This window comes from Pseudosulfitobacter sp. SM2401, from assembly GCF_042932805.1.
GTDB lineage: Bacteria > Pseudomonadota > Alphaproteobacteria > Rhodobacterales > Rhodobacteraceae > Ascidiaceihabitans.
Window position 1 is genome coordinate 1,584,690 of the sequence record NZ_CP170633.1, and the last position, 57,671, is coordinate 1,642,360.

Here is a 57,671-nt window from a genome sequence, read left to right on the forward strand (position 1 = left end):
CCCGTCCAAAATAATGTAGTCGACGCCAACAGCCAAGGCCGCGTCGATGTCCTTTTCGATGTGCTGCGCGCTCAGTTTGTAGCCTATCGGAATGCCGCCGGTGCGCGCGCGAACCTCGTCGGCAAAGTCTTTGATTTGCGCCACCTCGGTCCATTCAGGAAATCTGGGCGGCGAGATCGCAGAGGTGCCAGGTTCCAGATCACGCACTTGCGCAATTTTGCCCTGAACCTTGTTGCCAGGAAGGTGCCCACCAGTGCCGGTTTTGGCACCCTGCCCGCCTTTGAAGTGGAACGCTTGTACGTGATCCAGCTTGTCCCAACTGAACCCGAAACGCCCCGACGCCAGTTCGTAGAAATACCGGCTGTTGGCCGCTTGTTCTTCGGGCAGCATGCCACCTTCACCCGAACAAATACCCGTGCCGGCCATTTCAGCACCCGTTGCCAGCGCGACTTTGGCGGTTTCCGACAAGGCACCAAAGGACATGTCAGACACAAACAAAGGGATTTCGAGGCGCAAAGGTTTTTTCGCATTCGGGCCAATGATCACTTCGGTTCCAACCGCCTCGTCTTCGAGCAGCGGCGGCGTTGCCAGCTGACCCGTGATGATCTGGATGTCATCCCAATCGGGCAATTCAGACCGTGGCACACCCATTGAGGTCACAACCCCGTGGTGGCCGGTGCGTTTCAGCCCACTGCGCGCGTATTGGCGAATGACGCCGGCGTGCGGCTCTTCGGCAATGTCGTGGGCGGTGTCGGCATACAGACCCAAATACGATTTGCGGTTAAACGGTTGCGGGTTGGCCTGCCCCCATGCGTTGATTTCATCTGCGTCAACACAGATATCGTCGCCTTCGATCCATGATTTGAACTTTGGCAATTTTTCGTCGTTCGCATAGGCCGACACGCCGGTGTCCAACCGGTAATCCCAATTGTGCACGCCGCAAATCAAATCTTTGCCCCGCACATGGCCATCCGCCATCAGCGCGCCGCGGTGCAGGCAACGTCCATAAAACACCGAGACCTCATCATCAAAACGAACAACCACCAGATCGACTTCTCCGACCAGCGCGTATTCCGGTTTGCGATCCGCAAGGGCGCCGAGTTTAAAGATGGCTGTGTTTGTCATGGCTGTCTCCGTAACTTTATTGAACAATCGTCATTCGCGTTTGGTAAAAACTGGTGTGTCGCTTGCGTGTGTTTTTTGGTGTTCGGCGATGTTACCGCTCTCCGTCATTTTCTGTCCGTACCATTTGGCCGCAGGGGCCGCCGATAGTCCATGCAGCAAGGCGCTGATCCAAACTGCGTTCACGGCAATGTGTAATATCTGATCGCTGTATTGATGCGGAATTTGTTCGATCACCAGCAAGGCAAACAGCGCAGTCGCCAATCCACGTGGTCCAAACCAGCCAAAGAACACGCGCGTCACAGGGGCGGCGTCCGTTCCAATCAACGACAGCCATATCGCCAAAGGCCGCACAACAAACAAGCTGAGCAATATCAGTGCCAGCATTTGCCACGTCAAATGCTCGATCGCCTCGGGTACCAATGCAGCACCCAGCAACAAAAACGCAGCCCACGCCAGCAGTTGGCCTTCGCTTTCGGTGAATTCGAAAATGAATTTGCACGCGCCTTTGACAATACCGCCAAAGGCCAGGCCCGCCGCGAACGCCGCGATAAATCCGTTGCCGCCAATTTGAATGGCCCCAAGGTAGGCAGCGCCCGCCAACGCCAGCGCGCCAACACCTTCGTAAATTTCTGACGTTGTTTTGTGGGCCTTTGCACGCAACAAAACCCATCCGCCTACCGACCCAAACACGATCCCGACCAACGGGCCCAGCAGGATTTGTTTGGCACCGAACACCAGCCATTCACCCCCTTGCGACGTGCTTTCGGCCGCTGTTAAGCTTGCGAAAAACAAGATGATCGGCAGCGCCAAACCATCGTTCAAACCGCTTTCGACCGTCAACGCACGTCGGGGGCGCACAGGCACGTTCGGATTGCTCACCACCGCTTGGCCCAATGCCGCGTCGGTCGGCGCAAGGATCGCAGCAGCCAGTGCGACACCCGCAAATGGCCAAGCTGGAAACAGGATCAACCCCGCCAAAGACCCCAGCGCGACGGAGGCAGGCAACCCAATCAGCAACATGCGCGTGGGCCAAATGTGCCGTTTGCGCAAAGCGTTCAGATCAATCTGCGCCGCATCCAGAAACAGCAAAATCACCAGCGCAATTTCGGCCACAGGATGAAGCAAAACATGCGCGTCATGTTCTGACAGAAACCCCGTCAAAGACAAAACCACCCCCAAAAAGAGAAACACCATCGGGGCTGTCAGCATCGAAGACGACAGCCGCTGCGCGATCATTGTGTACCCGACGGTGACCATGCAGATAATCAGAAAGCCTACCACGTTTTGAAATTCCTTCTGAGCGTGCCGCCCTAATATTTGACCGGTGCTCGTGGTCCACCTCGCTCTGGTTTCCGCAGACTGAACCTGCACGAAACGAACTGCAAATCACAAAAACGGCAGCACTAAATTTGCGCTGCAACATCGTTCCAGCAGGCGTCGTGGTGTGTTGCTGTTTGGGGGGATCATGCAAGATTAACTGTGACATGGCAAATTTGATGGCCAGATCTTTGGTTCAGCGTACCTATCGCGTGATTGCCAGAAACAAATTCGAAAATTCTCGCGTTGGCAGTATTGCCGTCTGCGTCATTTTAAACCGAGCATTGGAATTTCTCTCAAAGATCGCTTCAACCAAGGCAAAGGACCATTGGACGCGTAATTCTTAGGTCAAACAGTTTCCCGATCAGTCGAGCTCAGAGCGTAAAACTAAGTGAAAGTATTTCGGATCTGCGGTTTTGGGTCATTAGCCCAAAGCGATCAACGAACAAAAGCCTTGTTACCAACATTTGTCCGATTGGGTGAATGGCAAGATAAAACCACTGCAATTTCACCGTTTTGTCATTTGAATACAACGCCCTGGGGGCTTGTGGCGGATCGACAGGGATTCGAACCCTGGAGACGGTCTCCCGCCTACACACTTTCCAGGCGTGCGCCTTCGACCACTCGGCCACCGATCCATTGGCGGCGGTTTAACAACGGCGCGCCGGGGTTTGCAAGAGGCAAATTTGCTCTTATTCCTCAATCGTCCAGATGGAGGTAAATACGCCGGTTCATTCGGCCTTTTTTCTCGATCTTTCCAAGGCGGATAGCACCGATTTCGCCGGTGCGCGCCACGTGTGTTCCGCCGCAGGGTTGCAGGTCAATCTGGTCTTGGCCTACGCCTATCCGTACCAAACGCACGCGCCCTGCCCCTCTGGGTGGTTTGACGGACAGCGTCTTGACCAATTCGGGGGCCGCGTCCAGCGTCGCTTGGTCGATCCACTCTTCTGAAACGACCACATCCATATCCACAAAAGCCTGCAATGCGTGTTCAATGACATCGCGATCTTCGGGCGCGTCGGGCATGTCGAAATCAAGACGACCGTGACCTGCGCTGATGGATCCACCGGTGACGCCAAAAGGCACAACGACAGACAGCAAATGCAGTGCCGTGTGCACGCGCATGTGTTTGTAGCGACGCTCCCAATCCAGTTCTTGGGTGAGGATTGCCCCCAACGGCGGCAGTGACTGTGGTTCGGAGGGCACCAGAACGATCTGGTCCTTGTCGCCTTTGACGGCCGTGGCGATGGGCAAAACCCTGTTGTCCCACAACAGCCGTCCACTGTCGCCGGGCTGACCACCGCCTTTGGGGTAAAAGATGCTGGCGTCCAGAATGATGCCACCTTCGGCGCTGTGGGCGACGACCTTGCCGCCTGCGTCACGCTGGTAGGCATCGCCCCGAAATAGCATATCGCTCATGCGTCACCTTTTGCGGGCGTGTCCGGGTCGGTTTTGGGCCCAACCGCCGCACTGTTTTGGGGCGGTGCCTGTCCTGCCAATGCTTCGGGATTGCGCAGCCAGACATCACGCTGAGCGAACGGGATTTCGATGCCGTGTTCCGCGAATTTCCCAACGATCGCGTGGTTGACGTCGTTGCGCACGCTGATGCTCCAATTTATGTCGCGCAGCACCATTCGAATTTCGAAGTCTAAGGAGTCCGCACCAAATGCGCTCAGCAGCACAAACGGGGCCGGTGTGGCCAAGGCCATTGGATGCGCATCCGCAATTTCCTTGAGGATTTTTTCGACCTTACGCGTGTCCGTTCCATAGGCCACACCCACAGGAATGATGACGCGACCAACAGTGTTGCCGCGCGTAAAATTGGTCACGGTGCCACTGACCAGATCAGCGTTTGGCACGATGACGTCAGTGCGATCAAAGGTTTCGATCCGGGTTGAGCGTACAGAAATAGCACGCACAATGCCTTGTTGACCGCCGACCTCGATCCAGTCGCCTTCGGAAATCGGACGCTCGATCAATAAAATAATACCGGACACAAAGTTGGACACGATGTTTTGCAAACCAAAACCGATACCAACCGACAAGGCCCCTGCCACAATCGCAAGTGACGAAAGATCAATGCCAGCGCCGGTGATCGCGATCAGTGCCGCAAGGAAAATACCCACGTAGCCCAAACCGGACACGATGGCGTTGCGCCCGCCGGTATCGATATTTGTCTTGGGCAGAACGTTGTTGCGCAGCGTGCCTTGCAGCAGTCGTGTCAGCAACAAGCCGATCGAAAAGATGACCACAAAGGCTATGAAATCTGTGGGCGACACCCGTGTTTCGCCAATCGCAAAACCGCGCGAAAATGCTGTCCAAAGCTCTGTCAGGTCAGCGACCCGCGCGCCCCAGATCAGGGCCAGCACAGGGATGAACCCAAGCAGCAACGCAAAGCTTGTCAGTACCGGCACAAGCGTGTCGCGCCCGGCCACGCCAAGCCCGCTAATCAAGCAATAGATGTCCGCAAAGAAGCGCTGTAGCGCCATCACCAGACCCAATACCGCAAGGCTGAGGACGGTGGGATAGACCATCGCACTGCCTGCTTGCTCGTAGCCGACGGCGGCCATCACAGGCCCCACCACCGACACAACCATCGCGCCAAGCCCAACGAGACGCAGAACACGCACGAACGTCGTTACCCGATCATCGGCCTCTGGTTGATAACCGGCTTTTGATGCACCGCGTAAAATTTGCCCCATACGAAACAGAACGAGGCCGGTAACGACAAGCAGGGGAAACGACAACACGGCTGGCGTCGCTGCAGACAGGTTCTTGCCGTAGCTTAGCATCATGTCGAGCGCGCCGCGCAGCACGAGAAACAACGCCAGCAGCGTCGCATAAAGGCGCGCTTCGCTGCGACGTTCGGCACGCGTCATGATCAATGCATCTTCGTCCAGACGCGAGAACAGGCGTTCGGCCAACCAACGCGCGCCCAAAAGGGTCGCTCCGGCATACGGAATGGCATCAACCAATTGCTGACCGCGCAACCCAAGCATGCCCGTCGCATCCAACGCACGACACAGCGCCAAAAGGCCCAACAACGGCAACGCAATCCGCAGCAGCGAAATCACAAAGCCCCACACGCCCAATCCACGGCCACCCAAGCGGCGCAAAAAGTCCGCGATGATCGCAGACCAGCGACGTCCTCGCGCCAGTAAAACGATAGCAACCGCAAGCAACAACAACACCAGCGGCGTCGATTCCCGGAATGTGGTGCGCGCGTCAGGGTCAGACCAAAGACGGCTTTCTGCGGACAATTCGGACAGTCGTTCCCGGAAATCCGTCAGGGCCGGCCCCCAATTCACCGGATTAACCGGCGATGGACCAAGGGCAAGCAGGCGTTCGGTTTGACGTTCGCGGATGATGTTGTCGATTTCACGGATCAGCCCGTCTGCACGGCTATAGGCCGCCTCGGCGACTTGTGCGGGTCCTTGCACCTCTGCCAACGTTTTTGTCAGCTCTGCGCGGCGGGTGGCCACGTTAGCGGGCTCCGAGCCCGTCTCGGGAACCGGACCAAGGGCCGACAGTTGCGCTTGCAACGTTTGGATGCGTTCTTTGTTGGCGGTACGAGCGGCGGCAAACTTCGCTCGGAAATCAGTGATCCGAACGCGCAGCACCTCGAATACTTCGCTAGAATCAGTACCCGTATCAACGGCCGTTTCAGCGCGACCCGCGACGCTTTGCCAAAGGTCGTAGTTCGGCGCCGCAGTCGCAGCAGTCTGCGCGTTTGCAAGAACCGGCAGACAGACCAGACACAGCAGCGCCAGCCATTGGTGGATCGATTTCATCAGGCTTCAGTCATATCAGGCAGTTTGGATGCACGTGGTTCCAACCAATCAGGGATCGGCAAGTTCTTTTCGCGCAAGAAACTGGGGTTAAACAGCTTGGATTGGTAACGCGTGCCGAAGTCGCACAGAATGGTTACGATGGTGTGACCCGGCCCCATTTCTTTGGCCAGACGAATGGCCCCTGCGACGTTCACACCCGATGAGCCGCCCAAACACAGGCCCTCGTGTTGCAGGATGTCAAACACGACAGGCAAGGCTTCGGAGTCAGAAATATTGTAGGCGTGATCGGGCTTGAACCCCTCAAGATTGGCTGTGATGCGCACCTGTCCGATGCCCTCGTTGATCGAACCACCGTCGGTCATTTTCAACTCGCCGTGATTGTAGAAATTATACAGCGCAGCGCCATCCGGATCCGCCAAGCCGATGGTGACACCTTTGGGTTGCAAAACCTGCGCGACGCCTGCCAACGTGCCCCCTGACCCGACCGCACAGATAAAGCCGTCGACTTTGCCATTTGTCTGTTCCCAGATCTCGGGCCCCGTGGTTTCAACGTGGGCCTGGCGGTTTGCAGTGTTGTCAAACTGGTTTGCCCAAATCGCGCCATTCGGTTCGGTTTTGGCAAGCTCAGCCGCCAGACGCCCTGAGTAACGTATAAAGTTGTTCGGATTGCGATAGGGTGCTGCAGGCACTTGAACCAATTCAGCCCCTGCCAGACGCAGCATGTCTTTCTTTTCCTCAGACTGGGTTTCAGGGATCACGATGATTGTTTTGAACCCCATCGAGGCCCCGACCAAGGCCAGACCGATGCCTGTGTTGCCCGCTGTGCCTTCGACGATTGTGCCACCGGGTTTTAGGTCACCACGGGCAATCGCGTCGCGAATAATGAACAGGGCCGCGCGGTCTTTGACCGACTGACCGGGGTTCATGAATTCCGCCTTACCAAGGATTTCGCAGCCAGTTTCTTCGCTGGCTTTATTCAGACGGATAAGTGGGGTTTTTCCGATGGCCTGTGCCAGATCATTTGCGATGTGCATGATGTTTCCTTGCCTCAAAAATGGCCACAATATCGGCCGGATGTTTGTATTTGTGTACCCGTGCGCGAGGCCAACCTCAAGCCAATCTGCGCAGCCGTTCACGGTGACGTGCGACCCAGTAGGCCAGCAATGCCAGCGGGCCATTTGCGGCCTGCATTGTGTCGACCATCTCGAGCAGCGCATCAAGGGTCATGACATGCGTGCGGATATCTTCGTTTTCGGTTTCAAGGCCGTTAATGCCTTCGATGTCGTCAGGCAAATCTGCCAAGCCTACGTAAATGTAGTAAAATTCGGTCGAGGTTCCGGGCGACGGATACAGTTCTGCCACGGGCTCGAGCACGGAAATATCCAAACCCGCTTCTTCTTTGGCTTCGCGGATGGCGGCCTCGGCACCGGTTTCGCCGGCGTCAATGCGGCCCGCGATCGGTTCGTATTGCCACACCTTCGGATCACCGCGCCCGATGGGGCCCATACGGAATTGCTCCACGACCAACACGCGGTCACGCACCGGATCATAGGGCAAAATGATTGTTGCATCCGCCGTCACGAACACCGCGCGGTCCAACTGCGCTGACGTGCCCCCGCCAAAGGTTTCATGCGTCAACTCATACCGGTCAACGGCAAAAAAATCTGTGTAAACTCTCGTTTTAGAGAGGATATCGACTTTTCCATCCAACGTGCCTGCGCCATGCTTGCTGTGCTTTGCAGCCATGGTTGCGCCAGCGCGCGCCCGGATCATTGGAAACATGTTGGCGATTTGTTTGGCGGTTCGGGTCTTGCTAAACGTCATCGCCTCAGTCGCGGCCAAACAGGTCAATTCACCCCATTCGCGCACCCAATCCGTCAAAGACCACGCACGCGTCGGCGTCGCGGCACCGGGTTCAGGAAAATACACATCAGCAGTTGCACCATCAGCCAAGGTTTTGACCGCCAGAACGTAATCATACCCGCCTTCGTAGAAATCCAAACGGGCAACATCCTGATCTGTTAGGTCACGTAGCAAAATGCCGGATGCCTGTGCGCCCTGCTGTTCGATGATGACAGGAAACGCGCCCTCGGCGGCCCAGTAAATCGCATGATCAGGCAAAGTGGTCGCGATTGCATTGATATCTGACGCGCGCTTGCCCAAAACGATTTCGAGCAAAGGCAGATGACACAGCGTGCCATAAAAGAACAGGTCTCTCATCTGACTAGCGCCACCGGAACCAGACCACCTCGGTGATCAAACCGGCAACAACGCCGCCTGCGATTGCAACGCCCCAAATCGGAACCGTGGACATCAAAAGGAAATAACCCATGCCGATTTCCAGCGCAGCAAAAAGTGCTTCAAATGCGCTGTCGTACCGATTGCGCATGGCCAGGCGCAGCATTTCATTAACGCCCTGAACAAACAGGCCCAGAAAAATCAAAGACACCATTCCCGTCACGCCGTTGTTCACAGCCGCCGTGATACCGCGACCTGCGCGCCGGCCAACCATGGTCCAGCCCACGAACAGACCGATGAACACGTTTACGTAATTAAAATAGCCAAAGTGAAAATCTTCTTCAAACAGCGGTTTGATCATGTCGGACAAGACAAACGCCAACGCCCCCAAAAACAGGGCTGCGACCAATCTGGCTGAATCAGGCACTGTGTTGCTCGCTTGTGCCTGAAGGGTGCTGTTTCATTATCCGGGTCTTTTGATTGTGATCTGCGTTACGTCACAGTTGGCACTTTCAAAGGTCGCAGCACAAGAGGTGAGATAAAAATTCCACATACGCCGGAACCGGTCATCAAAGCCCATCTCGGCGATTTGGTCCCATTTTTCATTGAATGTCTCGTGCCAGCGGCGCAGCGAAATGTTGTAGCTTTGGCCAAATTCGATGGATTTTTCGACCGCCATTCCTGATTTCACCACCTGTTCACGCAGCGCCTTGGGGCTGGGCAGCATGCCGCCGGGAAAGATGTATTTCTGGATAAAATCGACACCGCGTCTGTACACGTCCCAGCGGCGATCTTGCACCGTGATGATCTGTAGCGTCGCGTTTTTACCGGGTTTCAGACGTTCGCGCACTGTATCGAAATACGTTGGCCAATATTTCTCGCCCACAGCCTCGAACATCTCGATGCTGGCGATGCCATCATAGACGCCGGTTTCGTCTCGGTAGTCCTGCAATTTGAACGTCACCATGTCAGAAAGTCCAGCTTTCTCAATGCGATCTTGCGCATAGTTAAACTGCTCTTCACTGATTGTCAGACCGGTCACTTTGATCCCGCGTTCACGCGCCGCGTATTCAGCAAAACCACCCCAACCACAGCCGATTTCCAGCACGTGATCCCCCGATTGCGCGCCCATTTCATCCACCATGCTGGCGTATTTTGCGATCTGCGCCGCCTCGTGGCTTTCTTGGCCTGTGACGAACAAAGCCGACGAATAGGTCATCGTTTCATCCAGCCAAAGGCTGTAGAATTCGTTGCCCAAATCATAGTGGTAACTGATGTTTTTGCGGGCCTGTTCCTTGTGGTTGCGTTGCAGCCAAAACCGGAAGTTTTCAAACGCCCGCACCAGCGTCATGCCCGGAAAACCATCGTAGATGTTTTCGTTGTCTGCGTGCACCAGATCCATGAACGCTTGCAGATCCGGCGTGCTCCACCACTCGTCCAGGTAGGCGTCACAGAACCCCAGATCGCCTTCGCGGATCAAACGCGCAAAGATATCGTCGTTGTGAATGTACAATTCGGCCACCGGACCGGCGTTTTTACCCGTCGCGCGAAAGATCCGCCCATCGGGCAGCACAAAATCAATACGTCCATTGTTCATCTCTTTGGTCATGGCGAATACGCGCGAAAAATAGCGCGGTAGGCCTGTTTGCCCGTCCGTCGTGTCTAGGATCATGTTTCTTTCCGTTTCTTGTTGTAACCAACCTTGTGCAGTCTCCCCCCTGCAAAAGGTCAGCGGGCGCTTGGTGCGCCGCCATGTTAAAGATAGCTTACCGCGTCACTAAAAGTTTCAAAAGTCCCTGTTTTCATATGCACTTAGCGCGTTCTTGCGTCCCTGCTCCGGCGTTACGACCGCTGCGGGATATTGATCTAAGGCCGACAACTTCCAGCTGCGTGGAATGGCGTTAAAATACGATTGCGCGTCCGCGTGCGGGTTGCTGCGCCCTTCGGCAAGCCAGCGGTTCGTGTAGTCGCGGTTTTTGTCGAATTTATCGAGCTGCGTGACCGGGTTGAACACCCGAAAATAGGGCGTCGCATCAGGGCCAGAGCCTGCGGACCATTGCCACCCCATCGCGTTACTGGCGGGGTCCCAATCGGTCAGACACTCCTCGAACCACTTTTGCCCGATGCGCCAATCCGTCATCAGATGTTTGGTCAGATAACTGGCCACAATCATGCGCCCGCGGTTGTGCATTTTGCCGGTCACGTACATTTCGCGCATGGCTGCGTCGACAAAGGGAATGCCGGTACGCCCTTGTTTCCATGCGATAACTTCGGGTTTGGTTTCATCTGTGTTCCACGGAAAAGCGTCCCAGCCTTCTTTCCAGTTCCCCGTCAAAATGCGCGGCGTGTGGTGCATCAGGTGGTAGGCAAACTCGCGCCAGACGATTTCTTTCAAGAACACTTCGGCGCCCTGCTTGCCTTCATGTCGCGCGCGGCTGCCGGCCTCCCAGCATTGCAGCGGGCTGATTTCGCCCAAGGCCAAAGAATCCGACAGGTTTGACGTGCCGTCTTTCCACGGCAAATTGCGCCCGTCGATGTAGTCGGCGACGATGTCTTCGACAAACAAGCCAAGGCGGTTTTGGGCAGCGGCTTCGCCGACACGCGCATGGGCATGCATCACCGACGCACCACGATTCATGGCAGCGCCCATGGCCCAATTCGTCAGCGGTTCGGAAGTAGGCCAAACATCGGGTGCCGAGATCTTGGCAGGTGCGGCCAAAGCAGCGCCTTGCGGGGTATTTTTTACGTTGTTCCAAAACGGCGTGTAGACCTTGTAAAAACCACCGGTTTTGGTTTCGACAGTCCATGGTTCATACAACAAATGCCCACGAAAGCTTTTGGCCTCGATCCCATCTGCGCTCAGGGCCGCTTTCACCTCAGTATCACGCGCAATCGAGGCCGGATCATACAGGCGCGACCAGTAAACCGCCCCTGCCCCGGTTTCAGCAATCAACGCCTGCAACACGTCCAACGCCGGACCACTGCGCAGGATCAACTGGTGACCCTTGGCGGCGAGAGATTGCGCAAGACTGTCAATCGACAGGCCCAAACGCCACTTTGGCGCAGCCCCCAGATCGTCGACCAAAGCGTCGCGAATGAACACAGCAATCACAGGTCCGCCGCGCGCAACTGCTGCGGTTAAGGCCGCATGATCGCTCAGCCGTAAGTCACGGCGAAACCACATAATCGTGGGTGAGGCACTGCTCATGTTAGGTTAAGTCCCTGTCTTTTAAGAGTGATACGTTGCCACGTCGTGCTTGGATCACCCAAAAGACGTCACAAACATGTATCTAGCGCGTTTAACAACTGATCCACCTCGGATTGCGATGTGTAGTGGGTAAAGCTGAGACGCAGGACGCCTTCGTTTTCCGGATCGATCCCCATGGCCTGCAAGGCGCGCACGGCATAAAAATCACCGCCCCCCGCCATGATACCATGTTTCACCAGTTCCGCCGCGACAGGTTCTGCGGGTCGCCCAAGCGCAAGCGCAACAGTTGGCGCTCGGCTGGCAGCCTCGGTCGGGCCTAAAACGCGTACGGAATTACGACCGGTCACGGCCGACATGACTTGGGTCAGCAGTTGGGTTTCATGATCACGCATCAGATCATGCACCGCCATACCGCGCGCGTTGGCCGCAGCGGGCGCATCAAAGTGGTGATCATACAGCGCGTCAACGTAGTCAGCCATGCCAGCACAGGCCGCGATTTGCGCGTGATCGGGACCTGCGGGGGTGAACCGTTTGTACAGCGATCCTTCGTTGAAAAAATGCCCTTGGTTGGGCAGCAACATCCCCAAGGCGCGGCGCATGACCATCAGCCCTTGGTGAGGCCCATAGGTTTTATAGGCGGAAAACAGATAAATATCAGGCCCCAGCGCGCCCACATCCGCAAAACCGTGTGGTGCATACGACACTCCATCGACGCAGACAAACGCGCCGGCGGCATGGGCCAATGCGGTGATTTCAGTGACCGGATTGATGTGCCCAACCACGTTCGAGCAATGGGGAAAGCAGACCAGCCGCACGGAATCGTCCAGCAAGTCTTCGAGATCCTCAGGGTTCAGCATGCCGGTTTCGGGGTCAATCTGCCATTCGCGCACTTCGATGCCGCGATCCGCAAGGCGGCGCCACGGGCCGGTGTTGGCCTCGTGATCCTGATTGGTGACAATGATCGCCTCGCCCGGCGTTAACATCTGCCCAAAGGCCTGCGCCAGAACGTAGGTGTTTTGCGTGGTGGACGGCCCAAAGCTCAGCTCGTCATCCTCAACACCCAAGATCGCGGCCATGCGGGTACGCGCCTCGTCCATTTCTTCGCCGCCCAAACGGGATGCCTCGTAGGCCGAATAGGGTTGTACTTTGCGCTGCGTGTAAAAACGGGTCAGCCGGTCAATCACGGCGCCGCAGGTATAGGACCCGCCTGCGTTCTCAAAAAATGCTTGGCCCTGCAAAGAGCTTTCGGAAAATGCCGGAAATTGCTGGCGAACAAAATCAATATCCAAGGACATGCGGGCCCCTCCTTTGAGGTAAAAGAAAAAAGGCCCCGACCATCGCTGATCGGGACCTGATTATGCTACCTGAGTGGCCCCGAAGGGCAACCGTATTATGTGATTATTCCGCAGCGGAAAGGCCGTTTCCGGTGGCCCCTTCAATTTCGGAATGCACCGCTGGGACGCCTGCGTTTTCACGGCGACCATCGTTGTAGATCGCTTTGATCAACGCGATACACATTAGCGCCATCACCACAGAGAACGGCAGCGCGCCGATCACCATCGCGGTTTGGATCGCACCGGTACCGCCAGAAATCAGCAGACCTGCCACAACCAGACCCAAGGCAGCGCCCCAGAAAATGATGTGTGGACGTGACTTTGGACCTTCATCGCCAGCCGCGTTGATGGTGTTCACGATCAACACTGCAGAGTCAGCAGAGGTAACCAAGAACGTCATCAGCAAGACCACGATCAAAAGTGCCATCGCCCAAGCCAAAGCATCGGCAATCGGTGCCAGCATGAATTCGGTCATGGCAAAGATTTTGTCACCATTCGCGGCATCAAAGATCACACCGTTGGCACCACCATTCAGTTCCAGATCGATGGCAGTCCCACCGGCCCAAGCGAACCAAACAAAGCACATCAGCGCAGGTACGATCATGGCACCCAACACGAATTCACGGATTGTACGACCACGTGAAATACGCGCCAGGAACAAGCCTACGAAAGGTGCAAATGCGATCCACCAAGCCCAGTAAAATACTGGCCACCAGCCCTGCCATTGCGACAGCAAGAAGGCTTCGGAACCCTCGACACCATCAGAACGGAAGACGTTAAAGCTAAGTTGTGGAAGGGCGACCAAATAGTCCCAAAGGCCAACAATCATCGCTGTTGCGCCAAACCATGTGGCACCAAAGATGATGAAGAACCCAAGCAGAACAATCGACAGAACCATGTTGATGTTGGACAACCATTTGATGCCTTTACCAACGCCGGACAGCGCGGACAGCGTCGACGCGCCCATGATCACCAACAGTGCCACAATGATACCCACCGTGGTTGCACCACCGTCTGCATTCATCAAACCACCAATGCCGATACGGGTCAGACCCGCGACGAACTGTTCAACCCCAAAGCCAAGCGTTTGTGCCACCCCAAGGATCGTTGCAACAACGGCCACGATATCAATGATGGTGCCCAAGATGCCGGACAATGCGGACCCGAACAAAGGTGTCAGGCCAGAGCGGATCGTCAGTGGCAAACCACGGCGATAGCTAAAGAACGCCAGTGACAGACCGCAAATCGCGTAGCAGGCCCATGCGCCTAAACCCCAGTGCAGGAACGACCATTTGTAGGCCATACGCACGTTGTCTGCGGTGCCGCCGCTTGTCAGACCTTGGATGACTTCGGGGTTGTTGCCAAAGTGTGCAACCGGTTCGGCCACAGCCCACGTCAACATGCCGACACCGATACCGGCACCAAACATCATCGAGAACCATGAAAAGTTCGAAAACTCCGGCCGCTCGCCCGGTTGGCCCAGCAACAAACGCCCCGCTGTCGGCCAAATCGCCAGACCGATACAAACGATCACGAACATTGCCACGACCCAGATGTACCAAGCTGCAAAATTCGCCAGAATGGCCGTGTTCCAATTGCCAAGCACCGTACCCGCGCTGGTGGGCCACACGATACACCACACAACCAAAAGGCCGATTATTATTTTACTGACGACTGTTACATCGACGCTGAACCCTCGATAAAACCCCGCACTTGCGGTTTTAATCGGCAGCTCCGTCATTGGAGGCTGAATTGACATATTAAACTGTCCCTTTTTTCTTTTGACTAAGGAAAAGGTAACAGCTTGGTGACACTTGTCAGTCATTTTGTCGCAGCAAGGGTAGATTAAATGCGATCAAGGTCGATTCACGCCACTCGATACAACGTATACGTCACATTCGGGCGGCGATTTTGGGCAGCAAAGGTTTAAAAGCGACAATTAGTTAAGAGAATCAGTCGCGCCCGAGCTGAATTGTCGCAAAATGCGCAACAACCCGCCGGATCGGGATCATCGATGGACGTTAATCTAACAGCGCGTCGCGAATGGCCTCGGCGTTGGCTTTGATCTGATCCATGTCGCCCATCACGCCGGGTGCGCGAATAGCGACACCTTCGTGGCGCGGATGGATGTGGAAATGCAGGTGAAAGACTTCTTGCCCGCCTGCCGCTTCTGAAAACTGCCACAGGGTGACGCCATCAGCGTCGAACGCAGATTTTGCAGCTTTGGCCACCTTTTGTGCGGTCTTTAGACACGCGGCCAGTTGTTCCGGCGTTGCATCCAACAGATTGCGGCACGGCGTTTTGGGGATCACCAGACAATGCCCCGTCGTGCGCGGCATGATGTCCATGAAACACAGGGTGTCGTCGTCCTCGAAAACCGTGAAATTCGGGATCTCGCCCCGCAGGATTTTGGCAAAGATATTCTGGTCGTCATAAGCAGTCATGAAAGAGGCTCCAGTCTGTCTTTTGGGTCGCGCAAGGTCACCGGAAAACCGGCTTCCACTGTTCGGCTTGCGCTTTGGAGCCTCTCATAAACCGCTTAGGCGTTCACGTCGACAACAACGCGCCCCTTTACCTGACCATTCAGGATGTCCGCGCCCAGTTTTGGCAGATCAGACATGGTCGCAGGCACAACCATCGCCTCAAGCTTGTCCATCGGCAAATCTTTGGCGATCCGTTCCCATGCGCGCAGACGGTTTTCATAGGGTTGCATGACGCTGTCGATCCCCAGCAAGTTCACGCCGCGCAGCAGGAATGGAATGACAGTGGCGGGCAGACCCGCGCCGCCAGCCAAACCAACCGAAGCCACGGACGCGCCGTACTGCATTTGACCCAACACGCGCGCCAGCATTTCGCCACCAACCGCATCGATGCAACCGCCCCAGGTTTCGGCCTCCATCGGGCGTTTGATGGTCTCGTTCAATTCCTCGCGCGCAACGATTTGGGTCGCGCCAAGGGATTTCAGGTAGTCACCCGTTTCCGGGCGCCCCGTGACGCCTGCGACTTGGTGGCCAAGTGCTGCCAAAATCGCAACCGCAACAGACCCGACGCCGCCCGCAGCGCCAGTGACCAAAACAGGACCGTCTTTGATCCCGTGATCTTCCAGCGCCATGACCGACAGCATTGACGTGAAACCAGCGGTGCCGACGGCCATCGCTTGGCGTGTGTCCAAACCTGCGGGCAGCGGCACCAACCAGTCGGCTTTGACGCGTGCCTTTTGCGCGTAACCACCCCAGTGAACTTCGCCAACGCGCCAGCCGGTCAGCACAACTTTGTCGCCTGCTGTGTAACGTGCATCGTCCGAAGATTCGACCGTTCCCGCAAAATCGATACCACCAACATGCGGGTAGTTGCGCACCAAACCGCCGCCTTTGGGGCTGAGGCATAGACCGTCTTTGTAGTTCACCGTGGTGTATTCCACGTTCACAACCACATCGCCGGCAGGCAAATCATCAACGCTCAGCTGTTGCATCGCTGCGGTTGCTTTGCCGTCTTCGCCTTGGGTCAAAACCAGTGCATCAAACATAATAGTCTCCATTTCGGGGTTGCCCCCAGTTACATCAAGAAACGGCCCTAAGCATTTGGACCATTTCGTTTATTTCAAATCCAGAACTTGTCCTGCACAACCGCAGGGCGCATGCCGTCGGGCGTTTCGACCTCGATTTTGGTGCCCGCATCCCAGTGGGTCATACGCACCATGCCGATCGCGACGTTGGTTTGGAAATCGGGCGACCACGCAGCCGAGGTGATTTGCCCCACCCGCTTGCCACCGGCGCGCAATGGCCAAACGCGATCGCAGCCCTGCACAGCGTCACCGCCAATCGAAATGGGCGCGACCATCTGCACAGGTCCTTCTTTGGCCACGCGCAACAACGCGTCACGACCGATACATCCAATCGCGGTTTGCGTGTCACAGAACCGGCCCAAGCCACATTCGTGCGGTGTGTTGTCGTCGGTCATGTCGTTGCCATAAGACAGCAAGCCGCCTTCGATCCGCTCGATCCCGTTGGGGCATCCGGCGCGCACATCGAGGTCTTCACCGGCTGCAAACAATGCGTTCCACAAAGGCATGCCGATTTCGCTGTTTTCAACGTAAATCTCAAATCCACCCTGTTTGGAATAGCCAGAGCGGGCAACCGCCAAATCCTGCCCCATGAATTCAAACATATCAAAGCGGAAAAACCGGATGTCGCGGACACGGTCGCCAAAGACGCGCGCCATCAGCTCGTCTGCTTTGGGGCCTTGGATCGCAAGCGGGCTGATGTCCGGTTCGTCCACCAAAACATCCAAACGATAGCCGTTGGCGATGCCTTTGACCCACAACAACAAATCGCTGTCGGCAATCGAAATCCACCAACGATCCTCGGACAGTTTCACCGCCACCGGATCGTTGAGCATGCCGCCGGTTTCATCAACGATTGGAACGTAATAGCATTGCCCCGGCAGCATCCTGCGCAGATCGCGCGGTGTCAGCATTTGCATCAGCCGCGTGGCGTCAGGGCCGCGCAATTCGACCTGCCGCTCGGCCGCCACATCCCAAACCTGCACGGCAGATTTTAGATGATGATAATCGGCCTGCACGCTTTCAAAAACCGTGGGCAACAGCATGCGGTTGTAGACAGTGTAGGCTTTGACGCCCGCCGCTTCGACACCATCAGAAAAGGGTGTGCGGCGCAAACGGCGTGAAGGAGAGATGAGTGTCATGATCGAAAACTCGGTTATTGGAGAGGTGGCATATAGATCAAATCACTGACGGGGGCGTCTTGGCCTGCTGCTGTCAGCATGGCGTGGACTTGTCCGCGGTGATGGGTCTGGTGGTTGAAAAAACCGATGACGCAAGACGCCATGGGTTTGGTCATTTCGCGATCCTGCGCGCGGTTGTGCATGGTCAGATCTCCGATCAGATCAACGGCTTTCAGACGTTCAGCCCAAAGGGTGATCCGCCCATCCGTGCGAAAGCGTTGCGCGCTCCATTCGGCAAGCGTCGGATACAATGTCAAACTGTGCGGCATTGCGGCTTCGGCTGCGAGTACGCTGGGATCAAACCGGTTGAGCCAGAGCGTATCACCCCACAAAAGATGGTTTAGCGTGCCAAAAATAGATCCAAAGAACGCACCGCGCTCTTTGGTCAGGTCGTCAAACGTCATTGCATTAAGAATGGGCAACAACTGATTGTTTTGCCACGCATTATATTGCGCCATGGCGCGTACGTAGGCAGGATCTATCAAGGCTTTGGACCTTTCCAGTCGATCGGGCAAATCTCGGCTGACATGCCGTCAAAATCCCAAACGCGACCGTAATCGCGCACCTTGGATTTCAGGCCCTTGGCCGCAATAATATCCGGCCCCATCCAGTATTTGGAATTGGACACCATCACCGGATGCGCTTTGTCCTTGCCGGTGATCATCTCGATCTCGCCCTGGATTTTGCGGCCAATCATGATGGAACGTTTGTTCCCTTCACGCACGATTTCAACGGGTGCGCGTTCGGCCCCGATGATCTCGGACACCAGCATCGTGAACAAGCCGGTTGTGCCGCCTGCCGCACCGCTAAAGATTTGCAAAATGCCGTTGTAGGCTTTGCCCGAGGCGCGCTCATCAACGTAGGCGGCGACCTTCCAGTTGCCCTCGCCCATGCGGCCCGGAATGTCGACCAACAGACCAACGTTCAGGCCTGACAGGTCTTCGCCCTCGTAGTGGCCCTCATCGATCGCAATCGCCATCCACGCGTGGCAGTGGCCCTCGGTAGGAGGATGCGCGCCAAGGCTAACAACGCAAGGGCAGAACATTGTGCACGAGCAGTTCAAGAACAATTCGCCCTTGATCGACCATTCTGTCGGCGTCATTTGACGACGCCCCGGATTTGGCATCCGGCTGTCGATCCGCTGCGAAATCGGCAGCTTGTCTGAGTCTTTTTTCCGTGTCACAGCCATGCTTCAAGCTCCAGTGATAAGGGGGGATGCGATGACGGCCAGACCGGCCAAAATCAGCGCAAACCCCATTGGTTTTGTAATAACATGCCCGATTTGGGGCAATTTCTCTAGCACCATGAACAGGGTTGCGGCCCCCATCCAAAGCAGGCTCATGACGCCGCCGACAAAGCCGAGCGCCATAAAGCCCCAGCAGCAGCCAACGCAAAACACGCCAAGGCCCAGACCCATGCGCAATCCGCCCAGTGTGCCGGTTTTCCAGTTGCCGAGGAAATACATCATCGGGGAATGGCAAACGCCGTGGCAAATTTCTTTGGCGCGCGTGAATTGGAATAGGCCAACTGCGATCAACAAAGCTGCCGTGACCCAGCGCGATTTGGCCATGCCCAGCATGTCGATCACACCGCCGTAAAGCAGCACGAGTTGCACGCCTGCGATTAACGCCGCAAAGGCGATCCACACGATAGCGTAGCCTGCGATCACGCCCAGCCACCCTGCCCGCGTGCCGTCTGCCGACACCATCAGGTCTTCGTAACTGCGCAGCGTTGGCACCATCGTCGGCAGCATCATCGCCGCCATCATGATCGCCCACATCGCAAACAACGGGCCAAACCGCGCCATTGGCATACCTTGGGGCATATCCATCGGCATACGCGGATCCATCATCGCCATCTTTGCGGCCATCTCGCTGGGGCGACCAATCAGGTCCAGTCCCATCGACATGCTCATCATATACATCATCGCCCAGGCGGCGAGGATCAGGCCAAAAAAGCTAAGCCAAAGGGCCATGCGTGTGACGTGTGACATGGTTCGGCCTTTCCAAACTTGGCTGCGAATCTAGCGTTGCAAATCAAATGCCAGACATTTAGATTTCTGACAAACATTAAATGTAAGACATATGAAAATTGATCCTTCCAGCAGCGCCGACCTTTCGGCCCAAATCGCCAAAGCCATCCGCGATTCCATCATCAGCGGGGCGTTGATTGTTGATCAGCGCCTGCCCTCCGAGGCGGAATTGGCGGACCAGTTCGAAGTATCGCGCCCGACGGTGCGCGAGGCGCTGAAACGGCTGGCCGCGCAATCCCTGATCCGCACGCAACGCGGGGCCACGGGTGGTGCATTTGTCAACAAGCTTAGCTTTGAAGAAGCGTATCCGCAGCAAATCACCACTTCGACGCTACTGTTGTCCATGAACGCCGTCAGTTTCGAGACTGCCTGCGAGGCGCGCTACGCCCTGGAGCGATCCTGCGCACCCCTGTCTGCACAACGCCGTAGCGCCGATCATTTGGCCACAATGCGCGCCGAAATCCACCGCCAAGGGCAGCCGGGTCTGACGGACGAAGCGTTCTGCGCCTCAGACGTCGCATTCCACCGCGCACTGGTGGACGGTGCCGGCAATCCGGTGCTCAGCTACCAGTTGGCGGGTGCGGTCGAGGCGATGCAACCCTTGATGAACATGATCACGTTTTCCGCGCGCGATCGCGCCAGAATAATCGAATTACACACACAACTTGCTGACGCCCTCGAAGCACACGACGCCAGCGGTGCAGACACGACATTGGCAGAACTCGAACACTACACCACGAACCTCGCAAGATCCGTGATGGAAAAACGCCAGAAAACGACGTGATTTCAGGCGATAGTCAGGCCTGCCGCCCTATTCACATGATCCCAAGACTTCGACGCTTGGTGCGTTTTCCTCATTACATGCGAACAACACGAGGTGCCAAAGGCCTGGCTTTTGTCTCGATGGATCGATCAAACCCTTGCCACCAAGCTCCAAAATTCGGTCGGTACATACCAAGAGCGCGGCCTGTCCCGTTGCGCCACTTGCTGTTGCCAAGGTGAAACCGCATCGTTCAAGTCAATGTCACCGGCCTTACAAGCATCTTTGTCGCGCAAGTCAAATATTGGCCCGCCAACACCCTTAACTGCAATAACCTCTTGATGTGTAGACCTGTTTGTTTTGTGCACACCGATAGCAGCAGCCATACCCTCAAGCGTGGCACTAAGGCACAGCGATCACCAAAGCCCCCCTTGCCTCTTCGCATTGCTCTGCTACCTAACAAAACATGACAGATATCATCAACATCATCGCAGCGCTGCTAACCATCGGCTTTGGCCTGTTCGGGTTCCTTGCACCGCGCTACACCGCGTCTGCCCTTGATCTGGAAACCACAAAATCCACAATGGGCCTCAGCGAAATGCGTGCCTCTGTAGGTGGCCTGTTTGTCATCTTGGGGCTGGCAGCCATCGCAATTAACCAACCTCTGGCGTATGCGATGATCGGCTTTGCCTTTGTCGGCGCCGCTATGGGTCGGGTTCTGTCGATCGTTCTGGATCACCCGCCGCTGCTCAAAGTTCTGGTGTTCGGCGGCATCGAAGCGGCCCTTGCGGCATGGCTGATCGGCGCTAACTTCTAGCCTACCGCGTTGTTGTGATCAAAAATACTCAAAACCACCATTTGCAACACGGCCACACCTCACCTATATAGATGTTGTCCCTCGGGACTATGGGAATAAACGCGCTTGTAATAAACGGATTGGACCCGGGGGCGGTACCCGGCGACTCCACCAAACATCCTTTATTTGGGGATCATGGGGTCGAAATAGGATCGACAAACGTCTAAAGAAGTTAGCTTTTTCTCGGCTGGGTGCCACCGTATCGGCCCAAAATGTACAATTGCAAATAACAATCGTGCTCCAATGGCGATGGCCGCGTAAGCGACCGGATCTATTGAAATCTAAGTCCTTACGTTTAGCGACCTAAGGCGGGGTTCGCAGGCACCTGGCAACAGAAGCCTGCACTTTCCAAAATCCTAACAATTCTTAACAAGCTTTCACATTTTTATGCGTGTCCGGAGCCAGATAACGCGCATTTGGCGATACGCGTTCAGGTAGCATTAACGGATTTTGCGCTATGCATTGGTCAAAGAAGGACCAAGTTGATGATGACGTCGGACAAACAAACCCTGTTGAAAAACTGGTATCAAGAGGTGTGGGTCGACGCCAATCTAGACGCCATTTCAAAATACATGGCCCCGAATGGCAAAGCCGTTGGTATTTTCCCTGATTTGGTCGTGCCGCCAGATGACATGCGTGACCTGATCAGCTTGGTCCGTCCGATCTTGGATAAAATGTCATTTGAATTCCGCCTGTTTATTGAACAGGACGATTGGCTGTCAGCGATTGTTGATGCCCACTGTACCTGCGCGCACAGGGGCAAACCGGTAAATGTGATCTCGCACGTTGCTGTCCGCATCGAGGACAACAAGATCGCGGAAATGTACAACAGCTTTGATTCCCTCTCATTCTTTGAACAGCTGGGGCAACTGCCACCGGATTCGCTTGCGCTCATGTTGTCAGGTACCAAAATCGGTTGATCAGATCAGCAATTGACGCCGCCCCACCTGATTGACTATCAGTTGAATCATGGGGTTCTCACTGCGAACGCCCCGTGAGGCGCCAGCCAGAAGTTCGCGTGTTTCCAAACAAAGGATGCATGCTATGGCTGCCCCAAACGAAATCTCCCCTCAACAATTGTTACGCCTGATCGGCACACCGAATGCGCCGATGATCATCGATATCTCAATCGATCCGGATTTTGCGGACGATCCGTTCATGATCCCTGCTGCGTTTCGTCACCCCCACACCGACATTGCCGGTCTGGTCGCGCTGTTGGGTGGTCGCCCTGCGGTTGTCACCTGCCAGCAAGGCATCAAGCTAAGCCAAGGCTTGGTCGCGCGGTTGCGCAACGATGGGCACAAGGCCGAATACCTGAGCGGTGGCAATTACGGCTGGCGAAATCTGGATGGTGCGCCGCGCGTTCCGGCCGCGGCACTGCCTGCCCCCGTGGATGGGCACACGCTTTGGGTGACGCGGCACCGGCCAAAGATCGACCGCATCGCTTGCCCTTGGTTGATCCGCCGTTTTGTCGATCCCGGCGCGCGTTTTCTGTTCGTGTCCCCTGCTGAAGTCATGGGCGTCGCGGATCGCTACAGCGCCACGCCGTTTGATGTTGAGGACGTGTTCTGGAGCCACCGCGACGAGAAATGCACCTTTGACACCATGCTGGATGAATTCGGATTGCGCACAGCAGCGCTCGACAAACTTTCGACTGTGATCCGCGCCGCCGACACGAACGCACACGACCTCGCGCCCGAGGCCGCCGGTTTGCTGGCTTTATCCGTTGGTTTGTCGCGCCAATTTCGCGATGATCATGACCAGCTAGACGCCGGAATGGCGATGTACGACGCCTTGTATCGTTGGGCGCGTGACGGCGCTGGTGAACGCCACGATTGGCCCGCAGGGCGCGGCAAATGAGCATCTCAACAAAGGAGTTGTTCAGCGCCTTTGGGCGCATCGGCTTGCTGTCATTTGGCGGGCCGGCTGCGCAAATCGCATTGATGCACGCCGAATTGGTCGAACGCCGCAAGTGGCTGAACGAAGACCAGTTCTTGCGCGCGTTGTCCTTGTGCATGTTGTTGCCGGGACCCGAAGCCATGCAGATGGCGACCTATGCGGGGTGGCGTTTGCGCGGCACGTTTGGTGGCCTGCTGGCAGGGTTATTGTTCGTCATCCCCGGCGCACTGGTCATTCTTGCACTGGCGCTGGGCTACGTGATTTACGGACAATTGCCATTGGTGCAAGCCGCATTTTTGGGCATCAAAGCGGCAGTCATCATTGTCGTCCTCCAAGCCCTGTTGCGGCTGGGAAAAAAGGCACTCAAGACCCGCGCCGCATGGGTGATTGCAGCGATCGCCTTTGTGGCGTTGTTCGCGTTTGGCCTTCCGTTTCCGCTGCTGGTCGCGGGTGCGGGTCTGTACGGTTATCTCACAGCTGATGGGCAAACCGCACCTGTTCGTGCGCCGATGCGACGACCAAACACGCTTGGGGTGATCGCCATTTGGGGTATGCTTTGGGCCACGCCGCTGATCCTGCTTGCGCTTTATGATCAGACGTTCTTGACTCAAGTCGGGTTGTTTTTCTCGAAACTTGCAGTGGTCACATTTGGCGGGGCCTACGCGGTTTTGGCCTACATGAGCCAGACCGTCGTGCAGGATTACGGCTGGATTACATCGGGGCAAATGATCGACGCGCTTGGGTTGGCGGAAACCACGCCGGGGCCGCTGATCTTGGTGACTGAATTTGTCGCGCTGTTGGCAGGCTACGCGCAGGGCGGCATTGGATTGGCGTTGGCCGCGGGTGCTGTGGCGCTTTGGGTCACGTTTACACCCTGCTTTTTGTGGATTTTTGTCGCCGGTCCTTACATCGAAACCTTAACGGATCGCCCCAAACTGGCCAATGCGTTGCAGTGCATCACCTCGGCGGTTGTCGGCGTCATTTTGAACCTGTCGATTTGGTTCGCGCTGCATGTCATATTCGATCAAATCACCCATTGGGGGGCCTTGCCCCTGCCCGACCCAAGCACGCTTAACATCCATGCTTTGGTCCTGACGCTAAGTGCTGCGGCGTTAATGGTGTGGCTGAAACGCGGGCTGACCCTGACCCTTGTGATCATGGCCTGCGCGGGGGTCGTCATCAGCTTTGTCTAAAGTCGGTTAAATTCCCCAAAACCCCTCTTTTCACTGCTGCCAAAAAGTTTATGGTAAACATAGCAATGATGGGGATGATCATGAGCCGGGATATCGACTACGGCAATCTGATGCACGAGGCCATGCGTGGTCTTATCAAAAAGGTGTTGCTGGACGTTCAGGCCAATGGCTTGCCCGGCAACCACCATTTTTTCATTACGTTTGACACCAGCCATCCGGATGCGGAATTGGCCGATTGGCTGTCTGACCGTTACCCCGGTGAAATGACCGTGGTGATGCAGCATTGGTACGACAATCTGGAGGTGGGCGATGACGGGTTTGGCATCAAGCTGAACTTTGGCGATTCTCCTGAACCGCTGTTTGTACCCTACGATGCGATCAAAACATTTGTTGATCCGTCCGTCGAATTTGGCCTCGCATTTGAGGCGCATGAAGACGAAGACACCGCTGAGATCACCGAACTGCCCACTGCGGACGAGGCGCAAGCAGCCCCGGAAACCAAATCCAGCGATGCCCCTGCACCAGCAGCGGCCCCTAAAGACGCCGAAGTTGTTTCATTGGACAGTTTCCGCAAATAGCACGCCTTTAGCGCACGCGCTGCAATTGCACGTTAAGCTTTAGCGCGTTAAACCGCGCCCAAAGGGATTTTACCCGCAGATTTTAGGAGCCACCAGATGTCCCAAACCCGTACAGAAACCGATAGTTTTGGCCCTCTGGAAGTGCCCGCTGACAAATATTGGGGCGCGCAAACGCAACGCTCGATAATCAATTTTCCCATCGGTTGGGAAAAACAGCCCATCGCCATTGTACGTGCGCTGGGCGTGATCAAAAAAGCCTGCGCACAGGCCAACATGGAACTGGGCGATTTGGATGAAACACGCGGCAACGCGATTGTTACTGCCGCAGGCGAAGTCGTTGACGGCAAATTCGACGACAACTTTCCCTTGGTGGTTTGGCAGACCGGGTCTGGTACGCAATCGAACATGAATTCCAACGAGGTCATCGCCAACCGCGCGATTGAAATTCTGGGCGGTGTGATCGGATCAAAAGACCCCGTGCACCCGAACGATCACTGCAACATGGGGCAGTCGTCTAACGACACATTCCCGACAGCGATGCACATTTCTACAGCAATGATGGCGCGCGATGTGCTGCTGCCCGGCTTGGCAAAACTGCACGCGGGTTTGCAGGCCAAGGTCGAAGAATTCGACGGCATCATCAAAATCGGACGCACCCACACCCAAGACGCAACGCCACTGACGCTGAGCCAGGAATTTTCTGGCTATACGCATCAAGTTGCGATGGGCATGCGTCGCATAAACGATGCATTGGGCCGTATTTACGAGTTGGCGCAAGGCGGCACTGCGGTCGGCACCGGCCTGAACACCAAAGCCGGTTGGGGCGAAATGGTCGCCAAAAACATGGCCGACATCACCGGCCTGCCGTTCATCACAGCCCCAAACAAATTCGAGGCTTTGGCCGCGCATGACGCGATGGTCGAAATCTCCGGTGCGCTGAAAACCGTGTCCGCGTCCTTGTTCAAGATCGCCAATGACATCCGCCTGTTGGGTTCTGGCCCGCGCTGTGGTTTGGGCGAATTGGTGTTGCCGGAAAACGAACCGGGCTCATCGATCATGCCGGGCAAAGTGAACCCGACGCAATGCGAGGCGCTGACCCAAGTCTGCATCCATGTCATGGGCAACGATGCCGCGGTCGGTTTTGCCGGATCACAAGGCCACTTTGAATTGAACGTCTACAAGCCAATGATGGCCTATAACGTGTTGCAATCTATGCAACTTTTGGGTGATGCATCGTCTGCCTTTACCGATAACCTGATTGCCGATCTTAAGGCCGATCCTGTGCGCATCGAAAAACTGATGCGCGAAAGCCTGATGCTGGTTACAGCGCTCGCGCCTGAAATCGGCTACGATAACGCGACCAAAGTCGCCAAAACCGCGCATAAAAACGGCACAACCCTTAAGGAAGAAGCGATTGCGCTGGGGTTTGTCGACGAAGAGACGTTCGAACGCGTCGTGCGCCCTGAAAACATGATCGGGCCAAAATGAGCGATCCGGTCAATCTGAACCAGTTTCGCAAAGCCAAAGCGCGGGTTGCAAAATCTGCACTGGCTGACGCGAACTCGGTAAAATTTGGCCGATCCAAAGCGCAAAAAGACACGGACCGCCAGGTGCAAGACAAAGCGACGCGCCTGCTGGACCAACACAAGCGCGAGACATGAGTGGTCGCCCGATCAAACGATCACTGACCCTAAAAGGTCACCGCACATCTGTTTCTTTAGAAGACGCGTTCTGGACCGAATTTAGAAATATTGCAGTCCGAAAAAACATGCACATCAATGCGTTAGCAAGCGAAGTTGATGTAGAGCGTGACGTCGATGTCGGTCTTGCCTCGGCCATCCGTGTCTTTGTTCTACGCGAACTCAAAAGACACGAATGACCGTACAAAGCGGGCCTTAGGCTACGGATGCGTCGTAGATTTTGCCGATATTCACACCCAAAGCCGCGTCAAATTCAGCGTCAGACATGTCGCGCTGCAACCCTTCGGTCAGCGCACGCGAAAAGCTGGCGATCATCTTGGAATTCTTGGCCAAACGCGCGCAGGCATCATCCGTCGAATAGCCACCTGACAATGCCACGACGCGCATAACCCGTGGGTGATCGGCAAGACCGTCGTACTGGCCGGCAACGTCTGGAATTGTTAGCTTGAGCATCACGTTTTGACCCTCTTCCAACGTCTCAAGCTGCGCCATTAGCGCATCACGCAGCATGTCTTCGGCTTGGGCTTTGTCGTCTGCGTGAATATTCACTTCTGGTTCAACAATCGGGACCAGACCCGCGGCAATCACAGTTTTGGCCAACTCAAACTGTTGCGCCACGATCTGTGCAATGCCGTCTGCGTTTGCAGAATTCACCACCGAACGTTCCTTGGTGCCAAAGATACCGGCAATCTTAGCCGCCGCCAAAGTTGCTTCAATGCCAGGCATCGGTTTCATCAACTGAACCCCGTTTGCTTCGTCCTCAAGACCCTTGTCGATCTTCAGGAACGGCACAACACCACAGTCGTTCCACAAATAGTCTGGCACGGATTTGCCGCCAATTTCTTCGCCCATTGTGCGTTCAAACAGAATCGCGCCGAGCACTTTTTTGTTGTTGAAATCAGGGGCCAGAATAATCCGTGCGCGCATTTTTTGAACTTCGGCGAACATTTCGGTCTCGGACCCGTAAGCCGATGCATCAACGCCGTACAGCCCAAGCGCCTTTGGCGTCGACCCGCCGCTTTGATCCAATGCCGCGATGAAACCCGCACCCGTTTCGATTTGTTTCGCTTGATCCGACATGACAGACATTCCCGTTTAATGATTCCGACGTTTGTGGTGGTGTAATTCAACACGCCGCCAATTGGTATATGTTAGCGGCGGACAATCCGCAGTCTGATCCCGTCTTTTGAACGCACAGTCAGATGTGCCACCGGAACAGGCGCATCTTCGCCGTCCAGCTCGACCCGAAGGTCACGTAACAGGCGCGACAAGATCAGCGGCCCTTCGACCATGGCAAACCCGGCCCCCGTGCAGACACGCGCGCCAGCAGAAAACGGGATGAACGCATCGCGCTGACAGGTTTTGCCATTTTCCGTGGCCCAGCGGGTCGGATCAAACCCGTCCGGATTGTCCCACAGCCGTTCATGCCGGTGCAGGTGCCATGGGCTAATCACAACCTGACTGCCGGTCGCGACATCACGGTCGCGAAAATGCTCGGGGCAGCTGGTTTCGCGCACCATCATCGGCACAGGCGGATACAAACGCAGTGTTTCGCGGAACACATCGCGCGAGATACGCAACTTGGATATCTGCCCAAAATCCGGACCGCTGAGCGCCTTGGCTTCCTCGGCGATTTTGTCCTGCCATTCCGGGTAACGCGCCATCAAGTACAGGGCCCACGCGAGAGCCGACGCGCTGGTTTCATGGCCTGCAAGGAAAAAGATAGCAACTTGATCGACCATTTCTTCGGTGCTGAACTGATCGCCGGTAACAGGATCAGCAGTGGTCATGATCTTGGTTGCCAAATCGTCGGGGGCGGTGTCCGAGCGGATCGCGTCCATACGATCTTGGGTCAGTTGCGTAATCAGCGCGCGGATGCGTTTGGCGCTGGCTTTGGTGTCTTTGCGAAACAGACGCGGCATCCATTTGGGCAGCGGAATAAAGGCAGCCAGGTTCAGGATTGGCTGACTGCGCTGATAGGTTTTGAATTCGTCAAACACCTCGCGCGCGACGGCGTGTTCGATCGGGATCGAAAACAGCGTGCGAAAGATCACGTCGGCGGCAGCGTGGCTGGTTTGCTCTTCGATCTCGACCACCAGCCCCGCTTGCGTCGCCAAACGCTCTGCCGCCGATTCCGCTGCGGCCCACATTGCCGGATAGGTTTCGCGCAGACGTCCGCCCTCAAACGCGGGATCAATGATGCGCCGCTGTTTCTTCCAAACCTCACCGTTGGTCAGGAACACCGAATTCCCCAGCAACGGACGTAAGCCTTCGCCGATACGGTCCGACTTTGGGAAATCATCGGGGCGATCCTTGAGCACGGTTTTCACCAACTCCGGTTGGTTCATCAGGTAGCTGCGGAAAAACGGTGTGCGGAATTCGGCCATCCAAGCCCGGTACAGGCGCGCGGGCTGGGCCGACAGGATGTCTTGACGAAACAGGCGGACGTAGCGCCACAGCGACACTTTGGATGGGCGGCTGGAAGGCTTTGGCGGCAGATCCGTCATGGCGCAATAGACCTGTATTTTGACACCGCGTGATCGATCCGCGATTTGGACGGTGCCCGCCCGCGATATTGATCGCCCAGTGTTTTTGGGCCCGCAGTGATTTGAAAGTAGTCGTAGTTTCCAGGTCGATCAAAGGCGCACATGTATTGAAAATGCAGGCGGAAAAATTTCCAACGCAAGGATTTCCAACGCTCTGGGCTGAGGGTCTGGGTGAATGCGGCGGACAATACCAACGGCCAGCGCTTGCCATCTGTGGCAACCCCAGACACGGACACCGGATCGCACAACGCAAAGGCGCAACCATCGCCCGGGGCTGTGACATCGACCCATGTCAGGCGGTCTTGGGTGGATAGGAATTGTAAATCGGCGCGCAACCGATGTGCCTGTGGCAGGAACGAAACCATCGGCACCACCTGCCCCAACGACAGAAACGACAGAGTTGGGCCAGCCTCGGGGGCTTCGCCCATGCGGATCAGGTCAGACAAGATCGACACGCCCAAATGCGCGCCTGAGGAATGGCCGACGACCAGAACTTCGTCCACATCCGAGTGCAGTGCGTTGGCGATGTCAGCCCGGAATTCGGCCATGCGTGCCTCTAGCTCGGGCGGGTTTGCGCCACGCGAGGCAGCCGAATACGCATAGTCGTGCATGAGATAGTAGACAAAAAACTTGGCGTCTTGTGCCTTGAACCAGCGCAAGGTTAGGTAAAATGCAGCAAGACCACCTAAGCATGCCGCGATGATCGTTTCCTCAAACCATTTAGGCCAAAACATGACGGGGCCGTAAATCGCCTCTTCTAATAGTCGTGATGCTTTGCCAATCACCGTACCGACCACGTAGAATGCCAAACATGCCAGCAGCAGTTGCACCAGCAACATTCCGACGGGATAAAGCGCTGCGATCACCGGCCCTTTGCGTAGCCGCATCAGCCGCCACAGCGCGCCGGATGTGATGTACACCCACGCCGTTCGGATCAGTTGCCAGTAGGTCGCGGGAATGGAATTGGCCATACTATCGCGCACGATGTCGGACCACACCAGCACCTCGACGTCGGCATGCACCTCGGTGTCATCGATCAGGCTATCGACCTGCCAGCCATAGTTGCCGCCGCCCTCTTTGGGGCGCAGTTTCAGATAGTATTGCGAAATTTCGGCCTGCGCTTTGCCCTCAGAGCGGTACAATTCGCGGTAGCGACGCGGATGAATCGGATCATAGCCCGGGATGTAAAACACCCGCCGCTTTTTCACCGCTTCATCAGCGTCATTTGTCATGCAAAGGTTTCAGACAAATCGGTTTTGTCTTCTGCCGGGCCCATCGCCAGCAATGCCACAATCGCAACAAGCGGACTGACGAGGACGCTGATCAAAACCCAACCAAGCCCGCTGCGGTTTCTGTTACGTGCCATTTTCAGCGGCACGAAAATACATAGCCAAATCAAAAAGGCAAAAATTGCCAGTGTAATTGCGATGATAAAAAATGTTTCCATGGGGTAGTTCTCCTTTTGTTAAGAGATCCCTAGCAACCATGTTTGACCAAAATATGGCGTAACGCAACTACCCCAGTGCTGCCAGAAACGGAAAGGTTTCAAGCAACCAGAACGACATGCTGGACATCGCACCAAACAGCAGCGCCAGCCCCACCAAAATCAGCAAACCGCCCATAATGCGTTCGATCAGAACCATGTGGCGTTTGATGCGGTTCATCACCCCCATGGCGCGGCTGATAAAGATCGCGGCCAACAAGAATGGCAGGCCCAAACCGATAGCGTAAATACCAAGCAACATAGTGCCGCGTGCGACGGACCCTTCTGATGCAGCAAGCGATAGGATCGCGCCCAGTTGCGGGCCGATGCACGGCGTCCAACCAAAGGCAAAGGCAAGGCCCAAAACGTAGGCCCCGAACGAAGACCCCCCCTGATCACCGGCATCCATCCGCGCCTCGCGGTCCAGAAACGGAATGCGGAAAAGCCCAACAAAATGCAGGCCAAAGATGATGATCACGACACCGGAAATCTGGGCAAAAAGGATTTGATTTTGCAGGAAAAACGCACCGAACGCCGAGGCCGCAAACCCGAGTAGGATGAACACCGTGCTCAGCCCCAGAACAAAGAACAAGGCAGCGACAATCGCTTTGCGTTGCGCGGATTTTTCATCGGTCATTTCGCTGACGCTAACCCCGCTCATGTACGCCAAATACGGCGGCACGATGGGCAGTACGCAAGGTGACAAAAAGCTAACGACACCTGCGAACAGGGCGATGGCCATGGCAGGGAGTAAGCCTGCGTCGATGATTTCAAATCCAAACATAGGCCACTGCTATGCGAATTCGGTGGGCCCGTCACTAGGCTCGGCACAAACGCGCGGTCACAACCTTGTGGACAGGGTGAAACATTGGCCCTATCTGGAGCGATATGAGCAATGAAAAAACCCATCTGGATGCGCGTGGCTTGCTGTGCCCCCTACCCGTATTGAAGGCACGCAAACGCTTGCAGGTTTTGGCAATTGGCGACGATTTGACGGTTGTTGCGGATGATCCCGCCGCGATCATCGATGTGCCGCATTTCTGCGCCCAAAGCGGTCATCAGCTGGTGTCGACGGACACGAACGGTTCCGATCAGACCTATGTGATCCGCAAAACGCGCTAGAGCCAGACTGCCTCGGAATTGAAAAAGGCGGACCGTTTGGCCCGCCTTTTTGTCGTTTTACTTGCTGCCACCCAGTGACCACCAACCGCGCCGCTTAGGCTTGGCTGGCTCTTCTGGTTTGGCGATTACAGGCTCTGGCGCAGGTGGCGCGGCAGGCTCTGGCGTTGGTGCGACAACCGGTTCCGGCACTGCGATCACTGCAGGTTCCGCGACTGGCTCGGGCGGCGCGGCTTGCTCGGCGGCAGGCTCAACCACTACGGCCGTCTTTGGCTTGGTGGTGCGCGTACGCGTTGTCTTTGGTTTGGGTTCAGCTTTGGGTTTTGCGGCGGCCTTAGGCTTTGGTTCAGCCTTTGGTTTCGGCGCTGCTTTTGCCCGTGGCTTGCGCGTGGCCTTTGGCTTTTCTTCGGCTTTTGCGTCAACTTCGGCCTCAACCACAGGCGCGTCATCCGCCTTTGCATCGGTTGCGGCATTCGCATCCGCAACCGCAGCGGAGGCTGCTTTGGACGCCGCTGTCGATTTGGTTGAGCGCGTGCGTGTCACCTTCGGCTTTGGCTTTTCTTCGGCCGCGACTTCGGTTTCAGGCGTGGCATCAGCCGCGACATCGGCCTCAGCAACCGGCTCAGCAGGCGCGTCACCTTCGCTCTGAGTGTCACCCGCTTCAACGCCGTCTTGGCCCTCGGTGTAAGACGATTTTTTCCGCCGACGCCGCCGACGACGACGTTTCGGTTTCGGCTCGCCGTCTTCACCAACGGGCACCTCGGTCGAGACAGCGGCACTGGATTGATCCGATGCTTGGTCTGCCGATTGATCCGCAGCGCGATCCGCGGCTTCTTGGGCGTCTGCTGCGGCGGCATCTGCTTCGTCGATCTTGTCCATGATGGACGTGTCAACCGACACCACGGGCGCAGTCACAGCCGAGATATTGCGCACGGCAGTTTTGAATTTCTCGATGCTGAAATCAGGGCTGATCAAGGATGGATCGCCTTCAATCCGCACGGCCATGCCGTAGCGTGCTTCGATTTGCGCGATGTGCTCGCGCTTTTGGTTCATCAAGAAGTTCGAGATGCCAATCGGGCAACGGACCAAAACTTCGCGCGAACGACGACGTGTACCTTCTTCTTCGATTTGGCGTAGGATCGACAGCGCAAGGTTGTCGTCCGAACGGATTAAACCGGTGCCGTGACACGCAGGACAAGGCTGTGTTGTTGCCTCGATCATGCCAGGACGCAAACGTTGGCGCGACATTTCCATCAGACCAAAGCCCGAAATGCGACCCACTTGAATGCGGGCGCGATCCGTCTTCAGTTTGTCCTTCATCATCTTTTCGACAGAGGCGTTGTTCTTACGTTCGTCCATGTCGATAAAGTCGATGACGATCAGGCCAGCAAGGTCACGCAGACGCAATTGACGCGCGACTTCGGCCGCAGCTTCAAGGTTGGTCTTGGTTGCGGTTTGCTCGATTGATGCCTCTTTGGTCGCGCGACCAGAGTTGACGTCAATCGCCACCAGCGCTTCGGTCACGCCGATCACGATGTAACCGCCAGATGGCAATTGCACGGTCGGGTTAAACATACCGCCCAGATAGCTTTCGACCTGATAGCGCGCAAACAGCGGCAACGTGTCTTCATAGCGTTTCACGTTTTTGGCGTGCGACGGCATGATCATTTTCATGAAGTCTTTGGCAATGCGGTAGCCGCGTTCACCTTCAACAAACACTTCGTCAATCTCGCGGTTGTACAAATCGCGGATCGAGCGTTTGATCAAATCGCCCTCTTCGTAGATTTTAGACGGCGCGATGGATTTCAACGTCAGCTCGCGGATTTGTTCCCACAGGCGTTGCAGATATTCATAGTCACGCTTGATCTCGGCTTTGGTGCGCTTGGCACCGGCTGTACGCACGATCAGGCCAGCACCTTGTGGCACTTCGATTTCGTTGGCGATCTCTTTTAGTTTTTTGCGGTCCACAGCGTTGGTGATCTTGCGGGAAATGCCGCCGCCGCGGGCCGTGTTTGGCATCAAGACGCAGTAACGACCGGCCAAAGACAGATACGTGGTCAGGGCAGCGCCCTTGTTGCCGCGTTCCTCTTTGACGACCTGAACCAACAGGATCTGGCGTACTTTAACAACTTCTTGGATCTTGTAGCGACGAGGGCGTGGCTTGCGGGCCGGGCGAATGTCTTCGCTGTCGTCTTCGTCCGCTACAGATTCGATGCTGTCATCCTTAGAGGACGCTTTGGAGCCTTTGGACTCTTCTGCGTCGGCCTCGGATGCGTCATCTTCGGAAGCGTCGTCTGATGGTTCTTCTGTCGCTTCGACAGCGTCCTCAGACTCATCCGCGCTTGGCGTTTCGACTGGCGTGTCCGCAACCGTCACCATCGGTGATGCGGCTTCACCGACCTCCCCTGCCAGCGTGTCTTCGCCGTCAAGGTCGATGGTTTCCATGCCGCTGATTTCGCCCTCAACCTCGGTCGAGGCAACGGCATCATCGGTTACAACATCCGACGCTTTGGTTTTGGAACGACTGCGCGAGCGCGACCGCGAGGTGCGCTTTGGCTTGTCTTCTTCGTCGTCACGGGCGCGCTGTGCTTCTGCATAGGCGCGCTCTTCTTCCATCAGGGCCTCACGGTCCGCGACGGGGATTTGGTAATAATCCGGGTGGATTTCGCTGAACGCGAGGAAACCATGACGATTGCCGCCATAATCCACAAACGCCGCCTGCAGCGACGGTTCGACCCGTGTTACTTTTGCGAGATAGATGTTGCCGGCCAGTTGGCGGCGATTTTCGGATTCAAAATCGAATTCCTCGACCTTGTTTCCGTCGACCACCACGACGCGGGTTTCTTCCGCGTGGGTGGCATCGATAAGCATTTTCTTAGGCATATTGTCCGTTTGCACCGTGCAAGAAGGCGCCGCCCCGGAGGAGCAGTGGCTTTTGGAGGGTGACTTGTCAGGGCGAAGTGGGACGCGCGGCAGTACGGGGCCAAAAGACCCTCTGCTGTGATGCTCAATGCTATCGCGCGCGTCATCGCGTTTCTTCTCCGACACGCCCACCCATTCAGGCGGCGCATCCATTATATGCTGCGTGTCGCGATGTTTGCGATCCGTCAGCGTCTCTCAGCCACACACCTTGATGCGGGGCTCAATCGGTCTGCGTGATCTGGGTAGTCCTTGATGTTTCAAAGAACTGCCCGGTGTCCACCGCAGCGAAACTCATTTTAGAAGATGCGACGCGGTTTTGCGTCAGAACTCCTACCCTTTAGATAAAGTCTTTTGCGGGCCAAATACAATGACAATCTGCCGCAAACCGGACAACTAACGACAATCAGCCGACAAAACGACGGCGCTGGACAATGAGACTGGCAAAAGCCTCAAAGTCAGCGCCGTGATTTTCGTGTCAAACAGGGTTTACAGGTAGTCAGATCGCTGCAAGCCGTATTTGGCCATTTTCTCGTTCAACGTGCGGCGTGGCAGGCACAGCTCTTCCATCACACTCGCAATCGAGCCCTTGTGACGGCGCATCGTGTTGTCGATCAACATCCGCTCGAACGCTTCGACGTATTCCTTAAGCGGCTTGCCTTCGGTGGTCATAACCGGCTGCATTTCCTCGTGATCCGACATCAACAGCGACGCGATGGTGCCAGAGCCACGACGGGCTTGCAGCACAGCGCGTTCTGCGACGTTGATCAGCTGACGCACGTTGCCGGGCCACGGGGCTTGCAGCAATTGCGCGGCCTCTTGCGCAGATACTTTGGGGGCATCACAGCCGTATTCGTCAGCAAATTGATCCCCCAGACGGGTGAACAAGGTCAGAATGTCTTCGCCCCGTTGACGCAGGGGTGGCACAGTGATGCGCAAGGCGGCCAAACGGTACAGCAGATCAGGGCGCAGCGCGTCTTCGCAGGTGCGCCCCGCTTCTTGCATGTTGCAAATGCCGACGATGCGGGTTTCTGCCGGCGTGCCTTGCTCGTTGATCACGCTCAACAAGCGCGCTTGCAGGCCCTCGCTGATTGCCTCAATGTCTTCAAGAACCAGCGTGCCGCCGCGGGCCTCTTCGATCGCAGGCAATTGCGCGTCCTCAGGCAACATCGGGCCAAACAGACGCTTGCCGAGCGCCTCTTCTTCCAAAGCGGAACAGCTGACCAACACGAATTTCTTACCAGCGCGGCTGCCAACAGCATGCAACGCATGCGCCACCAGTGTTTTACCAGTGCCGGTTTCGCCTTCGATCAGAACGTGGCCATCGGCCTGCCCCAAATCCAGAATGTCTTCGCGCAGGCGCTCCATCACCGGTGACTGACCGATCAGCTTTTTCATCAACTGACCGCCGTCAGACAGTTCTTTGCGCAACAGCCGGTTGTCCATCACCAAACGCCGCGCGCCTGTGGCCTTTTTGGCCAACTCGGACATGCGATCAGGGTTAAACGGTTTTTCAAGGAAATCGAACGCACCAACGCGCATTGCTTCCACGGCCATTGGTACATCGCCGTGACCGGTGATCATGATCACCGGCAGCGCGCTGTCATTGCCCATCAGTTTTTTCAGAAACTGCATGCCGTCCATGCCGGGCATTTTGATGTCGGAAATGACGATGCCGGGGTATTCTGGTCCAAGCACTTTCAGCGCGTCTTCGGCGCTGGCAAAGGTTTCCGTGTCGTAGCCGGACAAGGCCAGCCATTGGCTGATAGATTGCCGCATATCCTGTTCGTCATCAACGATCGCGATTTTCATGGCTTTTGTCATGCTCTTACTACCTTACTCGGCCGCTTGTGATGAGGCCGTGGTTTCTGTTGTCTCGTCCCGTTTGTTTGCCGTACTGGCAAGAATGGGCAAGCTCATCTCAAAGACAGCGCCGCCCGTTTGGCCGTCACGCGCAGTGAGCCGTCCGCCCAATTCGTTGACGATGCCGGATGAAATGGCAAGACCAAGGCCAACGCCCTCGCCCGGCTGCTTGGTGGTGTAAAACGGCTCAAAGAGCGCATCCTTGTTCTCGATCCCGGGGCCGTTGTCGCGCACCGTGAGGGTCGCGGTTTCACCGGCAGACAGGATGATATCGACCTGCGGATTGCGTTCGGATTTGGTGGCATCCAGCGCGTTGCGAAACAGGTTCACCATCACTTGCTCGATGCGCATGCGATCCCCCATCACCTCGACAGGATCATCCGGAATGATACGCGTGATCTGGACCTGTCGCTGACGTAGTTGCGGCTCCATCATCGACAGCGAAGACGCGAGCGCATCGCCCATGTTTACAGGGCTTAGCTCTTCGGCACCTTTGCGCGCATATGACTTCAACTGGCGCGTAATTGCGCCCATCCGTTCGATCAGATCATCGATGCGCCCAAAGGAGGACAAGGCCTCGTCCGGACGCGCGCGGGTCAGCAAAAGGCGCGCCCCCGCCAGATAGGTTTTCATGGCGGCCAGCGGTTGGTTTAGCTCGTGACTGACAGCCGCCGACATCTCGCCCAGTGCGGCCAGTTTCGAGGACTGTTCAAGGGTCTGTTCGGCCACCGCTAGTGTCTCTTGGACCCGCTCACGCTCGGCGATTTCCCGCTGCAAGCGCTGGTTCAATTGGCGAAGCTCTGCCGATTCCCGCATGAAAAATGCCATGCGCCCGGCCGTGCGACGACTGAGGAAATAGAAGGTCAAGGCCAGCAGAATCGCAAATCCCATAATCTCGAGCGCGAGCACCCCGTTCACCCGTTCGCGCACCGACGCGTAGGTTGTAAAAGAGATCATGCGCCAGCCTCGAAACGCCACACGGCTTTCCAAACGCATCACCGCTTCGCCTTGCAGATAAGCATCGGGCGGCAGTGCCGTCCAATCAGCCGTCGCTTGGATTGCCCGCTGGATCGCGCTTTGCGGTGTTTGCTCGGCCAAGGCTTCGGCCTCGGTACGTCCACGCCAGCGCGGTTCAGTCGCCAAAATGATCGCACCGGTGCCGTCGGTGACGATCAAAGCGTCAGAAATGCCGGCCCATGCGCGTTCAAACTTCTGCAAATCGACCTCGACAGAAATCACCCCTAGCGTGTCGCCTGCGGATTGAACGCGGCGCGAATAGTTAAAGACGAAACCGCCCGCCTCGCGCGGTTCTGCGGTGAAAATCGTGCCCTGCCCGCGCAACGCCTCAAGAAAATGTGGCGCATTGCGGTGGCTTGAACCAAGCCGGTTGCGTTCAGTGGCGGCAACCGCGCGCCCGTCACGATCCAGCAACAAGATCGACGCCGCCCCGATTTCCTCGACGAAGGAAATCAGACGTTGGGTCGATTGCGTGTAATCTGTGGAATTCAACGCCCCGATCAATGTGGGATCACGGGCCAAAAGTTGCGGAACAATCGCGTTTTGGCGCAATTCGGACAGCAAGTTGCCGGAATACAGCGCCAATCGCAGTTCCGCCCGATTGCGCGTGGTTTCGGTAAATCGGTCAGTCAAAAAGCGGTTGGTAACGGACACCGTGACGACCGCTAGGACAAATAACGCCACCAAAGCCAGGCGCACTCGCCAACTGATTGCATTATTTTTTCTGAAAACACTGGCACCACTCATGCGCTAACGTACTGCGCTAGGCGCGCAGGCTCAAGTCACGCTGATGCGAGCGTCCCCATCAATGCGCGGAACAACGCCTGCCCGTCAGTACCACCATGTCCTGCATCGGCTGCACGTTCAGGGTGTGGCATCATGCCAAGCACACGTTTGTTGGCAGATAAAATGCCCGCAATGTCGGCTTTGGCCCCGTTTGGCGTGTCTGTGTAGGTGAACGCGATGCGGTCCTCGCCCTTGAGAGTGGCAATCGTTTCATCGTCGGCAAAATAGTTGCCGTCGTGGTGCGCAATTGGAATGTCGATCACATCGCCTGCGTTGTAGCCAGCGGTGTAGGCTGACGCTGATGTCTCAACTTTTAGCCCGATGGTTTTACAGATGTATTTCAGGCCAGCATTTCGGAGCAATGCGCCCGGCAGAACCCCGGTTTCGGTCAAAACCTGAAAGCCGTTGCAGATCCCTAGCGCATAGCCGCCGCGATCTGTGTGCGCTTTGATTTCGTTGCAAATCGGCGAATTGGCCGCGATGGCCCCGCAGCGCAGGTAGTCGCCAAACGAAAACCCGCCCGGAACGCCGACCATGTCGATGCCGTCGGGCAGCTTGGTGTCTTTGTGCCAAACCATCGACACTTTGGCCCCTGCGGCCTCAAAGGCGACAGCCAGATCGCGGTCACAGTTGGATCCCGGAAAGACAACAACAGCTGCGTGCATTATGCGAACCCTTCGATCGTGTAGGATTCGATCACCGTGTTGGCGAGCAGCTTTTCGCACATCGCTGTCACGTCTGCCTCAGTTGCGCCGTCGGCCAGATCAAGCTCGATCACTTTGCCCTGACGCACCCCGTTCACACCGTCAAACCCCATCGACCCCAGCGCGTGGCGCACGGCCTCGCCTTGCGGGTCCAAAACGCCGTTTTTCAACATGACATGTACACGTGCTTTCATCGATCTTCTCCGGCAGTTCTTTAGTTGATCAAGGTAGGTTTGGTGATCGGCGTCGACGTTTTGGGCATCACGCCCAAACGCTGCGCCACTTCGGTGTAGGCGTCGGTCAGGTTGCCAAGGTCACGGCGGAACACGTCTTTGTCCAGCTTTTGGCCGGTTTCAATGTCCCAAAGGCGGCAGCTGTCGGGGCTGATTTCATCGGCCACAACAAGGCGTTGGAAATCACCGTCATAGACGCGACCAACTTCGATTTTGAAATCAACCAAGCGAATACCAACCGCATACATAATGCCGGTCAGGAAATCGTTGACGCGCAGGGCCAGTGAAAGAATGTCTTCCATGTCTTGCTGTGATGCCCATCCGAACGCCGCGATGTGTTCCTCAGATACCAGCGGATCGCCAAGACTGTCGTCCTTGAGGCAATATTCCACAATCGGGCGCGGCAATTGCGTGCCTTCGTCAATACCCAGACGCTTGGACATGGTGCCCGCCGCATAGTTGCGCACGATAATTTCCAGCGGCACAATTTCGCAAGATTTGCACAGTTGTTCGCGCATGTTCAGGCTTTTGATGAAATGCGTCGGCACGCCGATCTGATTCAGACCCGTCATGAAATATTCAGACAAGCGGTTGTTCAACACACCTTTGCCTTCGATCACGGCCTTCTTTTCAGCATTGAATGCAGTCGCATCGTCCTTGAAATACTGCACAATCGTGCCCGGCTCCGGGCCTTCATACAAGATCTTAGCTTTGCCTTCGTAAATCTTTTTGCGACGGGCCATGAGCGTCCTTTCCCATATCAAGGGATCATTTGGGGCAATCTATTCCGCCCGTTTGCCGCTCTCATACGACAAGGGTCGCCGCCTCGCAAGCTGGCCTCTTGTTTGAATTCAATTCGCTGCACATATCTGGTGGGTATGCCACTGCTAAGGAGACGAAAATGAGCACTTTTGATGACCGTGAAACCGCGTTTGAAGCGAAATATGCCCATGATGTGGAAATGCAGTTCAAGGCCGCGGCGCGACGTAACAAACTGCTGGGTCTGTGGGCGGCTGAAATTTTGGGAAAAACGGGCGATGCTGTACAGCAATATGTAAGTGATGTGATCAAATCCGACCTCCAAGAAGCCGGCCACGAGGATGTCTTTCGCAAAGTGTCCGCTGATTTGGGGGCCAAAGTCGATGAGGCGACCTTGCGGGCAAAAATGCAAGATCTGATGGTCGAAGCACAAGCTCAACTGCTGTAGTATTATTATTATACAATATCTTACGCGCGTTAGTTCATCTAACATAAACACGAAATCCATTGGTCCACGTTAACGTGATACTCATGCCTGTCCGCTAACCAAACCGTCTTGGTTGATTGGTAAGGCAGGTCCAGATGACGCGAACACACGGCATGACGTCACGTGCAAGCAAGGTGCTGCGCATTGCGTGCCCTATCGGCATTTTTGCCGTTTGCGCATGGGCCTTGGCTCCGCATTTTGCCGCGCAATCGCTGGACGGGATATTCAATCAACTGCGGGCGGTAACATGGCCGGCTTGGCTGGCGGCTGCCTCGCTCAGCATCATCAGCCTATGGTCCGTTGGCAGGTACGACGGCGTCGCGCACAGACATTTTGCCACAGGCATTGCCGATCATCGCGCGCGCTGGTCCGGCACAATTGCAATTTCCTTGGGACAAACATTGGGGTTCGGGTTGTTCACCAGCGCGTTTGCCCGTTGGCGGATGTTGCCAGATATCTCGTTGGCCACCTCCCTGAAACTGTCAGCATTTGTGTCGTTTTCCTTTGTGCTTAGCTGGGCTGTTGTTCTTGGGGTGGCTTGCGCGTTTTTACCGGCACCGGCTTGGATCAAGCCGTTGGCATTTACGATTGTGGTCATAATTCCGGCGGCCATCTGGTTGATGTTTCGCCATCCTGTCTTGCATCTCACACGCTACACAGCGCGTTTGCCTAGCTTGCTCAGCGCTGGTGCGATCGTGCTTTGGACAACTGTGGACACCGTCGCTGCGGGTGCTGTCTTGTTTGTTCTGCTCCCACACGGCACAGAGGTCAGCTTTGCGCAATTTTTGCCTCTGTTTCTCTTGGCACTAGGGACAGCATTATTGTCAAATACGCCGGGCGGCGTTGGTCCATTTGAATTGATGATGATCGGGCTATTTCCGCACCTGCCTGCGGGCGATGTTTTGGTCAGCATTCTGGCGTTTCGTATCGTTTACTATGCATGCCCTGCAATCTTTGCAGGTGTCACGTTGATCATGCCATTTGCAGCGTCACCACTGCGCCCATCACACCCTCAGGCCAGCCTAAAACGGGCGCGCAATGCAGAACTTGGTATCATCAAACAAAACGGCGGGCGGACTTTGCAGACCCGTGACGGGGCTTGCGCCATTTGGCCGACCGGCCAGACACTGACAGCGTTATGTGACCCGATCCAAGGGAGCGCGAGTGCGACCTTCAGCGCGCTCCGCTATGAGGCGAAATCAACCGGGCGCCTCCCCATGGTCTACAAATGCAGCGCACAAACAGCCGCCAGCGCGCGGCAAAACGGTTGGTCCGTCATGCACGTTTCTGATGATGCCCTGATCGACCCGCAGGTTTATGCCCCAAACGCACCCTCAGCGCGCCAATTGCGCCGCAAACTGCGCGCTGCGGAAAAATCCGGCCTGTCAATCGAATGGTCAGGCGCTTTGCCGTGGTCCGATATGGCGCGGGTAGATGCGATTTGGCAAAGCACGCATAGCACAGCACGCGGCGGAACCATGGGGCGCTTCGAACAAGGCTACCTGTCCGATCACCTGATTGTGCGCGGTTATGTCAAAGGTGTTCTCGTCGCGTTTGCCACGTTTCAGCGCAGCACCCAAGAATGGTGTTTGGACGTAATGCGCCACACAGATGCAGCCCCCGATGGCACAATGCACGCCTTGGTTCATCAAGCGGTAATTTGCGCGAGACACGCCGCAATTGGTCGTGTCAGTTTAGCGGCTGTGCCGGCGTGCCCCGATCCAAACAGTGCAATTTATCGTTGGGCCGCCAGAATTGCAGTGACGATGGCAGGCGGCACCGGTTTACGCCAATTCAAATCCGTGTTTTCACCGCGCTGGACGCCTAGGTACGCGGCCTCGCCAAATCCTGTAACACTAGCGATTGGCTTGTTCGACATTGCACGTGAGGTGCGCAGCCCTGCCCCCATTGCAATTCGCAAAGAAAATACTGCGCATGAGATTCATAATAGTGATGAAAATTATGAACTGGCCTCAAAACGAGCCTCGTGACACAGCACTTAAAACACCCCAAAGTGCGGAGCATTACATGACCAATCCCCTGATCAACTTGTTGGCCGAAAAAGGCGCATTGCTGGCCGACGGTGCGACCGGAACGAATCTGTTCAATATGGGGTTGATGTCGGGTGACGCGCCCGAGATGTGGAACACCGAAGAACCTGCAAAAATTCGCGCTTTGTACTCCGGTGCGGTTGAGTCCGGTTGCGACATTTTTCTGACCAATTCATTTGGCGCAAATGCGTCGCGTTTAAAACTGCATAATGCAGAGAAACGCGTTCATGAATTGTCACGGGTTGCCGCCGAAATTGCGCGCGACATCGCGGATACAGCAGGTCACAAAGTCATTGTTGCGGGATCGGTTGGACCAACGGGCGAGATCATGACGCCCATCGGCAGCCTGACCCACACGCTTGCGGTGGAAATGTTCCATGAAACAGCAGATGGGCTTAAGGCTGGTGGCGCAGATGTTGCTTGGGTCGAAACGATCTCGGCTGCTGAAGAATTTCGCGCCGCCGCCGAGGGGTTTGCATTGGCGGGCCTAGATTGGTGCGGCACCATGAGCTTTGACACCGCAGGGCGCACAATGATGGGCGTGACCAGCGCCGACATGGTGATCTTGGTTAACGACATTCCCAACAAAGCTTTGGCATTTGGCGCAAACTGCGGCACCGGATCATCGGATTTGTTGCGCACGATCTTGGGCTTTTCCGCACAAAACCCAGATTTGCCAATTATTGCCAAAGGAAACGCTGGCATCCCTAAATATGTCGAGGGGCACATTCACTATGATGGCACACCCGAATTGATGGCTGACTACGCCGTCATGGCGCGCGCGTGCGGGGCCAGTATTATCGGTGGCTGCTGTGGCACCATGCCAGAACATTTGCGCGCCATGCGCGAAGCTTTGGACACACGCACAATGACCGAACGCCCTGCACTAGAAGAAATCACCGCCAAGCTGGGTGCGTTCACATCTGCCTCGGATGGAACCGGCGACAATGAACCGGCACCGCGCCGCACCCGCCGATCGCGCCGCACCAACGCATAACACCCGCTAAAACCAACATCTTTCGTAAGCCTTGCCTGTCAAAATAAAGAAACAAGGTCGCGCAAAGCGTTGCCAATGTCGCAAACCGCAAAGTCACACTGCGACATTGTGTCAAAACGGAAATTAAGTGGCCGATTGTGTGCCCAAATTAGAGGAAAGCGCATGTCAGACGAAGACGATATTATCCTGGCGGATCTGGACGACGAAGAACTTGTCCAACAAATGTTTGACGACCTTTATGATGGCCTGAAAGAAGAGATCGAGGAAGGCGTGAACATTTTGCTCGCGCGCGACTGGACCCCTTATGATGTGCTGACCAAAGCGCTTGTCGGCGGTATGACTATTGTCGGCCACGATTTCCGCGATGGCATTTTGTTCGTTCCCGAAGTGTTGTTGGCCGCGAACGCGATGAAGGGTGGCATGTTCATTCTGAAGCCGTTGTTGGCCGAAACCGGCGCACCGCGCGTTGGCAAAATGGTGATCGGCACAGTCAAAGGCGACATTCACGACATCGGCAAAAACCTTGTCGGTATGATGATGGAAGGTGCCGGCTTTGAAGTTGTCGACCTTGGCATCAACAACGCCGTTGAAAGTTACCTTGAGGCGATGGAAGCCGAAGGCCCCGACATTTTGGGCATGTCTGCCCTACTGACAACAACGATGCCTTACATGAAAGTCGTGATCGACACGATGATTGAACAGGGTATCCGCGATGACTACATCGTTTTGGTCGGTGGTGCCCCGTTGAACGAAGAGTTTGGCAAAGCCATTGGCGCGGATGCGTATTGTCGTGATGCCGCCGTTGCGGTTGAGACGGCAAAAGAGTGGATGGGCAAAAAGCACAACCAATTGTCTGCGTAACGTTACGCGACGCCTCAAGACATTTGGGCCTGTTCTGAAACTATCAGAGCGGGCCTTTTTTGTTAGGATTTCCAGATGGAAGAGATTTCAGACAGCACGCTGACCGATCAAGGGCTAGATGTGATCGAAGCCAAGCCGAAAGCCGGACGTATTTTGTTAATCGCCTGTGGTGCTTTGGCGCGCGAAATTCTGGACCTTAAGGCGATCAACGGCTGGGACCATATGGATCTGACCTGCCTGCCCGCAAAGTACCATCTGTATCCTGACAAAATCACCCAAAGCGTACGTGAAGCGGTCGCCAAACACAGTGCAGACTACGATAGTATTTTTGTAGTTTATGCGGATTGCGGCACCGGTGGATTGCTACAAGCGGCCTGCAAAGAGCTGGGTGTTGAGATGGTCGCAGGCCCGCATTGCTATAGTTTTTTTGAGGGAAATGAACAGTTTGCGCGACAAAGTGAAACTGAAATCACCACGTTTTACCTGACTGATTTTCTGGTGCGCCAGTTCGATGCGTTTATCATCAAACCGATGGGACTAGATCGGCACCCGCAATTGCGTGACATGTATTTCGGCAACTACGAAAAACTGGTGTACCAAGCGCAGACAGATGATCCGGAGCTGACCAAAAAAGCCAAAATTGCTGCCGATCGTCTTGGACTGACGTTTGAACGGCGCCTTACCGGTTACGGAGATCTAGCGATCACGCTGGCGGATTTGTAACAGCTTACGCGCTGGCGACAGACCTGATCCGCTCGATCATGGCACGGACACCGTTAGACCGTTGCGCTGACAGGTGATCGTTCAAACCCAGTCGCGTCATCTCTGCCAATGCGTCCACATTCATGACAGCTTCGCGCGGCAAGTCGTTGTAAAGATGCCGTAAAACAGAAACCAACCCGCGTACAATCAACGCGTCGCTGTCACCGTCAAACCGGAACACGCCACCCTCGATCACTGGATGTATCCACACCTGCGAAGCACATCCGTCTACCTTGGTCGCGCTTACCTTTAGGGCGTCATCCAGCGGTTCCATCGCCTTGCCCATATCGATGACATAGCGATACCGGTCTTCCCAATCGTCCAGAAATTCAAAATCTTCGACGATCTCTTCAAAAGCTGGGCTTGCCATTGCAACCTCATTTTGTGTGTCACGGGTGTGCCATCAACTGACACATGCACAGGTAGGGCCGGCCTGTGCAAAGGTCCACACCCTTTTCACCGCCAGCCTTTTTAAGACCCCACCTTTTCAAGCCCCAACGGATAGGCTACCAAACATACAAACAACTGTTGCAGGCAGGCTTATGCGCATTCTCACTTCCGCCCTTTTGATTTCAGCAGTGGCTCTTACCGCTTGTGGTGCAGTGCGCGACAGTCGCGTTAATCCTGCAAACTGGTTTGGCAAATCGCGCTCGGCACCGATCGAGGTACAAGAGGCCAACACAAACCCTCTGATCCCGGCGGCCCGAACTGGCCTATTCGCAAAACGACGCGCGGACCGCGACGCGTATTTCGGCAATCCAATTGACCAGGTCACCGGCCTTGTCATTGAGCGGGTCCCAGGTGGAGCGATTGTGCGCGCCACCGGCCTCACCAAAACGCAAGGTGTTCACGGCGTTCAGCTAACGCCGCAAACTGATGATGAAACACCGGTCGATGGTGTCCTGACCTACCGCCTTGAGGGTATTCAACCGAGTACAGCCCAACCCGTCGGCTCAGAACACACCCGAACGGTTGTCGCAGCGCGTGCGTTGACGGATCAGGACTTGCGCGATGTGCGCACAATTCGGGTTGTGGCCGCCCGAAACGCGCGAACATCCCGTCGCCGCTAAGCAGGTAAACTTCAGTTTCGCGGTCATGGTAAGGTGTGCGTGTCGCACACCAGCGCTTAGTCCAGCGGGACGATTTTCACGTCATTTCCAACCGCAGCCAAGGCAATCTTGCCTTCGCACAGTTGCAATGCGTCTTGCCCGAACACTTCTGCGCGCCAGCCCGACATGGCAGCAACATCACGCATGCCCGCAGCAAGCGCATCCAGATCAGACGCGGGCGCAATCAGTTTAGCGGCAACGCCAGCGCTTTCTGTTTTGGCCTTTAACAGGACCCGCAACAGATCCGCGAGTGCCGGATTAACTTGCAGCTTTTCACGCCCTGCGGGCGCTTTGGGCGCCTTTTCAGGCGGGCAATTCAGACCAGCCTGTACCGCTGCCAAAATGCCATCGGCAATTTCGCCTTTGCGGGCTTCACGTAACAGCAAACGGGAACGGCCCAATTCTTCGTAGGATTTTGGTCTATTACTGGCCAATTCAACCAGTGCGTCGTCTTTGTACACGCGGTTGCGCGGAACATTCCGGGTTTGAGCAAATTCTTCACGAAAGGCTGCCAGTGCCTGAACAATCGCCAGAAACTTACCCGAGTTCGTGCGGGTTTTGATCCGCTTCCACGCGTTTTGCGGCTCAATGATATAGGTGCCGGGGTTGGTCAGGATGTGCAATTCTTCCTCAACCCAATGCGAACGCCCGCTTTCTGCCAGTTTGGCAGCAAGGAATTCATAGACCTGACGCAGATGTGTCACATCGGCCAAGGCGTAGGTTTTTTGCGCGTCACTTAGCGGGCGGCGCGACCAATCGGTAAAGCGGGATGTTTTGTCGACCTGTTCATGCGCGATTTTGCGCACCAGAGTTTCGTAACCCACCTGTTCGCCAAAGCCGCAAACCATCGCGGCCACTTGGGTGTCAAACAACGGCTCAGGAAACACCTGCGCGTCGACAAAAAAGATTTCGAGATCCTGACGCGCGGCGTGAAACACTTTGACCACAGACGTGTCGCGAAACAATTCATACAAAGGTTCCAGCGAAATGCCCGTCGCCAGTGGGTCAACCAGAACCGCGCCAGAATCATCGGTGCCCGGCATCGCCAGTTGGATCAAACACAATTTTGAATAATAGGTACGTTCGCGCAGGAACTCTGTATCGACGGTCACATAGGGATGGGCTTGCGCTTCTTTGCAGTAAGCGGCCAGATCTTCGGTCGTTGTCAACGTTCTCATGCGGTGTTCTACAGTCCTATTGGCGCGAAAGTCTGTCAGGATTACACCATCACCAGATCAAAGGCTAGTCACTCAGCGTTGACGTTAAGACATCCGTGTTCACCTGTCACAAAACGACGCAATACAGCTGGATACAAGCGGTGTTCTTGCACCAGAACCCGTGCGGCCAGTGTGTCTGCTGTGTCACCATCTGCAACGTTCAGACGCGCCTGCCCCAGGATCGGTCCATCATCCAACAACGCCGTGACCTCGTGCACAGAGCAACCATGCTCGGTATCTCCCGCCGCCAAGGCCCGGGCGTGGGTGTTCAACCCTTTGTATTTCGGCAACAGCGATGGGTGGATATTCAGCATCCGCCCCTGCCAAGGCCCAACAAAACCGGCGGTCAAAACGCGCATAAATCCGGCCAGACAAATCAGATCGGGCGTGTGTTTGTCCAAGGCGGCATTCAGGGCCGCTTCAAAACTGGCGCGGTCTTCTCCAAAGGGTCGGTGATCCACGACTTCGGTGGCGATACCTCTGGCACGGGCCCACGCGATGCCACCTGCGTTTTCGTTGTTGGACACCACGACGCAGGCGCGCGCAGGGTGGTCACCGGTCATGTCCTCGACCAGCGCGCGCATGTTCGAACCACCGCCCGACACAAAGATCGCAACGCGTCTTGTCACAAAAGCGCGCCCTTGTACGACACGCCCTGCCCTTGTGTGATCGTGCCAATCTGCACAACGTCGTGCCCTGCGTCCGTGAATGCCGCGCGCGCGGCGTCAACTTTGTCGGCTGCAACAACGGCAATCATGCCAAGACCGCAGTTAAAGGTTTTCAGCAATTCCGCCTCGGCCATGCCGCCGATGCCTGCCAACCATTTGAACACATCGGGCAAATCCCACGCGTTCAAATCGATTTCGGCGCCCAAATCATCTGGTAAAACCCGCGGCAGGTTTTCTGTCAAACCGCCCCCCGTGATGTGCGCCAAAGCGTGCACTGTGTCGGCTTGCGCAATCGCGGCGACGCAGCCTTTGACGTATAACACTGTGGGTTCCAGCAACGCAGCACCCAACGTGCCGTCCTGCCAAGGACAATCATCGCCCCACGCAAGGCCCGACGTTTCGACCAGTTTGCGCACCAGTGAATAGCCGTTGGAGTGCACGCCCGACGACGCAAGGCCCAGCAGCACGTCGCCGGCTTGGACGTTGGCCGGCAAGTCGTGGCCACGTTCCATCGCACCAACCGAAAAACCCGCCAAATCGAAATCGCCCGCCGGGTACATGCCCGGCATTTCAGCCGTTTCGCCACCAATCAGCGCGCAGCCAGAGCGTTCACAACCCGTCGCGATGCCCTCGATGATGCGCGCAGCTTGATCAAGCTCCAGCTTGCCCGTCGCGAAATAATCCAGGAAAAACAGCGGCTCAGCCCCTTGGCACACCAGGTCATTGACGCACATGGCAACCAGATCGATGCCAACACCGTCAACGTTGCCTGTATCAATCGCGATGCGCAGTTTGGTGCCTACACCGTCCGTCGCTGCAACCAAAATCGGGTCTTTGAACCCTGCACCCTTTAGATCGAACATTGCCCCGAATCCACCAAGACCGGACATTGTGCCCGACCGCGACGTTCGCTTGGCCGCAGGTTTGATCCGTTCCACCAGCGCGTTGCCTGCGTCAATATCGACGCCCGCATCGGCATAGGTAATACCGTTCTTTTTCGTGTCCATGGCAGCGTTCCTCTCAAGGTCGTTAAACACCCGAATGCAGTATGGGCAAGCCCATAAGCTAAAGGCGTGCCAAAGGGAACATCTGGATTGCGCGCGCAGCTGCTTTCGCGTGCATTTTGCGCCCGCTTCGCGCTTGACTGCGCTGCCTTGTCTGGTAGCAAGCTGATATGGCGGGCCTGTAGCTCAACTGGTTAGAGCAGAGCGCTCATAACGCTTTGGTTGCGGGTTCAAGTCCTGCCGGGCCTACCATACGCCATACAAATCAATGAGTTGGCAGGGTTTTGAGACATAGAAGCATCTGTGTACTAGCCTGATTGTACAGCTTGGCGCGAATGTGTGGCCCTGACGGTAACCGCAAAGAGGCGGAAAGATTTCCCGCCTCTCAGTCTTCGTTAGATGTTTAAGCGTCGCGCGGTGGGACACGGGATTGTCTGCCCAACCGCGCTTTGCCAGTTAGTCAGAGTTTTTTGAAACCTCCGAAACATCGCCAAACAGATGGCTGACCGAAAAGCCACCAACTGGCTCAGATGTTCCATGGCACGAGAAACACCCGTTATATTCCGCAAAGGATTTCTGATCAAATGTTTCCATGGTCGTATTGGCCATGACCGGCGTCCCTGCGACGTTCGTCAAAACGTCACGTTCCGGGAACGCGCCCATCTTGCCCCAGCTTGCGCCAGTCAGGATGTAGTTCATCCGCGGATCCGTTTGCGACAGCATTTGTTTTGCAGCCTCGCTGCCGTCTGCCCCCAAATAAAAGCCGGACAAGGCATTGATCACAGACACATTCGACGAGATGACATCGGTGTTTGTCGCAGCCGAAGCCGCTGTCGGATCACTGCCCCATGGGCTGACACGCACCGCATTGGTCGGCGTTGTCACCGCACCACTGCCCGATGGGGTGATTTTGCCATCAACGAGCGACGCGAATTCTTTGTTGGCGTTAGTCGGCGTGCCATCCGAGATCAGCCAGCCGTCAGAGGCCAGCGTAGTCATGTCGGAAAACGTCTGTGTCGCCCCAGTCGTATCATTGTAGGAATAATCAACGTTGGGGGCATTGTCGTAATGCTCGAACGTGGCCCAGATCATCTCGGGGTGACCGTTAACCGATCCCACTACGTGGATGCCGATCATCGCCAAATCAACGGTTTGCGTGCCCACCTGCTTCAGCGCACCGGTGGTGCCGTCAGCCTCAAACACTGGAACCGTGGAATTTTGCACGATGTAATGATCCGGATTTGCGACCGAGGACGCGAGAACCCAAGACGCTTTGACTTCCAATGCCATCGAAAGATAGTCGATCGCAGATTCGACTTCGGACACGGTTGGGCGTGGGCCATCCCCCCCGAGCAAGGAACCCGAGGGCACCACACCTTTGCACAAAAGACCGTAGATCGCCGTGTTCAGCGGGATGTCTTTTGGCTTTAGAAAGCCGTTCTTGAGGCCATATTCAATCGCACCACACACGGCTTCTGCGTTTGCGGGAAATTCGGTAAACGGCAATTCGCCGGCCGCGCTCGCAAGATTTGCAGCCCTGACATAGCCGTAGGGTCGGCTGGTGTAGACGTCATAATAGACCAACGAACTGCCGGTCGAAACGCTGGTGTCGCCTTGCGTGAACAGCACGCCGTTGCTGCCTGCTTGTTCGACCCCGTCAACCGGATTGCCGTCGGCGTCTTCGTCAACTTTGGATTGGCGGACCAAGGTCTGGCCATTCGATTGTGTCTGAAGCGCACCGCTATCAAAACGGTACATGAACTCGCTCGACAAAACGTAATTTGTGGCCGCTGACGTTGGTTTTGGATCAGAAGGCAACGCCGGATCGTGGCCACCGCCCAATCGGTTAACCGTAACGGTCGAGGTCAGCCACAGAAACATTTGCGACGCCCATTCGAACGCATCACAATTGCTTGCCGCTGCATTAAACGCTGGTCCATCGGGCGGAAAGACATAAACCAGCCCGTTGTCGACGTCGTAAATCGGCCCAAGACCTGTTGGTGCCCCGTTTAATTCCAGTCTGGCCCAACTGTCGCTGAATCCGCTTTCTGAGACATCGCACGACAAATTGACGTCCGATGGCATGTAGGCAAGTGCCAGAGGATCCGCCGATGCTGGCGCGGCGACAAATAGCAGGCCGGTTGCTGATAAGGTTGAAAGAATTTTATTAAGTTGCATTAAAAGAATCTCCTAAAATATGTAGTGCGCCCACACTACTACCTTAAATTGCATTTCTGCAAAGATTCTCGTCTAAACTGATCACTTTGGGACTAGGAATTTTGAAAGAGCCTAACAAAAACAACGTGATAGCCCCACTTCTGAGTTCTGCAAAAAGGCCAAAAACCAGCGTTGTCTATCCAGCCAAGTTCCAAAAAATTGATCCTCGGGTCAGCGCGTCTAACGTGTCATGATCGTTGGCTCAGATGCCATGTCACGGCCATTTCGGCGACGGTATCGTGATCTGCGTCGCGGATATCGATGGTGACTTCGAATGCGACTTTGCCGATGGATTCCAGCTCTGCCAGCAAATCGGCACTGGGCGCTGATGTTTTGGCGTGTGCGGTCAGTGTCCCTTTGGCGATTTTGACGTAGGCGATGCGCGCGTCCTTGGCGACGGGCCGCACGGTCAGAATGACAGGTGCCATAGCCCCTGCCATTGCCGCCCCCGAGGCCGCCTCACCCAACGTGAACATCGCGCCGGCATGCTGGGTTTGGATATGATTTGAGGTGTCCGTGCTTTGATCCAGTTCAGCCGAAGCCACGCCATCGCCAAGCTCTAACAGGCGGACGCCAACGTGGTTTTGAAACGGCACGATGGTGCCCAACTGCGCTTTTATCATGTCGAACGGGGTCATGGGGCATCCTTTGTAGGTTTTGAAAACGCTAGGTGTGTCGCGCTCAACGGGCAAGCCGTGCCGTTGCGGCAGGCCAAGCGATGATCGTTAACGCGCGATTACAATATCAGCCCGCAGACCGCCCAAACGGTCACTGGTGCCGAGGCGCAAAACCCCGCCATGGGCGCGGGCAATATCCGTCGCAATCGCAAGCCCCAAACCGACGCCACCGCCGTTGTCCTGATTGCGCGCTGGATCAAGGCGCGTGAAGGGACGCTGCGCATCTGCACGCCGGCTTTCGGGGATACCTGGGCCGTCGTCTTCGACCCGCAGGCGCAGCGATTTTTCGGTCAGCGTCATGGATACTTCGGCCCGCGAGCCGTAGCGCACCGCATTGCCGATCAAGTTGTCGAGGGCGCGGCGCATCGCCCCTTCTCGCAGCATCACATCACCCGTGCCTTCGGTTTCAACCAGCGTCACATTGCGCCCGGCACGCTGCGCATCCTCAACCACTTGCACAATCCATGTCTGCACCGGAACCCGTTCCGCCGGACTGCCTTGTGCGCCTTTGGCAAAATCCAGAAACGCATCAATCATCTGCTGCATTTCATTGACGTCATGTTCCAATTCGGCACGCTCGTCATCCTCTAGCATCGACAGCGACAATCGCATGCGGGTCAGCGGCGTGCGCAAATCGTGGCTGACCCCCGACAACATCAGTGTGCGAGTTTCGATTTGGCGTTCAATACGCGCCCGCATGTCGACAAATGCAGTGCCCGCCGCGCGCACTTCGATCGCACCACTTGGGGTGTATGGCATCACATGGCCACGCCCGAACGCCTCTGCGGCATTGGCCAAACGTTTGATGGGTCGCAGTTGATTGCGCAGGTAAATCATTGCAATTATTGTGAAAATCATGCCGAAAAACGCCATATTTACGAACAATTGATGCGGATTTGACGCTGAAATCCGGCGACGTTCGAATTCGAGCACAACCCAGGTATCCCCTTGCATCGCAATCACTTGAACGCGCTTGTCTTTGAGCAGATTTACGGATGCGACCTGGTTCACAATACGTTTCAAATGGCGCGACATCACGCGACCGGTGAAATCGTACCAGACGCGTTGATCCCCGCTGTGGACATGTTCGGGGCTGGCAGGTGTCACGCTGATCAGCAACGTTTCGGCTGCCTGCCCTGTGCTTTCGCTTAGCACCAGTCGTATTTCGCGGGCCACGGTGTCCGTCATCTGTAGCGTGACATCCTCAAAGTGGCGCTGCATGAACAGCACTGTGACCACCAATTGCAGCACCACAATCGGCAGCAGCAAAATCAACGCCGCCCGCGCATAAAGCGAGCGTGGCATATAACGTTTGAGCCAATCAAAATTCATAGTTAAACCATACGGGCCGCAGCAGATGAACGAAAGAGCTTTGCAATGACGCCTCCTGATGATTTTGACCCGGTGATCGGGATTGCCGAAACGCTAGAGCCCGGATTGCGCCGCATCGTTGCCCCGAACCCCTCGCCCATGACCTACCGTGGCACGAACACCTATTTACTGGGCACCACGGATATCGCAGTGATTGATCCCGGCCCTGACAGCACTGCGCATCTTGACGCGATTTTGGCGGCCATCGCGCCCGACCAACGGATTTCGCACATCATCGTCACGCATTCGCACCTTGATCATTCCCCCCTTGCCCGCCCTTTAGCCCAACAATGCGGCGCGCCGATACTGGCCTTTGGTGCGGCAACTGCGGGGCGTAGTGTTGTGATGCAACAGATCGCCGACAGCGGTTTGGTTGGCGGTGGTGAGGGCATCGACACCGATTTTGAGCCCGATCAGATTTTGGCGGACGGCGACACAATTGTTGGCACTGACTGGTCGCTGAACGTCATCCACACCCCCGGCCATCTCGGCAATCACATCTGTCTGGAATGGAAGGACGCCTGCTTTACTGCAGATCACGTGATGGGCTGGGCCAGCTCACTTGTGTCGCCACCCGACGGCGATCTTACGGACTTCATGGCGTCCTGCGCCCGGCTGCAAGATCGTACATGGCGGGTGTTTTATGCAGGTCATGGCGCAGCGATTGACGACCCAAACACCCGTCTTGAGTGGTTGATCGGACACCGCAAAGCCCGCGAGGCCGCGATTCTTGCGCATTTGGCCCACGGCCCTGCCAATGCGAGCGCCTTGGCCCGCGCAATTTACCTAGAAACTCCTGTGGCGCTACAAGGTGCTGCCACACGCAATGTTCTTGCGCATCTTGTTGATTTAACTGGACGAATTCTAGTTTCGCCGATGGGTGATCTGACGGCCAAAGCCGATTTTCGACTGACCTGACCCGCCTGATTTTGATTTTCTTTTCAAAACTGCGAAAACCCTCTGGACGGCGCAAATCGGCATTGCTATATCGCCCATACCGTTCCGACGTAGCTCAGTGGTAGAGCAGTTGACTGTTAATCAATTGGTCGTAGGTTCGACCCCTACCGTCGGAGCCATAAAAAGCCTTTAAGCATAACCGCTTAAAGGCTTTTTTGCTTTTCACGGACTGCTGACTGCAAGTTAGCGGAAGCATTACGGAAGCACCCTACTGGGCTTTTCACGCGTGCCTTACACGCAACACTGTGAAGTTGATGTTCATTTTCTACTTAATGAGTCTACGGCACGCTCCACCTGCTACTGAATGCAAGTCTTGGTTTGGTCGTGAAGTCTACCAAGCAAGACTATTCATATGTCACCACACTATGAACTAAGTGCTGTGACCTGCCCCCCGAGGCTCCCTCATTCATAACGAGAGTTTGCGGGTTTGGATTTCATATTCTTCATCGTCAGTTTGGGCAAGCGCGTCGTGCGCGGAGCCCTCAAGTTGCTCAAGCGCCCGGCGCGCTTCAGTGGGCGTTTTGTTCCCGAGAGACGAGTGCGGTCTGACCTGATTGTAGTCGTATCGCCAAAGCGCCAGTTTTCTGCGGGCGTCATCTAAAGTGTCGAAGATCTCCTCATTCAGCAGCTCGTCTCGCAGGCTGCCATTAAAGCTTTCGATGAAGCCATTCTGCTGCGGTTTGCCCGGATCGATGTAATGCCAATCCACGTCGCTATCGCCAGCCCACTTCAGGATCGCGCGACTGGTAAACTCCGTCCCGTTGTCACTGACAATACAAGCAGGCTTTCCGTAGACGCGCACCAGTGCGTCCAATTCACGGGCAACCCGAGCGCCAGAGATGCTGGTATCGGCCATCAGGCACAGGTTCTCACGGCAGCAGTCGTCATTCACTGCCAGCATGCGGAACTTGCGAGACGCACCAAACGTGTCCGACACAAAATCCAACGACCAACGCTCGCCCGGGCGCAAAGCCACGGGCATAGGTGTCCGCGATCCACGCGCACGTTTACGGCCTCTGCGCCGCCTGACACCCAGCTTTTCCTCGGTGTAGAGACGATACAGCTTCTTGTGGTTCATAATCATGCCTTTGCGTTCCAACAGCACGCCAATCCGGCGATAGCCGAACCGACGCCGTTTGCTGGCAATCGCCTTCATCTCTTCGCGAACTTCTGGATTATCCGGCGGCTTGTCGCGCCGTACGGTCTTGGGATCGACACCGACCAGCCTGCACGCACGACGTTGCGAGATATCATGATCCCGCATTGCCTTGCGTGCTACAGCCCGTCGCAAATTCGGTGTCGTCAGTTCTTTCCCAGCAAATCTTTCAACACAACATTGTCGAGCATCGTGTCCGCCAGAAGACGCTTCAGCTTGGCGTTCTCGTCCTCCAGCGATTTAAGGCGGTGGGTGTCAGAAACGTTCATGCCACCTTTGGCTTTGAACTTGTAGAACGACGCAGGGCTCAGGCCATGTCTCCGACACACCTCAGCCGTTGGCATTCCAGCTTCTTGCTCTTTGATCATCCCAATAATCTGGGCCTCAGTAAAACGACTCTGTCGCATTTGTTTGCTCCTTCGAAAGTTGAGCAAACTTTACATTAAAACGAGGGAAGTTTCGGGGGGCAGGTCACGTCTTATCGGACATGAGGTTGGCATGACTGCAAGGGACTTTTCAGCGATCTCAGAAGCGATCGAAAATGAAGATCTGGGTCTCGCTTGCAGCCTCCACCAAAGAGAATCCGTTTCTGGACCCGGCCATTCGTAACGAATCTCCTGCAGCGGCGGGTCCTGCTCCCTAACCTCCCTGCACCTCGCGATACCGCAGCCAACGTAATTCCTTTTGCAACCATACCGCTGGAACCTGTACCTCTGGACGGGTTGCCCACACGGCCAACAATTCGTTATGACCCCGATATACAGGCCACAGGTATTTACAGAACCATTTCGTTCGGTGAGATTTTTAGAACCTTGTCAGGTAATGTGATTTTATGAGGGGACACGGGGCAACGTATCTAAAAAATGAGCGCGATAGTGAATTTTTGGTATGCAAACACCGCTAATTTATACTCCGTGTGCTTTTGACAGCCAGCATCTTACTCCAGCAATTTGCACATACCTCCGCAGGGCGAAAACCTATCTCCTTTGCGAGTTGCATCGCATCTTTAAAACACTTCTTCACCGCACGATCGGAATTTTGACCATATTCTTCATCTGGTCTGCCCATTATTGCCGCGCGTGCGCGGCCCTCCAAAATTAAAAAACGGACTTTCATCGGCCACATATTCAACGCATTGGCGACTGTAATATGGTGTTTGCACTCTTCCAGGATGGCCTCCAGGTAATCAAGAGGGGTCTCGTCCTCTCGAGAAGCAACAATCATCTTAAGCCCAATCTCGAAGGCCAATAATTCCAACTGCCCGCCGTGACTGATTGTATGGGCGTTCAATTGGTCACAGGCATTGGTTATGTAGTCGAGCGCCTTATTTGGGTTTTTGTGTTCCGCAACATCAGCCAACGCATGACCGGCCAAAGTGTGCAACCGCTCAACGCCAGAAAATTGCCCCAGCCGCGCGATGTTGGCCTGAAGAACTTGCCTTATCTGAAGCACCTTTTGTGCATCGAGCGGAGCAGCATTGGCAGCCGATCCGCTCGTCCCTTGTTGATCAGGGAGTACAAGAACGACTTCATCATTGCTCAGCACCTTTATCGCATGCCGCCCACTTTTCCCACTGAAAACGACTGGCGTTTCATCGTCAGCACCGAACCGCGCGATAAAGTGTTCGTATTCCTGCAAAGTGTCGTAAATTTTGCGATAGGTCGTTTTGGTAGCCTCATCGCGACCTGGGGTTCCGGTCAACATCCAAAGCATCCGTGCTTTCCGCGCAACAAGACGCATACCGTCTTCGATGGTGCTGTATGGTAAAGAGCTTAATATGTGGGCGTCTTTTGACTCTGCTTGAACGGTTTCAAAAAGATCTTTCGTTTCAGATTTTGACTTCTTGATGCCTGACGCATCCCCGCGCGCCATTCTTTCGAATGGGCCTATGACCCCTACCCCATATTGATCTTCCAAGGCTGCCAACCACCACG

54 protein-coding genes, 3 tRNA genes and 1 other RNA gene (2 of these 58 cut by a window edge) are annotated in these 57,671 nt (G+C 55.8%); 20 read left to right on the plus strand and 38 right to left on the minus strand.

Translation table 11 applies throughout. The features are described from left to right. From ACFIO0_RS07840 to ACFIO0_RS07925, 18 genes are all read right to left on the minus strand, one after another. A protein-coding gene (locus ACFIO0_RS07840; RefSeq protein WP_390914790.1) for a glutamate synthase-related protein crosses the window boundary here: on the minus strand, positions 1–1,125 show its 5' portion. It extends 486 nt beyond the left edge of the window; 1,125 of the gene's 1,611 nt are visible here — the first part of the coding sequence; its start codon is at positions 1,123–1,125; its stop codon lies off the left edge, out of view. A gap of 30 nt (positions 1,126–1,155) precedes the next feature. Beyond that, on the minus strand, positions 1,156–2,382 hold the full coding sequence (locus tag ACFIO0_RS07845; protein WP_390914791.1) for a cation:proton antiporter: 1,227 nt from the start codon (positions 2,380–2,382) through the stop codon (positions 1,156–1,158). A 608-nt stretch (positions 2,383–2,990) separates the two neighbouring features. Then, positions 2,991–3,080: transfer RNA gene (locus ACFIO0_RS07850), tRNA-Ser, on the minus strand. 61 nt (positions 3,081–3,141) lie between these two features. After that, complete coding sequence (locus ACFIO0_RS07855; RefSeq protein ID WP_390914792.1) at positions 3,142–3,861, minus strand: alanyl-tRNA editing protein; 720 nt, start codon at positions 3,859–3,861, stop codon at positions 3,142–3,144. Further along, positions 3,858–6,233: a DUF3772 domain-containing protein gene (locus ACFIO0_RS07860; RefSeq protein WP_390914793.1), complete on the minus strand. Its 2,376-nt coding sequence runs from the start codon at positions 6,231–6,233 to the stop codon at positions 3,858–3,860. The genes ACFIO0_RS07855 and ACFIO0_RS07860 overlap by 4 nt, the downstream gene beginning before the upstream one ends. After that, positions 6,233–7,267: a cysteine synthase A gene (locus tag ACFIO0_RS07865; RefSeq protein WP_390914794.1), complete on the minus strand. Its 1,035-nt coding sequence runs from the start codon at positions 7,265–7,267 to the stop codon at positions 6,233–6,235. The genes ACFIO0_RS07860 and ACFIO0_RS07865 overlap by 1 nt, the downstream gene beginning before the upstream one ends. Before the next feature lie 76 nt (positions 7,268–7,343). After that, on the minus strand, positions 7,344–8,453 hold the full coding sequence (locus ACFIO0_RS07870; RefSeq protein ID WP_390914795.1) for an NUDIX domain-containing protein: 1,110 nt from the start codon (positions 8,451–8,453) through the stop codon (positions 7,344–7,346). Positions 8,454–8,457: 4 nt separating this feature from the next. Next, the gene (locus ACFIO0_RS07875) at positions 8,458–8,898 is read right to left on the minus strand and encodes a TrgA family protein (RefSeq protein WP_390914796.1); all 441 of its coding nucleotides are present in this window, start codon (positions 8,896–8,898) and stop codon (positions 8,458–8,460) included. A 36-nt stretch (positions 8,899–8,934) separates the two neighbouring features. Beyond that, the gene (locus tag ACFIO0_RS07880; RefSeq protein ID WP_390914797.1) at positions 8,935–10,143 is read right to left on the minus strand and encodes a class I SAM-dependent methyltransferase; all 1,209 of its coding nucleotides are present in this window, start codon (positions 10,141–10,143) and stop codon (positions 8,935–8,937) included. A 114-nt stretch (positions 10,144–10,257) separates the two neighbouring features. Next, positions 10,258–11,679 (minus strand): FAD-binding domain-containing protein, encoded by a 1,422-nt coding sequence (locus ACFIO0_RS07885; protein WP_390914798.1) that lies wholly within the window; start codon positions 11,677–11,679, stop codon positions 10,258–10,260. Between the two features lie 68 nt (positions 11,680–11,747). Continuing rightward, positions 11,748–12,974: an aminotransferase class V-fold PLP-dependent enzyme gene (locus tag ACFIO0_RS07890; RefSeq protein ID WP_390914799.1), complete on the minus strand. Its 1,227-nt coding sequence runs from the start codon at positions 12,972–12,974 to the stop codon at positions 11,748–11,750. Positions 12,975–13,077: 103 nt separating this feature from the next. Then, on the minus strand, positions 13,078–14,772 hold the full coding sequence (locus ACFIO0_RS07895; protein WP_390914800.1) for a BCCT family transporter: 1,695 nt from the start codon (positions 14,770–14,772) through the stop codon (positions 13,078–13,080). Positions 14,773–15,034: 262 nt separating this feature from the next. Further along, entirely contained in the window at positions 15,035–15,457 is a 423-nt protein-coding gene (locus ACFIO0_RS07900) for an HIT domain-containing protein (protein WP_390914801.1), read from the minus strand. 95 nt (positions 15,458–15,552) lie between these two features. After that, positions 15,553–16,539 (minus strand): acryloyl-CoA reductase, encoded by a 987-nt coding sequence (gene acuI / locus ACFIO0_RS07905; RefSeq protein ID WP_390914802.1) that lies wholly within the window; start codon positions 16,537–16,539, stop codon positions 15,553–15,555. Between the two features lie 74 nt (positions 16,540–16,613). Next, the gene (locus ACFIO0_RS07910; RefSeq protein ID WP_390914803.1) at positions 16,614–17,717 is read right to left on the minus strand and encodes a dimethylsulfoniopropionate demethylase; all 1,104 of its coding nucleotides are present in this window, start codon (positions 17,715–17,717) and stop codon (positions 16,614–16,616) included. A 14-nt stretch (positions 17,718–17,731) separates the two neighbouring features. Then, positions 17,732–18,241: a DinB family protein gene (locus tag ACFIO0_RS07915; RefSeq protein WP_390914804.1), complete on the minus strand. Its 510-nt coding sequence runs from the start codon at positions 18,239–18,241 to the stop codon at positions 17,732–17,734. Beyond that, positions 18,238–18,945 carry a DUF1326 domain-containing protein gene (locus tag ACFIO0_RS07920; protein ID WP_390914805.1) on the minus strand — a complete coding sequence of 236 codons (708 nt, stop codon included), beginning with the start codon at positions 18,943–18,945 and terminating at the stop codon, positions 18,238–18,240. The genes ACFIO0_RS07915 and ACFIO0_RS07920 overlap by 4 nt, the downstream gene beginning before the upstream one ends. 3 nt (positions 18,946–18,948) lie before the next feature. Then, positions 18,949–19,749, minus strand: a complete 801-nt coding sequence (locus ACFIO0_RS07925; protein ID WP_390914806.1) for a DUF2182 domain-containing protein — start codon at positions 19,747–19,749, stop codon at positions 18,949–18,951. 91 nt (positions 19,750–19,840) lie between these two features. On the opposite strand from ACFIO0_RS07925, the gene ACFIO0_RS07930 reads away from it, so the two are divergent. The 10 genes from ACFIO0_RS07930 (at position 19,841) to ACFIO0_RS07975 (ending at position 26,953) form a co-directional block, all read left to right on the plus strand. Next, complete coding sequence (locus ACFIO0_RS07930; RefSeq protein WP_390914807.1) at positions 19,841–20,572, plus strand: FCD domain-containing protein; 732 nt, start codon at positions 19,841–19,843, stop codon at positions 20,570–20,572. Between the two features lie 442 nt (positions 20,573–21,014). Beyond that, positions 21,015–21,365, plus strand: coding sequence for a DUF4345 family protein (locus ACFIO0_RS07935; protein WP_390914808.1), 351 nt, complete (start codon positions 21,015–21,017; stop codon positions 21,363–21,365). 37 nt (positions 21,366–21,402) lie between these two features. Continuing rightward, positions 21,403–21,750, plus strand: a transfer-messenger RNA (tmRNA) gene (gene ssrA, locus ACFIO0_RS07940). 139 nt (positions 21,751–21,889) lie between these two features. Next, positions 21,890–22,324: an ester cyclase gene (locus ACFIO0_RS07945; protein WP_390914809.1), complete on the plus strand. Its 435-nt coding sequence runs from the start codon at positions 21,890–21,892 to the stop codon at positions 22,322–22,324. Between the two features lie 124 nt (positions 22,325–22,448). After that, a complete protein-coding gene (locus tag ACFIO0_RS07950; RefSeq protein WP_390914810.1) occupies positions 22,449–23,264 on the plus strand; it encodes a chromate resistance protein ChrB domain-containing protein in 816 nt (271 codons plus the stop codon). Continuing rightward, positions 23,261–24,496 carry a chromate efflux transporter gene (gene chrA, locus ACFIO0_RS07955; protein ID WP_390914811.1) on the plus strand — a complete coding sequence of 412 codons (1,236 nt, stop codon included), beginning with the start codon at positions 23,261–23,263 and terminating at the stop codon, positions 24,494–24,496. The genes ACFIO0_RS07950 and chrA overlap by 4 nt, the downstream gene beginning before the upstream one ends. An 80-nt stretch (positions 24,497–24,576) precedes the next feature. Beyond that, positions 24,577–25,074, plus strand: coding sequence for a ClpXP protease specificity-enhancing factor SspB (locus ACFIO0_RS07960; protein WP_390914812.1), 498 nt, complete (start codon positions 24,577–24,579; stop codon positions 25,072–25,074). Between the two features lie 96 nt (positions 25,075–25,170). Continuing rightward, a complete protein-coding gene (gene fumC / locus ACFIO0_RS07965; protein ID WP_390914813.1) occupies positions 25,171–26,562 on the plus strand; it encodes a class II fumarate hydratase in 1,392 nt (463 codons plus the stop codon). After that, positions 26,559–26,735: a DUF4169 family protein gene (locus ACFIO0_RS07970; RefSeq protein ID WP_390914814.1), complete on the plus strand. Its 177-nt coding sequence runs from the start codon at positions 26,559–26,561 to the stop codon at positions 26,733–26,735. Before fumC ends, ACFIO0_RS07970 begins: the two co-directional genes overlap by 4 nt. Continuing rightward, on the plus strand, positions 26,732–26,953 hold the full coding sequence (locus tag ACFIO0_RS07975) for a ribbon-helix-helix domain-containing protein (RefSeq protein WP_390914815.1): 222 nt from the start codon (positions 26,732–26,734) through the stop codon (positions 26,951–26,953). Before ACFIO0_RS07970 ends, ACFIO0_RS07975 begins: the two co-directional genes overlap by 4 nt. A 16-nt stretch (positions 26,954–26,969) precedes the next feature. Here the strand turns inward: ACFIO0_RS07975 and ACFIO0_RS07980 are convergent, their stop codons facing one another. The 5 genes from ACFIO0_RS07980 to ACFIO0_RS08000 form a co-directional block, all read right to left on the minus strand. Next, the gene (locus ACFIO0_RS07980) at positions 26,970–27,863 is read right to left on the minus strand and encodes a fructose bisphosphate aldolase (RefSeq protein WP_390914816.1); all 894 of its coding nucleotides are present in this window, start codon (positions 27,861–27,863) and stop codon (positions 26,970–26,972) included. A gap of 62 nt (positions 27,864–27,925) precedes the next feature. Beyond that, entirely contained in the window at positions 27,926–29,281 is a 1,356-nt protein-coding gene (locus ACFIO0_RS07985) for a cytochrome P450 (RefSeq protein WP_390914817.1), read from the minus strand. Beyond that, entirely contained in the window at positions 29,278–30,552 is a 1,275-nt protein-coding gene (locus tag ACFIO0_RS07990) for a hypothetical protein (protein WP_390914818.1), read from the minus strand. Before ACFIO0_RS07990 ends, ACFIO0_RS07985 begins: the two co-directional genes overlap by 4 nt. Then, positions 30,549–30,767 (minus strand): hypothetical protein, encoded by a 219-nt coding sequence (locus ACFIO0_RS07995; protein ID WP_390914819.1) that lies wholly within the window; start codon positions 30,765–30,767, stop codon positions 30,549–30,551. Before ACFIO0_RS07995 ends, ACFIO0_RS07990 begins: the two co-directional genes overlap by 4 nt. Before the next feature lie 67 nt (positions 30,768–30,834). Then, complete coding sequence (locus ACFIO0_RS08000; RefSeq protein WP_390914820.1) at positions 30,835–31,587, minus strand: cytochrome c biogenesis protein CcdA; 753 nt, start codon at positions 31,585–31,587, stop codon at positions 30,835–30,837. Between the two features lie 104 nt (positions 31,588–31,691). On the opposite strand from ACFIO0_RS08000, the gene ACFIO0_RS08005 reads away from it, so the two are divergent. Then, complete coding sequence (locus tag ACFIO0_RS08005; RefSeq protein WP_390914821.1) at positions 31,692–31,925, plus strand: sulfurtransferase TusA family protein; 234 nt, start codon at positions 31,692–31,694, stop codon at positions 31,923–31,925. A gap of 57 nt (positions 31,926–31,982) precedes the next feature. On the opposite strand, the gene ACFIO0_RS08010 is transcribed toward ACFIO0_RS08005, so the two are convergent. The 6 genes from ACFIO0_RS08010 to purC form a co-directional block, all read right to left on the minus strand. After that, positions 31,983–34,805, minus strand: coding sequence for an Rne/Rng family ribonuclease (locus tag ACFIO0_RS08010; RefSeq protein WP_390914822.1), 2,823 nt, complete (start codon positions 34,803–34,805; stop codon positions 31,983–31,985). A gap of 525 nt (positions 34,806–35,330) precedes the next feature. Next, on the minus strand, positions 35,331–36,665 hold the full coding sequence (locus ACFIO0_RS08015; RefSeq protein WP_390914823.1) for a response regulator: 1,335 nt from the start codon (positions 36,663–36,665) through the stop codon (positions 35,331–35,333). 12 nt (positions 36,666–36,677) lie between these two features. Continuing rightward, positions 36,678–38,468 carry an ATP-binding protein gene (locus ACFIO0_RS08020; RefSeq protein ID WP_390914824.1) on the minus strand — a complete coding sequence of 597 codons (1,791 nt, stop codon included), beginning with the start codon at positions 38,466–38,468 and terminating at the stop codon, positions 36,678–36,680. A gap of 35 nt (positions 38,469–38,503) precedes the next feature. Then, positions 38,504–39,172 carry a phosphoribosylformylglycinamidine synthase subunit PurQ gene (gene purQ / locus ACFIO0_RS08025; protein ID WP_390914825.1) on the minus strand — a complete coding sequence of 223 codons (669 nt, stop codon included), beginning with the start codon at positions 39,170–39,172 and terminating at the stop codon, positions 38,504–38,506. After that, positions 39,172–39,405 carry a phosphoribosylformylglycinamidine synthase subunit PurS gene (purS, locus tag ACFIO0_RS08030; protein ID WP_390914826.1) on the minus strand — a complete coding sequence of 78 codons (234 nt, stop codon included), beginning with the start codon at positions 39,403–39,405 and terminating at the stop codon, positions 39,172–39,174. The genes purQ and purS overlap by 1 nt, the downstream gene beginning before the upstream one ends. Before the next feature lie 20 nt (positions 39,406–39,425). Then, positions 39,426–40,187 (minus strand): phosphoribosylaminoimidazolesuccinocarboxamide synthase, encoded by a 762-nt coding sequence (gene purC / locus ACFIO0_RS08035; protein ID WP_390914827.1) that lies wholly within the window; start codon positions 40,185–40,187, stop codon positions 39,426–39,428. 158 nt (positions 40,188–40,345) lie between these two features. Here purC and ACFIO0_RS08040 point away from each other — a divergent pair, with 158 nt between their 5' ends. The 5 genes from ACFIO0_RS08040 (at position 40,346) to ACFIO0_RS08060 (ending at position 45,322) form a co-directional block, all read left to right on the plus strand. Beyond that, a complete protein-coding gene (locus ACFIO0_RS08040; protein WP_390914828.1) occupies positions 40,346–40,651 on the plus strand; it encodes an ATPase inhibitor subunit zeta in 306 nt (101 codons plus the stop codon). Positions 40,652–40,785: 134 nt separating this feature from the next. After that, positions 40,786–42,681: a phosphatidylglycerol lysyltransferase domain-containing protein gene (locus ACFIO0_RS08045; RefSeq protein ID WP_390914829.1), complete on the plus strand. Its 1,896-nt coding sequence runs from the start codon at positions 40,786–40,788 to the stop codon at positions 42,679–42,681. A 37-nt stretch (positions 42,682–42,718) separates the two neighbouring features. Next, positions 42,719–43,738 (plus strand): betaine--homocysteine S-methyltransferase, encoded by a 1,020-nt coding sequence (gene bmt, locus ACFIO0_RS08050; protein ID WP_390914830.1) that lies wholly within the window; start codon positions 42,719–42,721, stop codon positions 43,736–43,738. A 162-nt stretch (positions 43,739–43,900) separates the two neighbouring features. Then, a complete protein-coding gene (locus ACFIO0_RS08055; RefSeq protein ID WP_390914831.1) occupies positions 43,901–44,599 on the plus strand; it encodes a cobalamin-dependent protein in 699 nt (232 codons plus the stop codon). Between the two features lie 75 nt (positions 44,600–44,674). Further along, entirely contained in the window at positions 44,675–45,322 is a 648-nt protein-coding gene (locus ACFIO0_RS08060) for a DUF1638 domain-containing protein (protein ID WP_390914832.1), read from the plus strand. Positions 45,323–45,326: 4 nt separating this feature from the next. Here ACFIO0_RS08060 and ACFIO0_RS08065 read toward each other — a convergent pair whose 3' ends face one another. Next, complete coding sequence (locus tag ACFIO0_RS08065; protein ID WP_390914833.1) at positions 45,327–45,731, minus strand: SufE family protein; 405 nt, start codon at positions 45,729–45,731, stop codon at positions 45,327–45,329. Between the two features lie 172 nt (positions 45,732–45,903). On the opposite strand from ACFIO0_RS08065, the gene ACFIO0_RS08070 reads away from it, so the two are divergent. Further along, on the plus strand, positions 45,904–46,431 hold the full coding sequence (locus tag ACFIO0_RS08070; RefSeq protein WP_390914834.1) for a hypothetical protein: 528 nt from the start codon (positions 45,904–45,906) through the stop codon (positions 46,429–46,431). A gap of 56 nt (positions 46,432–46,487) precedes the next feature. Here ACFIO0_RS08070 and rnd read toward each other — a convergent pair whose 3' ends face one another. The 3 genes from rnd to purM form a co-directional block, all read right to left on the minus strand. Continuing rightward, positions 46,488–47,648: a ribonuclease D gene (rnd, locus tag ACFIO0_RS08075; RefSeq protein WP_390914835.1), complete on the minus strand. Its 1,161-nt coding sequence runs from the start codon at positions 47,646–47,648 to the stop codon at positions 46,488–46,490. A gap of 68 nt (positions 47,649–47,716) precedes the next feature. Next, positions 47,717–48,316: a phosphoribosylglycinamide formyltransferase gene (gene purN, locus ACFIO0_RS08080; RefSeq protein WP_390914836.1), complete on the minus strand. Its 600-nt coding sequence runs from the start codon at positions 48,314–48,316 to the stop codon at positions 47,717–47,719. Further along, positions 48,313–49,362, minus strand: coding sequence for a phosphoribosylformylglycinamidine cyclo-ligase (gene purM / locus ACFIO0_RS08085; RefSeq protein WP_390914837.1), 1,050 nt, complete (start codon positions 49,360–49,362; stop codon positions 48,313–48,315). Before purM ends, purN begins: the two co-directional genes overlap by 4 nt. 172 nt (positions 49,363–49,534) lie before the next feature. Between purM and ACFIO0_RS08090 the strand changes: the two genes are divergently transcribed. Next, a tRNA-Ile gene (locus tag ACFIO0_RS08090) sits at positions 49,535–49,611 on the plus strand. A 204-nt stretch (positions 49,612–49,815) separates the two neighbouring features. Here the strand turns inward: ACFIO0_RS08090 and ACFIO0_RS08095 are convergent. From ACFIO0_RS08095 to ACFIO0_RS08105, 3 genes are all read right to left on the minus strand, one after another. Then, entirely contained in the window at positions 49,816–51,537 is a 1,722-nt protein-coding gene (locus ACFIO0_RS08095) for a hypothetical protein (protein ID WP_390914838.1), read from the minus strand. Between the two features lie 227 nt (positions 51,538–51,764). Then, on the minus strand, positions 51,765–52,214 hold the full coding sequence (locus tag ACFIO0_RS08100; protein ID WP_390914839.1) for a DUF4442 domain-containing protein: 450 nt from the start codon (positions 52,212–52,214) through the stop codon (positions 51,765–51,767). Between the two features lie 87 nt (positions 52,215–52,301). After that, positions 52,302–53,585 (minus strand): ATP-binding protein, encoded by a 1,284-nt coding sequence (locus ACFIO0_RS08105; RefSeq protein ID WP_390914840.1) that lies wholly within the window; start codon positions 53,583–53,585, stop codon positions 52,302–52,304. Positions 53,586–53,630: 45 nt separating this feature from the next. On the opposite strand from ACFIO0_RS08105, the gene ACFIO0_RS08110 reads away from it, so the two are divergent. Beyond that, positions 53,631–54,542 (plus strand): MBL fold metallo-hydrolase, encoded by a 912-nt coding sequence (locus tag ACFIO0_RS08110; protein WP_390914841.1) that lies wholly within the window; start codon positions 53,631–53,633, stop codon positions 54,540–54,542. Between the two features lie 83 nt (positions 54,543–54,625). Next, positions 54,626–54,700: transfer RNA gene (locus ACFIO0_RS08115), tRNA-Asn, on the plus strand. Between the two features lie 287 nt (positions 54,701–54,987). Here ACFIO0_RS08115 and ACFIO0_RS08120 read toward each other — a convergent pair. Together ACFIO0_RS08120 and ACFIO0_RS08125 are read right to left on the minus strand one after the other, a co-directional pair. Further along, a protein-coding gene (locus ACFIO0_RS08120; protein ID WP_390910992.1) for an IS3 family transposase occupies positions 54,988–56,144 on the minus strand; the annotation gives its coding sequence in 2 pieces (ribosomal slippage) (positions 54,988–55,898 and positions 55,898–56,144; 1,158 coding nt in all). A gap of 493 nt (positions 56,145–56,637) precedes the next feature. Beyond that, positions 56,638–57,671: the 3' portion of a hypothetical protein gene (locus ACFIO0_RS08125; RefSeq protein ID WP_390914842.1), read on the minus strand. 2,791 nt of this gene lie beyond the right edge of the window; only the last 1,034 of its 3,825 coding nucleotides appear in the window; its start codon lies off the right edge, out of view — the gene reads right to left on this strand; its stop codon occupies positions 56,638–56,640.

Bases quoted from the DNA above. Each gene is read 5' to 3' on its own strand.
- ACFIO0_RS07925 (WP_390914806.1), bottom strand. From the start codon at position 19,749: ATGTCACACGTCACACGCATGGCCCTTTGGCTTAGCTTTTTTGGCCTG.
- ACFIO0_RS07860 (WP_390914793.1), bottom strand. From the start codon at position 6,233: ATGAAATCGATCCACCAATGGCTGGCGCTGCTGTGTCTGGTCTGTCTG.
- ACFIO0_RS08060 (WP_390914832.1), top strand. From the start codon at position 44,675: ATGGAAGAGATTTCAGACAGCACGCTGACCGATCAAGGGCTAGATGTG.
- ACFIO0_RS08065 (WP_390914833.1), bottom strand. From the start codon at position 45,731: ATGGCAAGCCCAGCTTTTGAAGAGATCGTCGAAGATTTTGAATTTCTG.
- ACFIO0_RS07900 (WP_390914801.1), bottom strand. From the start codon at position 15,457: ATGACTGCTTATGACGACCAGAATATCTTTGCCAAAATCCTGCGGGGC.
- ACFIO0_RS08070 (WP_390914834.1), top strand. From the start codon at position 45,904: ATGCGCATTCTCACTTCCGCCCTTTTGATTTCAGCAGTGGCTCTTACC.
- ACFIO0_RS07845 (WP_390914791.1), bottom strand. From the start codon at position 2,382: ATGGTCACCGTCGGGTACACAATGATCGCGCAGCGGCTGTCGTCTTCG.
- ACFIO0_RS08110 (WP_390914841.1), top strand. From the start codon at position 53,631: ATGACGCCTCCTGATGATTTTGACCCGGTGATCGGGATTGCCGAAACG.
- ACFIO0_RS08020 (WP_390914824.1), bottom strand. From the start codon at position 38,468: ATGAGTGGTGCCAGTGTTTTCAGAAAAAATAATGCAATCAGTTGGCGA.
- ACFIO0_RS07910 (WP_390914803.1), bottom strand. From the start codon at position 17,717: ATGACACTCATCTCTCCTTCACGCCGTTTGCGCCGCACACCCTTTTCT.
- ACFIO0_RS07855 (WP_390914792.1), bottom strand. From the start codon at position 3,861: ATGAGCGATATGCTATTTCGGGGCGATGCCTACCAGCGTGACGCAGGC.
- ACFIO0_RS07970 (WP_390914814.1), top strand. From the start codon at position 26,559: ATGAGCGATCCGGTCAATCTGAACCAGTTTCGCAAAGCCAAAGCGCGG.
- ACFIO0_RS07945 (WP_390914809.1), top strand. From the start codon at position 21,890: ATGATGACGTCGGACAAACAAACCCTGTTGAAAAACTGGTATCAAGAG.
- ACFIO0_RS07880 (WP_390914797.1), bottom strand. From the start codon at position 10,143: ATGATCCTAGACACGACGGACGGGCAAACAGGCCTACCGCGCTATTTT.
- ACFIO0_RS07920 (WP_390914805.1), bottom strand. From the start codon at position 18,945: ATGGCTGTGACACGGAAAAAAGACTCAGACAAGCTGCCGATTTCGCAG.
- ACFIO0_RS07975 (WP_390914815.1), top strand. From the start codon at position 26,732: ATGAGTGGTCGCCCGATCAAACGATCACTGACCCTAAAAGGTCACCGC.
- ACFIO0_RS07980 (WP_390914816.1), bottom strand. From the start codon at position 27,863: ATGTCTGTCATGTCGGATCAAGCGAAACAAATCGAAACGGGTGCGGGT.
- chrA (WP_390914811.1), top strand. From the start codon at position 23,261: ATGAGCATCTCAACAAAGGAGTTGTTCAGCGCCTTTGGGCGCATCGGC.
- ACFIO0_RS07890 (WP_390914799.1), bottom strand. From the start codon at position 12,974: ATGTCCTTGGATATTGATTTTGTTCGCCAGCAATTTCCGGCATTTTCC.
- rnd (WP_390914835.1), bottom strand. From the start codon at position 47,648: ATGAGAACGTTGACAACGACCGAAGATCTGGCCGCTTACTGCAAAGAA.
- ACFIO0_RS08105 (WP_390914840.1), bottom strand. From the start codon at position 53,585: ATGAATTTTGATTGGCTCAAACGTTATATGCCACGCTCGCTTTATGCG.
- purC (WP_390914827.1), bottom strand. From the start codon at position 40,187: ATGGCCCGTCGCAAAAAGATTTACGAAGGCAAAGCTAAGATCTTGTAT.
- purM (WP_390914837.1), bottom strand. From the start codon at position 49,362: ATGGACACGAAAAAGAACGGTATTACCTATGCCGATGCGGGCGTCGAT.
- ACFIO0_RS07895 (WP_390914800.1), bottom strand. From the start codon at position 14,772: ATGTCAATTCAGCCTCCAATGACGGAGCTGCCGATTAAAACCGCAAGT.
- purQ (WP_390914825.1), bottom strand. From the start codon at position 39,172: ATGCACGCAGCTGTTGTTGTCTTTCCGGGATCCAACTGTGACCGCGAT.
- ACFIO0_RS08005 (WP_390914821.1), top strand. From the start codon at position 31,692: ATGAGCAATGAAAAAACCCATCTGGATGCGCGTGGCTTGCTGTGCCCC.
- acuI (WP_390914802.1), bottom strand. From the start codon at position 16,539: ATGTTTGATGCACTGGTTTTGACCCAAGGCGAAGACGGCAAAGCAACC.
- ACFIO0_RS08095 (WP_390914838.1), bottom strand. From the start codon at position 51,537: ATGCAACTTAATAAAATTCTTTCAACCTTATCAGCAACCGGCCTGCTA.
- ACFIO0_RS07985 (WP_390914817.1), bottom strand. From the start codon at position 29,281: ATGACGGATCTGCCGCCAAAGCCTTCCAGCCGCCCATCCAAAGTGTCG.
- ACFIO0_RS07935 (WP_390914808.1), top strand. From the start codon at position 21,015: ATGACAGATATCATCAACATCATCGCAGCGCTGCTAACCATCGGCTTT.
- ACFIO0_RS07865 (WP_390914794.1), bottom strand. From the start codon at position 7,267: ATGCACATCGCAAATGATCTGGCACAGGCCATCGGAAAAACCCCACTT.
- ACFIO0_RS08055 (WP_390914831.1), top strand. From the start codon at position 43,901: ATGTCAGACGAAGACGATATTATCCTGGCGGATCTGGACGACGAAGAA.
- ACFIO0_RS08000 (WP_390914820.1), bottom strand. From the start codon at position 31,587: ATGTTTGGATTTGAAATCATCGACGCAGGCTTACTCCCTGCCATGGCC.
- ACFIO0_RS07930 (WP_390914807.1), top strand. From the start codon at position 19,841: ATGAAAATTGATCCTTCCAGCAGCGCCGACCTTTCGGCCCAAATCGCC.
- bmt (WP_390914830.1), top strand. From the start codon at position 42,719: ATGACCAATCCCCTGATCAACTTGTTGGCCGAAAAAGGCGCATTGCTG.
- ACFIO0_RS07950 (WP_390914810.1), top strand. From the start codon at position 22,449: ATGGCTGCCCCAAACGAAATCTCCCCTCAACAATTGTTACGCCTGATC.
- purS (WP_390914826.1), bottom strand. From the start codon at position 39,405: ATGAAAGCACGTGTACATGTCATGTTGAAAAACGGCGTTTTGGACCCG.
- ACFIO0_RS07870 (WP_390914795.1), bottom strand. From the start codon at position 8,453: ATGAGAGACCTGTTCTTTTATGGCACGCTGTGTCATCTGCCTTTGCTC.
- fumC (WP_390914813.1), top strand. From the start codon at position 25,171: ATGTCCCAAACCCGTACAGAAACCGATAGTTTTGGCCCTCTGGAAGTG.
- ACFIO0_RS08015 (WP_390914823.1), bottom strand. From the start codon at position 36,665: ATGACAAAAGCCATGAAAATCGCGATCGTTGATGACGAACAGGATATG.
- ACFIO0_RS07995 (WP_390914819.1), bottom strand. From the start codon at position 30,767: ATGGAAACATTTTTTATCATCGCAATTACACTGGCAATTTTTGCCTTT.
- ACFIO0_RS08100 (WP_390914839.1), bottom strand. From the start codon at position 52,214: ATGACCCCGTTCGACATGATAAAAGCGCAGTTGGGCACCATCGTGCCG.
- ACFIO0_RS08040 (WP_390914828.1), top strand. From the start codon at position 40,346: ATGAGCACTTTTGATGACCGTGAAACCGCGTTTGAAGCGAAATATGCC.
- ACFIO0_RS07960 (WP_390914812.1), top strand. From the start codon at position 24,577: ATGAGCCGGGATATCGACTACGGCAATCTGATGCACGAGGCCATGCGT.
- ACFIO0_RS07990 (WP_390914818.1), bottom strand. From the start codon at position 30,552: ATGACAAATGACGCTGATGAAGCGGTGAAAAAGCGGCGGGTGTTTTAC.
- ACFIO0_RS07885 (WP_390914798.1), bottom strand. From the start codon at position 11,679: ATGAGCAGTGCCTCACCCACGATTATGTGGTTTCGCCGTGACTTACGG.
- ACFIO0_RS08010 (WP_390914822.1), bottom strand. From the start codon at position 34,805: ATGCCTAAGAAAATGCTTATCGATGCCACCCACGCGGAAGAAACCCGC.
- ACFIO0_RS08045 (WP_390914829.1), top strand. From the start codon at position 40,786: ATGACGCGAACACACGGCATGACGTCACGTGCAAGCAAGGTGCTGCGC.